55 protein-coding genes (2 of these 55 cut by a window edge) are annotated in these 57,671 nt (G+C 44.0%); 22 read left to right on the forward strand and 33 right to left on the reverse strand.

Translation table 11 applies throughout. The features are described from left to right. The 11 genes from AY605_RS11760 to AY605_RS11810 all read right to left on the reverse strand — a co-directional run. Positions 1-6: the beginning of a DNA polymerase III subunit delta' C-terminal domain-containing protein gene (locus AY605_RS11760; RefSeq protein WP_064096573.1), read on the reverse strand. It extends 975 nt beyond the left edge of the window; 6 of the gene's 981 nt are visible here — the first part of the coding sequence; its start codon is at positions 4-6; the stop codon falls past the left edge of the window. Between the two features lie 14 nt (positions 7-20). Continuing rightward, positions 21-782 (reverse strand): 3-deoxy-manno-octulosonate cytidylyltransferase, encoded by a 762-nt coding sequence (gene kdsB, locus AY605_RS11765; RefSeq protein WP_064096574.1) that lies wholly within the window; start codon positions 780-782, stop codon positions 21-23. Between the two features lie 12 nt (positions 783-794). Next, a complete protein-coding gene (lpxK, locus tag AY605_RS11770; protein ID WP_064096575.1) occupies positions 795-1,799 on the reverse strand; it encodes a tetraacyldisaccharide 4'-kinase in 1,005 nt (334 codons plus the stop codon). Positions 1,800-1,802: 3 nt separating this feature from the next. After that, positions 1,803-3,530, reverse strand: a complete 1,728-nt coding sequence (gene msbA, locus AY605_RS11775; RefSeq protein ID WP_064096576.1) for a lipid A export permease/ATP-binding protein MsbA — start codon at positions 3,528-3,530, stop codon at positions 1,803-1,805. Beyond that, the gene (locus AY605_RS11780; protein ID WP_064096577.1) at positions 3,530-3,952 is read right to left on the reverse strand and encodes an ExbD/TolR family protein; all 423 of its coding nucleotides are present in this window, start codon (positions 3,950-3,952) and stop codon (positions 3,530-3,532) included. Before AY605_RS11780 ends, msbA begins: the two co-directional genes overlap by 1 nt. Positions 3,953-3,962: 10 nt before the next feature. Beyond that, on the reverse strand, positions 3,963-4,601 hold the full coding sequence (locus AY605_RS11785) for a MotA/TolQ/ExbB proton channel family protein (protein ID WP_064096578.1): 639 nt from the start codon (positions 4,599-4,601) through the stop codon (positions 3,963-3,965). 32 nt (positions 4,602-4,633) lie between these two features. Beyond that, a complete protein-coding gene (locus AY605_RS11790; RefSeq protein ID WP_004645475.1) occupies positions 4,634-5,521 on the reverse strand; it encodes a ParB/RepB/Spo0J family partition protein in 888 nt (295 codons plus the stop codon). Further along, complete coding sequence (locus AY605_RS11795) at positions 5,518-6,300, reverse strand: ParA family protein (protein WP_064096579.1); 783 nt, start codon at positions 6,298-6,300, stop codon at positions 5,518-5,520. Before AY605_RS11795 ends, AY605_RS11790 begins: the two co-directional genes overlap by 4 nt. Before the next feature lie 24 nt (positions 6,301-6,324). Further along, a complete protein-coding gene (gene rsmG / locus AY605_RS11800; protein WP_064096580.1) occupies positions 6,325-6,957 on the reverse strand; it encodes a 16S rRNA (guanine(527)-N(7))-methyltransferase RsmG in 633 nt (210 codons plus the stop codon). An 85-nt stretch (positions 6,958-7,042) separates the two neighbouring features. Next, positions 7,043-7,732, reverse strand: a complete 690-nt coding sequence (murU, locus tag AY605_RS11805; protein ID WP_064096581.1) for an N-acetylmuramate alpha-1-phosphate uridylyltransferase MurU — start codon at positions 7,730-7,732, stop codon at positions 7,043-7,045. Further along, positions 7,733-8,746 carry an aminoglycoside phosphotransferase family protein gene (locus tag AY605_RS11810; RefSeq protein ID WP_064096582.1) on the reverse strand — a complete coding sequence of 338 codons (1,014 nt, stop codon included), beginning with the start codon at positions 8,744-8,746 and terminating at the stop codon, positions 7,733-7,735. It abuts the gene before it with no gap. 121 nt (positions 8,747-8,867) lie between these two features. On the opposite strand from AY605_RS11810, the gene AY605_RS11815 reads away from it, so the two are divergent. Beyond that, positions 8,868-11,321: an LPS-assembly protein LptD gene (locus tag AY605_RS11815; protein ID WP_064096583.1), complete on the forward strand. Its 2,454-nt coding sequence runs from the start codon at positions 8,868-8,870 to the stop codon at positions 11,319-11,321. Further along, positions 11,321-12,628: a peptidylprolyl isomerase gene (locus tag AY605_RS11820; protein ID WP_064096584.1), complete on the forward strand. Its 1,308-nt coding sequence runs from the start codon at positions 11,321-11,323 to the stop codon at positions 12,626-12,628. Before AY605_RS11815 ends, AY605_RS11820 begins: the two co-directional genes overlap by 1 nt. Before the next feature lie 120 nt (positions 12,629-12,748). Here AY605_RS11820 and hfq read toward each other — a convergent pair whose 3' ends face one another. From hfq to tsaE, 4 genes are all read right to left on the reverse strand, one after another. Next, positions 12,749-13,276 carry an RNA chaperone Hfq gene (gene hfq, locus AY605_RS11825; RefSeq protein ID WP_064096585.1) on the reverse strand — a complete coding sequence of 176 codons (528 nt, stop codon included), beginning with the start codon at positions 13,274-13,276 and terminating at the stop codon, positions 12,749-12,751. Positions 13,277-13,366: 90 nt separating this feature from the next. Continuing rightward, entirely contained in the window at positions 13,367-14,311 is a 945-nt protein-coding gene (gene miaA / locus AY605_RS11830; RefSeq protein WP_064096586.1) for a tRNA (adenosine(37)-N6)-dimethylallyltransferase MiaA, read from the reverse strand. A gap of 6 nt (positions 14,312-14,317) precedes the next feature. Then, positions 14,318-16,285: a DNA mismatch repair endonuclease MutL gene (gene mutL / locus AY605_RS11835; protein ID WP_064096587.1), complete on the reverse strand. Its 1,968-nt coding sequence runs from the start codon at positions 16,283-16,285 to the stop codon at positions 14,318-14,320. Beyond that, positions 16,275-16,754 carry a tRNA (adenosine(37)-N6)-threonylcarbamoyltransferase complex ATPase subunit type 1 TsaE gene (tsaE, locus tag AY605_RS11840; RefSeq protein ID WP_064096588.1) on the reverse strand — a complete coding sequence of 160 codons (480 nt, stop codon included), beginning with the start codon at positions 16,752-16,754 and terminating at the stop codon, positions 16,275-16,277. The genes mutL and tsaE overlap by 11 nt, the downstream gene beginning before the upstream one ends. Before the next feature lie 126 nt (positions 16,755-16,880). Between tsaE and AY605_RS11845 the strand changes: the two genes are divergently transcribed. The 3 genes from AY605_RS11845 (at position 16,881) to AY605_RS11855 (ending at position 18,791) form a co-directional block, all read left to right on the forward strand. Then, positions 16,881-17,789: a pseudouridine synthase gene (locus AY605_RS11845; RefSeq protein WP_064096589.1), complete on the forward strand. Its 909-nt coding sequence runs from the start codon at positions 16,881-16,883 to the stop codon at positions 17,787-17,789. A gap of 114 nt (positions 17,790-17,903) precedes the next feature. Continuing rightward, positions 17,904-18,251: a type II toxin-antitoxin system RelB/DinJ family antitoxin gene (locus tag AY605_RS11850; RefSeq protein WP_064096590.1), complete on the forward strand. Its 348-nt coding sequence runs from the start codon at positions 17,904-17,906 to the stop codon at positions 18,249-18,251. Positions 18,252-18,347: 96 nt separating this feature from the next. Further along, entirely contained in the window at positions 18,348-18,791 is a 444-nt protein-coding gene (locus tag AY605_RS11855; protein ID WP_064096591.1) for a GNAT family N-acetyltransferase, read from the forward strand. Between the two features lie 41 nt (positions 18,792-18,832). Here the strand turns inward: AY605_RS11855 and AY605_RS11860 are convergent, their stop codons facing one another. Continuing rightward, complete coding sequence (locus tag AY605_RS11860; protein WP_064096592.1) at positions 18,833-19,540, reverse strand: pseudouridine synthase; 708 nt, start codon at positions 19,538-19,540, stop codon at positions 18,833-18,835. Positions 19,541-19,680: 140 nt separating this feature from the next. On the opposite strand from AY605_RS11860, the gene AY605_RS11865 reads away from it, so the two are divergent. After that, the gene (locus tag AY605_RS11865; RefSeq protein ID WP_064096593.1) at positions 19,681-20,133 is read left to right on the forward strand and encodes a DUF441 domain-containing protein; all 453 of its coding nucleotides are present in this window, start codon (positions 19,681-19,683) and stop codon (positions 20,131-20,133) included. 252 nt (positions 20,134-20,385) lie between these two features. Here AY605_RS11865 and AY605_RS11870 read toward each other — a convergent pair whose 3' ends face one another. The 5 genes from AY605_RS11870 to hrpA all read right to left on the reverse strand — a co-directional run bounded on the left by AY605_RS11870 (position 20,386) and on the right by hrpA (position 30,217). Continuing rightward, positions 20,386-22,101, reverse strand: coding sequence for an AAA family ATPase (locus tag AY605_RS11870; RefSeq protein ID WP_064096594.1), 1,716 nt, complete (start codon positions 22,099-22,101; stop codon positions 20,386-20,388). 87 nt (positions 22,102-22,188) lie between these two features. Continuing rightward, positions 22,189-24,195 carry a hypothetical protein gene (locus tag AY605_RS11875; RefSeq protein WP_064096595.1) on the reverse strand — a complete coding sequence of 669 codons (2,007 nt, stop codon included), beginning with the start codon at positions 24,193-24,195 and terminating at the stop codon, positions 22,189-22,191. Positions 24,196-24,383: 188 nt separating this feature from the next. Next, positions 24,384-25,139 carry a 1-acyl-sn-glycerol-3-phosphate acyltransferase gene (locus tag AY605_RS11880; protein ID WP_064096596.1) on the reverse strand — a complete coding sequence of 252 codons (756 nt, stop codon included), beginning with the start codon at positions 25,137-25,139 and terminating at the stop codon, positions 24,384-24,386. Positions 25,140-25,153: 14 nt separating this feature from the next. Continuing rightward, positions 25,154-26,263, reverse strand: coding sequence for a beta-ketoacyl-ACP synthase III (locus AY605_RS11885; protein WP_064096597.1), 1,110 nt, complete (start codon positions 26,261-26,263; stop codon positions 25,154-25,156). A 30-nt stretch (positions 26,264-26,293) separates the two neighbouring features. Next, positions 26,294-30,217 carry an ATP-dependent RNA helicase HrpA gene (gene hrpA / locus AY605_RS11890; RefSeq protein WP_171254968.1) on the reverse strand — a complete coding sequence of 1,308 codons (3,924 nt, stop codon included), beginning with the start codon at positions 30,215-30,217 and terminating at the stop codon, positions 26,294-26,296. A gap of 489 nt (positions 30,218-30,706) precedes the next feature. On the opposite strand from hrpA, the gene ahpC reads away from it, so the two are divergent. Next, entirely contained in the window at positions 30,707-31,270 is a 564-nt protein-coding gene (gene ahpC / locus AY605_RS11895) for an alkyl hydroperoxide reductase subunit C (protein WP_004278916.1), read from the forward strand. A 275-nt stretch (positions 31,271-31,545) separates the two neighbouring features. Beyond that, positions 31,546-31,752 carry a KTSC domain-containing protein gene (locus AY605_RS11900; RefSeq protein ID WP_004278917.1) on the forward strand — a complete coding sequence of 69 codons (207 nt, stop codon included), beginning with the start codon at positions 31,546-31,548 and terminating at the stop codon, positions 31,750-31,752. A 12-nt stretch (positions 31,753-31,764) separates the two neighbouring features. On the opposite strand, the gene AY605_RS11905 is transcribed toward AY605_RS11900, so the two are convergent. Together AY605_RS11905 and AY605_RS11910 are read right to left on the reverse strand one after the other, a co-directional pair. After that, a complete protein-coding gene (locus AY605_RS11905; RefSeq protein ID WP_155857669.1) occupies positions 31,765-32,355 on the reverse strand; it encodes an O-methyltransferase in 591 nt (196 codons plus the stop codon). A 24-nt stretch (positions 32,356-32,379) separates the two neighbouring features. Further along, positions 32,380-32,598, reverse strand: coding sequence for a DUF1653 domain-containing protein (locus AY605_RS11910; RefSeq protein WP_064096600.1), 219 nt, complete (start codon positions 32,596-32,598; stop codon positions 32,380-32,382). Between the two features lie 233 nt (positions 32,599-32,831). Between AY605_RS11910 and ahpF the strand changes: the two genes are divergently transcribed. Continuing rightward, complete coding sequence (gene ahpF, locus AY605_RS11915; protein WP_064096601.1) at positions 32,832-34,397, forward strand: alkyl hydroperoxide reductase subunit F; 1,566 nt, start codon at positions 32,832-32,834, stop codon at positions 34,395-34,397. A 253-nt stretch (positions 34,398-34,650) separates the two neighbouring features. Here the strand turns inward: ahpF and AY605_RS11920 are convergent, their stop codons facing one another. The 3 genes from AY605_RS11920 to AY605_RS11930 form a co-directional block, all read right to left on the reverse strand. Beyond that, on the reverse strand, positions 34,651-34,905 hold the full coding sequence (locus tag AY605_RS11920; RefSeq protein WP_064096602.1) for a YfhL family 4Fe-4S dicluster ferredoxin: 255 nt from the start codon (positions 34,903-34,905) through the stop codon (positions 34,651-34,653). A gap of 2 nt (positions 34,906-34,907) precedes the next feature. Beyond that, on the reverse strand, positions 34,908-36,317 hold the full coding sequence (yegQ, locus tag AY605_RS11925; RefSeq protein WP_064096603.1) for a tRNA 5-hydroxyuridine modification protein YegQ: 1,410 nt from the start codon (positions 36,315-36,317) through the stop codon (positions 34,908-34,910). A 132-nt stretch (positions 36,318-36,449) separates the two neighbouring features. Next, positions 36,450-36,860 carry a Cd(II)/Pb(II)-responsive transcriptional regulator gene (locus AY605_RS11930; RefSeq protein ID WP_064096604.1) on the reverse strand — a complete coding sequence of 137 codons (411 nt, stop codon included), beginning with the start codon at positions 36,858-36,860 and terminating at the stop codon, positions 36,450-36,452. Between the two features lie 85 nt (positions 36,861-36,945). Here AY605_RS11930 and AY605_RS11935 point away from each other — a divergent pair, with 85 nt between their 5' ends. Then, on the forward strand, positions 36,946-37,572 hold the full coding sequence (locus tag AY605_RS11935; protein WP_064096605.1) for a cation transporter: 627 nt from the start codon (positions 36,946-36,948) through the stop codon (positions 37,570-37,572). Positions 37,573-37,622: 50 nt separating this feature from the next. Here the strand turns inward: AY605_RS11935 and AY605_RS11940 are convergent, their stop codons facing one another. Next, positions 37,623-38,402 carry a ferredoxin--NADP reductase gene (locus AY605_RS11940; RefSeq protein ID WP_064096606.1) on the reverse strand — a complete coding sequence of 260 codons (780 nt, stop codon included), beginning with the start codon at positions 38,400-38,402 and terminating at the stop codon, positions 37,623-37,625. A 105-nt stretch (positions 38,403-38,507) separates the two neighbouring features. Between AY605_RS11940 and tsaA the strand changes: the two genes are divergently transcribed. Continuing rightward, entirely contained in the window at positions 38,508-39,230 is a 723-nt protein-coding gene (tsaA, locus tag AY605_RS11945; protein ID WP_064096674.1) for a tRNA (N6-threonylcarbamoyladenosine(37)-N6)-methyltransferase TrmO, read from the forward strand. Position 39,231: 1 nt separating this feature from the next. On the opposite strand, the gene AY605_RS11950 is transcribed toward tsaA, so the two are convergent. Next, complete coding sequence (locus tag AY605_RS11950; RefSeq protein ID WP_064096607.1) at positions 39,232-40,485, reverse strand: MgtC/SapB family protein; 1,254 nt, start codon at positions 40,483-40,485, stop codon at positions 39,232-39,234. 211 nt (positions 40,486-40,696) lie between these two features. On the opposite strand from AY605_RS11950, the gene AY605_RS11955 reads away from it, so the two are divergent. From AY605_RS11955 to AY605_RS11970, 4 genes are all read left to right on the forward strand, one after another. Next, the gene (locus AY605_RS11955) at positions 40,697-42,454 is read left to right on the forward strand and encodes a GspE/PulE family protein (protein WP_064096608.1); all 1,758 of its coding nucleotides are present in this window, start codon (positions 40,697-40,699) and stop codon (positions 42,452-42,454) included. A gap of 95 nt (positions 42,455-42,549) precedes the next feature. After that, positions 42,550-42,915 (forward strand): NirD/YgiW/YdeI family stress tolerance protein, encoded by a 366-nt coding sequence (locus AY605_RS11960; protein WP_064096609.1) that lies wholly within the window; start codon positions 42,550-42,552, stop codon positions 42,913-42,915. 135 nt (positions 42,916-43,050) lie between these two features. Beyond that, on the forward strand, positions 43,051-43,716 hold the full coding sequence (locus tag AY605_RS11965) for a response regulator transcription factor (protein WP_064096610.1): 666 nt from the start codon (positions 43,051-43,053) through the stop codon (positions 43,714-43,716). Between the two features lie 4 nt (positions 43,717-43,720). Further along, positions 43,721-45,052 carry an ATP-binding protein gene (locus tag AY605_RS11970; RefSeq protein WP_064096611.1) on the forward strand — a complete coding sequence of 444 codons (1,332 nt, stop codon included), beginning with the start codon at positions 43,721-43,723 and terminating at the stop codon, positions 45,050-45,052. Positions 45,053-45,128: 76 nt separating this feature from the next. On the opposite strand, the gene hemP is transcribed toward AY605_RS11970, so the two are convergent. Next, entirely contained in the window at positions 45,129-45,299 is a 171-nt protein-coding gene (hemP, locus tag AY605_RS11975; protein WP_004645578.1) for a hemin uptake protein HemP, read from the reverse strand. A gap of 138 nt (positions 45,300-45,437) precedes the next feature. Here hemP and AY605_RS11980 point away from each other — a divergent pair, with 138 nt between their 5' ends. After that, positions 45,438-46,337, forward strand: a complete 900-nt coding sequence (locus AY605_RS11980; RefSeq protein ID WP_064096612.1) for an NUDIX domain-containing protein — start codon at positions 45,438-45,440, stop codon at positions 46,335-46,337. A 57-nt stretch (positions 46,338-46,394) separates the two neighbouring features. On the opposite strand, the gene AY605_RS11985 is transcribed toward AY605_RS11980, so the two are convergent. Both AY605_RS11985 and mrcB read right to left on the reverse strand, forming a co-directional pair. After that, a complete protein-coding gene (locus AY605_RS11985) occupies positions 46,395-46,940 on the reverse strand; it encodes a tetratricopeptide repeat protein (RefSeq protein ID WP_064096613.1) in 546 nt (181 codons plus the stop codon). Between the two features lie 14 nt (positions 46,941-46,954). Further along, positions 46,955-49,345 (reverse strand): penicillin-binding protein 1B, encoded by a 2,391-nt coding sequence (gene mrcB, locus AY605_RS11990; protein WP_064096614.1) that lies wholly within the window; start codon positions 49,343-49,345, stop codon positions 46,955-46,957. A gap of 192 nt (positions 49,346-49,537) precedes the next feature. On the opposite strand from mrcB, the gene AY605_RS11995 reads away from it, so the two are divergent. Both AY605_RS11995 and AY605_RS12000 read left to right on the forward strand, forming a co-directional pair. After that, a complete protein-coding gene (locus tag AY605_RS11995) occupies positions 49,538-50,476 on the forward strand; it encodes an NAD(+) kinase (RefSeq protein WP_064096675.1) in 939 nt (312 codons plus the stop codon). 2 nt (positions 50,477-50,478) lie between these two features. Further along, entirely contained in the window at positions 50,479-50,751 is a 273-nt protein-coding gene (locus AY605_RS12000) for a YeaC family protein (RefSeq protein WP_064096615.1), read from the forward strand. A gap of 65 nt (positions 50,752-50,816) precedes the next feature. On the opposite strand, the gene AY605_RS12005 is transcribed toward AY605_RS12000, so the two are convergent. Further along, positions 50,817-51,818, reverse strand: coding sequence for a glycosyl transferase family protein (locus AY605_RS12005; RefSeq protein WP_064096616.1), 1,002 nt, complete (start codon positions 51,816-51,818; stop codon positions 50,817-50,819). A gap of 414 nt (positions 51,819-52,232) precedes the next feature. Here AY605_RS12005 and AY605_RS12010 point away from each other — a divergent pair, with 414 nt between their 5' ends. Both AY605_RS12010 and AY605_RS12015 read left to right on the forward strand, forming a co-directional pair. Beyond that, positions 52,233-53,576 carry a dicarboxylate/amino acid:cation symporter gene (locus tag AY605_RS12010; protein WP_064096617.1) on the forward strand — a complete coding sequence of 448 codons (1,344 nt, stop codon included), beginning with the start codon at positions 52,233-52,235 and terminating at the stop codon, positions 53,574-53,576. 168 nt (positions 53,577-53,744) lie between these two features. Next, on the forward strand, positions 53,745-54,887 hold the full coding sequence (locus AY605_RS12015; RefSeq protein WP_064096618.1) for an acyl-CoA dehydrogenase family protein: 1,143 nt from the start codon (positions 53,745-53,747) through the stop codon (positions 54,885-54,887). 81 nt (positions 54,888-54,968) lie between these two features. Here AY605_RS12015 and AY605_RS12020 read toward each other — a convergent pair whose 3' ends face one another. Continuing rightward, positions 54,969-55,487, reverse strand: coding sequence for a DJ-1/PfpI family protein (locus AY605_RS12020; protein ID WP_064096619.1), 519 nt, complete (start codon positions 55,485-55,487; stop codon positions 54,969-54,971). A 486-nt stretch (positions 55,488-55,973) separates the two neighbouring features. Between AY605_RS12020 and pheA the strand changes: the two genes are divergently transcribed. Further along, entirely contained in the window at positions 55,974-57,083 is a 1,110-nt protein-coding gene (gene pheA, locus AY605_RS12025) for a prephenate dehydratase (protein ID WP_064096620.1), read from the forward strand. A gap of 66 nt (positions 57,084-57,149) precedes the next feature. Next, positions 57,150-57,671, forward strand: partial view of a histidinol-phosphate transaminase gene (hisC, locus tag AY605_RS12030; RefSeq protein ID WP_064096621.1) — the 5' end (the start) only. It continues 570 nt past the right edge of the window; the window shows 522 of its 1,092 coding nt (coding positions 1-522); its start codon is at positions 57,150-57,152; its stop codon lies off the right edge, out of view.

The raw sequence follows: 57,671 nt of genomic DNA on the forward strand, positions 1-57,671 counted from the left end.
AGGCATGTATTTGACTCTTCTTAGGCAAAATGGGAAAGATCCATCTGATTCAGGCGATCCAGATCTTCCTGGGTATCCACCCCTGGCGGCAAGTTGGCTTCAGCCACCGCAATGGCAATACGGTGTCCATTTTCCAGTACCCGTAACTGCTCTAGAGATTCCAGTTTCTCCAGCACACCCATTTCCCAAGTCACATATTCTTGCAACAGTTTGACCCGATAGGCATATAGACCTAAATGACGATAGGCCTGATCATGCAGCTTCGGTTCAGCCAGTTTCGCGCCATCACGGTCATAAGGAATGGTAGCACGGCTAAAATACAGTGCCTGCTGGTGTTTTGACATGACGACTTTTACAATGCTGTCACGTTTGAATTCATCTAATTGATAGATCGGCTCACATAGCGTCGACATGGAAGATTCAGGCTGATCTTCTAGAAGTTGAGCAACCTGTTTTACCAGTTGCGCCGGCAGTAAGGGTTCATCCCCCTGTACATTAACAATGATGTCATCACTGGCCCAACCTTTGATTCGAGCCACTTCACTCAAGCGGTCTGTGCCGGAAGGATGATCTGCCGAGGTAATCACCACATCAATGCCTTCAGCACGGCAAACGACAGCAATACGCTCATCATCAGTTGCCACACACAGATCGTCAAAACCTTGCACTTTTTTGGCTTGATCCACTACTCGCAGAATCATGGGACGACCATGAATTTCCAGCAACGGTTTACCCGGCAGACGTGAACTGGCGAAACGTGCAGGAATAACAATGTGTTTCATAATGAATGAGCCTTAAGAAAATTGAATACCGTATTGTTGTAACTGTTGCTGCAAGACTGTATAGCAGGCTGGCGATAGGACTGCATCGACTGGCACTACCCAGATATCCTGTTTAAAATCTGGATATTGTTTAAGTAGCGCCATAATTTTTACTGCGTCTTTTTCAGTCGTAATGATCGGATTATTATCATCGAACTGTAAATCCTCAATATCATAGTCATGATGGTCTGGAAACTCATGACACTGAAATTGTTCTATGCCTAAATTTTGCAAGGTCTGATAAAACCGCTGTGGAAAGCCAATGCCGACTACCGCATAAAAAGCCGTTTGAGGGTTAAAGATTTTAGTGCTGTCCTGACTGAGCAAATAAGGCTGTGATGCAGCCAGATGCATATTCAGTTCAGAACCTGGATGGGCTGCATGCTCAATTACGGTTCCCGTTTTCAAACGGGTCACTGGTTCACGTAGATAACCTTCTGGAAGCAGTTTCTGATTGCCCAGACCGCGATTATTATCCAGCACAATCCACTCAATCTGGCGGTTCAAGGCCCAGTGCTGCAGGCCATCATCACAGATAATCAGATCCAGTTCATGTTTGTGCAGCAGCAACTCGATACTTTTCTGCCGGTTGGGACCAACTGCCATCGGCACGCCTGTTGCCTGTACAATCAAGGCAGGCTCATCTCCGACAATCTCCGGCAAGGTATTAAAGTCGACATAGGCAGGAAATGGACCTTGGCCGCCATAGCCTCGACTGATCACGCCTACCCGAACATTTTTCTCGGTTAAATAATCCACCAGATGAATCAGCAAAGGTGTTTTCCCGCTACCACCGACTGTGATGTTACCAATCACCATAACGGGAATCGGCGCGCTATAACTTTTTTTAATGCCTTTTTGATAAAGCCAGTGATTGCTGACAAAACCCAGGCGATACAACCATGACAAAGGACGCAGCACCACCAGCCACTTTGCCTGTGCATTCCAAGCATCCTGAATGATTTGTGCCAGTGCCATAAGTTACTGTTCCTCAAAGTTACGCTGATGCAACTGATAATAAGCACCATGTAGCGCAATCAGTTCGGCATGACTGCCCTGCTCAACAATACGGCCCTGATCCATAACCACAATACGGTCAGCATTTTCAATCGTCGATAAACGATGTGCAATCACAATCGTCGTACGGTCCTGCATGGCTTTATCAAAGGCACGCTGAATAAAGTATTCCGACTCATTATCCAGCGCACTGGTCGCTTCATCCAGAATCAGGATAGAGGCATTTTTCAAAATTGCTCGTGCGATGGCGATGCGCTGACGCTGGCCACCAGACAGGTTTAAACCCTGGGCACCCAGCTGAGTATCATAACCTTGCGGCAATGCCATAATAAAATCATGCGCATAGGCTGCCTTTGCTGCCGCGATAATATCTTCATCGGAAGCACCTTCGAGCTGACCATAAGCAATATTTTCCCGCACGGTTCGGTTAAACAGTACTACTTGCTGGTTCACCATGGCAATCTGGGTTCGCAAGGCGGTAATTTCAAAATCTTCAATCGGTTTCTGATCCAGCAGGATCTGCCCCGAAGTCGCATCCTGATAACGCACCAGCAGATTCACCAGCGAGCTTTTACCGGCCCCAGAACGACCGACCAGCGCCACTGTTTCACCGGCCTTCACCTTTAAATTAAAATCATGAATGGCATGATGACCATCATCATAAATCAGGTTGACATCTTTAAATTCAATGTCGCCTTTTAAGCTATCAGTCAACGTCCCGGTATTTTTTTCCTCAGGCATATCCAGCAATTCAAATACTGAATGTGCTGCGGCCATACCACGTTGAATTTTTTCATTGATATCCGTCAAGGCTTTGATTGGTCTTGCCAGCATACCCGCCGCAGTAATATAAGCGACAAATTCACCCGCAGAGGTATCACCCAGAATTTGCGGACGCAAGGCAATAAACATCACAATACTCAGTGAAATCGACATGATCAGCTGAACCACAGGACTATTCAACTGTTGTACAGCAACCATTTTCAAGCCACGACGCAAGTTTTCCAGCGAGTTCTGTTTAAAGCGTTCCTGCTCGTAGTTTTGTCCACCAAAGCCCTTGACGATCAGGTTGGCATTCACCGTTTCCTGCACCACATGGTTCACATCACCCATGGTGTCTTGTACTTGCTGCGATAATTTACGCATCCGTCTTGCAGCTTTACTGATAATAAAACCGATGACGGGTGCAAAAATCAGGATACACATGGTCAGACGCCAGTTGGTATACAACAGGTAGCCTAATAATGCCAGAGTGATCAAACCTTGTTGCAACAAGGTTCTTAGGGCTTCAGTTGAAGCGGCGGTTAGCTGCTCCACGTTATACATGATTTTGGCAGTAATATGCCCGCTGGTATTGTCCAGATAATACTGGGACGGTAAACGCAGCAATTTTGCAAAAACTTCCTGACGGATATTGAACACCAGATTCCGGGAAATCACCGCAGTAAAATACCCCCCCATGAACAGACCCAAGCCCCGGAAGAACATGAGTATGACCACCAAAAATGGGAAAAGTGAAGTGAAACTCTGGTCTTTATTTTGAATCGCCTCAATAATATATTCCAGCAATTTGGCGACAGAAACTTCTGTGGCCGCATTAATAGAAAAACCTACCAGGACAAGTAATGCGATGCCCCAAAATGGTTTTAAATAACTTAAAAGGCGAAGATAGACCTTAAAATCGTGCTTCACTAATAACCTCGGGTAGGTACTTTGGTACTGATATTGATATTCACAAAGCCGAGCTGCCCGGCCACATCCATGACACGAATCACGTCCTGATGACTGGCTTTTGCGTCAGCTGCGATGACAAACATTAAATCACGGCGTTCATTTGAAATCTGTTTAATTGCAGTACTTAAATCCGCAACTTCCTTGCTGACCAAGGATTGACCGTTGACTGCATAATGACCATTAGCATCCACAATCACTTCAACTTTCTGATCATAGCTTTTAGGCGGTACCCCTTGCGCATCAGGCAAGGTCAGGTTCATTCGGCTCATTTGGCTAAAAGTCGTCGACAAAAGCAAAAAGACCAGAATAAACAGCAGACAATCAATCATTGGTGTCAGATTAATATGCACATCTTCCACCTGGTTGCGTTTGAATTTCATCATCCGCCTCCTAGCTGGCTTTTTGCATGTCTTGGTCTATATCTGCATGATTGCGATAAAAAAGATCCGCATGAAACAAAGTCGCTTGCTGCTCAAGTTCAGCCACATATTCCTGAACAAGACGCTGAAAATAACGGTGCGCAAACAGTGCAGGAATTGCAATCAGCATACCGGCTGCTGTGGTAATTAAAGCCTTGGAAATACCGGGCATCATCAAGACCGGATCACTTCCAGTTCCCACATCGATCATCAGGAAAGATTCAATAATCCCAAGTACAGTCCCCAACAAACCGAGTAAGGGTGCAACTGCACTCAGCGTACCCAGAAAATTAATATTTTTTTCCAGATACCCGATTTCCTGTGAAGCCACTACTTCCATCTGCGCGCGAGCATACTGCTCACCCTGCTGTTTAGTCGCATAACCTGCGGTAAATACCCGACCCAAAGTACTACGCTTTAAGGCCGCACTTTGATTCATTTTTTGCATGACTTGTGCAGCATTTTGCGACGAACCCATTAACAGAGTCAACGGAAGTACTGCGTTCTTTTTCAGGCGAATCAGACGCTCGATCGAAATCGCCAGCATAAAGATAGAACACAAGACCAGGGGCAGCATAAGCCAGCCACCTGCTTTAACCAATTCCCACATCTAATTTATTCCCCAATAAAAAATAGATAAATTTATTCATCTTCTAAAATAGACAGAATGCCATCAAGTTCTTCTAAAGAGTGATAGCTAATAACCAGTTTTCCTTTGCCTTGCTTGTTATAGTCAATTTTAACATCTGCACTGAAACGCTCCGAAAGGCGCTGAGTCAATTGTTGAATATCTGGTGCTACTGCTTCTTTTACTTTTTCTTGTTTAGGTGTATTGAAATCGCGGACTAACTGCTCGGTTTGGCGCACAGACAGACTTTTTTCAATCACAATATCCGCTACTTTAAGCTGATCTTTAGCTTTTAAGGTTAAGATCGCACGTGCATGTCCCATATCCAGCAAACCCTGCTGCATAAAGTCTTTTACTTCTTCAGCCAGGCTAAGCAAACGAAGCAGGTTACTTACTGTTGTGCGGGCTTTACCCACTGTATCGGCAATTTCCTGATGGCTTAGGCCAAATTCTTCATGGAAACGCTGTAAGGCCAGCGCCTGATCAATCGGATTCAGATCTTGACGCTGGATGTTTTCAATCAGCGCCAGTGCAATGGCAACCTGATCATTCAGATCCCGTACAATCGCAGGAATTTCAGTTAAACCCGCTAACTGTGCCGCACGCCAGCGACGCTCACCTGCAATAATTTCATACGGATAGCGCTCATCATCAACCGGTCGGATCACAATTGGCTGCATGATTCCATGCTTCTCAATCGATGCCGCCAGTTCCTGCAAATCCTGCTCGTTAATATAACGGCGTGGCTGGTATTCACCGCGCTTGAGCAAGTTTACATCGATCTGTTTCAGCTGACCATGATCAATGCCTTGGGCTTCCATCTGTAATTTTTCTTTTTGAATTGATCCCAGCAAGGCATCCAAGCCACGACCTTTGGCGAGTCCACGTTTCTTGACGGTCATGCTTTACTTCCTTTTTTCACTTTGCTTTTCTTTAATACTTCAGCTGCCAGATTTAAGTAAGCAACTGCACCCTTTGAGCTTTTTTCAAAATAAATCACTGGCAAACCGTGCGCCGGCGCTTCAGCCAGACGTATATTTCGTGGAATCACGGTTTCATACAGTTTTTTACCAAAATATTGTTCCAGTTCTTCAGATACATCACGGGTCAAGGCATTGCGTGCATCGTACATGGTGCGTAATACCCCAACAATCTGCAGCTCCGGATTAAGTGCTTGCTGAATCCGGTCGATGGTCTGGGTCAGATCTGCCAGACCTTCCAGGGCATAGTATTCACATTGCATTGGAATGATCACACCATCCACGGCTGCCAAAGCATTCACCGTAATCAGGCTTAAACTTGGCGCACAGTCAACAATAATATAATCATATGCAGATTCAATTTCCTGCAATGCATCACGCAAAATGAACTCGCGCCCTTCCTGTTCTGCAATTGCCAGCTCCACCCCAGCCAGATCCCGGTTGGCCCCCAGAACCTTGTAGCCAACTTCTGCTTTAGAGATCGCCGTTTCAATCGGTACTTCACCCAGCAAGACATCCGTGACCGAATACAGCAGGTCATTTTTCTGAATTCCCGACCCCATGGTTGCGTTGCCCTGAGAATCCATATCCACCAGCAGAACGCGTTTTTTTAACACAGCTAAAGATGCCGCCAAATTTACTGCGGTTGTGGTTTTACCGACACCACCCTTCTGGTTAGCAATCGCAATAATTTGTGCCATGTTGACCCCGATTTTCCAAAAAATTTAAATACGTTTTAATAGAAGTAAATGACGTTGTTCGTCCAGGCGCGGAACTTTCAGTTCAATAATCTGACAGCTAAATTCATCTTTTAATGCAGCCACTTCATCTGCAGGGATTAAACCTTTCATGGAAGCAATAATAGTTTGCTCATGCATATAAGGTTTAGCTGCATTGACAAAATCGGTCAATGAAGCAAATGCTCGACTGGTAATCACATCAAACTGGCCCAGCTCGTTAATACTGTCTTCATTTTCTACGCGGGTTTGTACCGCAATGACATTTTTTAATTTCAGGTCAGCAATAAACTGCTTCAGGAAACGGATTTTTTTACCATTCGAATCCAGCAATACACATTCGCGCTCAGGCTGACATAAAGCAATGATCATGCCCGGCATACCACCACCCGTACCGATATCGAGCAAACGGCCTGCTGGTAAATCTTTCAGAATGCTCAGACTGTCGAGCAGATGCTTGACCAGCATTTCCTTAGGATCACGGATCGCAGTCAGATTATATGCTTTGTTCCACAGCACCAAAGCATCCTGATACTTGAGTAATAAATTTAAAGCCTCATCAGATAGCTCTAAACCCAAAGCCTGGCTACCCTGCTTTAGTTCTTGAAAAAACATATGCATAAACAATCTACGCTCGAAAAAGTTAGGTGGAAGTATACCGTTTTCTCTATATTGGCACAGTAGGCAGTGCTTAGTGAATATTCACTTAAGCAGACTTCCCTTCACGGATTGCCAAATCCAGTGCTGTCAAACGCTCGGGAGTTCCTACATCAACCCAAATACCTGTCAACTTTGAGGCAGCAACTTCATTATTCAACATCGCAGCCTTTAATAAAGGCGCCAGAGGACGCTTTCCAGCTTCCAGGCCTGCAAACATTTTCGGATCAAGTACGGATATACCGCTAAACGTCAGTTTTTCACCTTCGACTTTCTGATCAAAAGTATAGGCTTTCCCACCTGCAAGCGTAAAATCACCTTCAGGATGTTGTTCTGGATTCTCGACCAAAACCAGATGTGCCAGATTTTCACCCAGCTCAACATCCAGTAAAGGTGCAAAGTCCATACTGGTCCAGACATCACCATTTAATAAAATAAAAGGTTCATCACCGAGTAACGGCAAGGCATTGATAATGCCACCAGCAGTTTCCAGACCTTCAACTTCATGTGACCAAAGGATGTGCACGCCGAATTGCGAACCATCACCCAAAGCTTCTGCAAGTTTCCCACCCAGCCAGGCCGTATTGATCACAATTTCAGTAACACCGATTGCCGCCAGTTTTTCTAGATGCCAGACGATAAGTGGTTTGCCACCGACTTCAAGCAAGGGTTTCGGGGTATGCAAAGTTAAGGGGCGCATACGATTGCCAAGGCCTGCGGCCAAAATCATCGCTTTCATTTAGGCAGCCACCTCATATGAGCCATATTTGGCTTCAAAAGCCGGCATCACTCGGTCACGGATAAACTGCATGAATGGCTGAAGTTCAGTATAAGCTTTTGATTCTTCGAGCAGATACCACATTACACGTGGTAAATCCTTGAGATAACCTGACTTGCCATCACGTTCAAACAGACGCACAAAAATACCTAAAATCTTGATATGACGCTGAATCGCCATCATGTCGGCATCTTTTTTAAACTGTTCAAAGTCACGCTCTTCTTTAGCAGATGCTGGCAACAAGTCATAAAAGTTTTTGAACCAGCGATACACACGGTCGGCATTCCACTGCACATAGGCATCACGGGTAATCGAAATCAGGTCATAAGTATCCGCACCAATCACGGCATCCTGAAAATCAATCACACCGAGTTCGGTTTCATTTTCGATTTTCATCAAATTCCGGCTATGAAAATCACGATGCACAATGACCTGAGGTTGTGCCAAAGCAGCATTGGCCAGAATTGCAAAGGTACGCTTGATCAAGGCTGATTCTGCCTCTGTGGGCTGTACCTTTAAAGCCGGCAGCATCCAGTCGGTCAGCAACTCCATTTCCGAGATCAGCTTTTCATAAGAATAGGCGGGGAATTGCCCTTCTCCCGGAATGGATTGCAGCTGAATCAGCTGTTTAAAGCTTTGCTCATAATAGGCATCTACAGTCTCATCATTCAGCAGATTAGACAGCAGGACATCACCAAAGTCTTCCAGAAGTAAAAAACCATTCTTCAAATCTTTTGCGACGATATGCGGAACACGCACGCCATGAGCATCAAAAAATTCATCAATCGTCACAAAAGGCACACAATCTTCTTTTTCTGGTGGTGCATCCATCAACATAAATGTTTTATTATTCAGCTTGATTCGTGCATAACGACGAAAGCTGGCATCACCTGCTAAAAAATGAGTTTCAAATTGATCTGAACCGAGTACAGAGGCAATCCAAGATTGTATCAATTGTTCGCGTTGTGTATTCATTTGCAATTAATTCTAATACAGGCTGAGTTTTTAAAGTGCTAAGTGTAGCTACTTATCAACTTTTTCTCTATGATGCGACAATAATTAATTGCGATAAAAGCATGATTGGTTAATGAGACAAATGAAGCATCACTTTAAAATAAATCCTCTAGCGACTGCGATCTTAACCCTTTTATGTGGCAGCTCAGCCTCCAGCTTTGCTGCATCAAATGTCTCGTCCGATGTAAATGCAGAACAGCTTAAACAGCGCATTAATGAGACCTATCCAGGCGAAGCATTCTTCTCGCAATATTATGTCGACAAATCCTCTGCTGAAGCACAGCAACGTCAGGGAAAATATTTAAGCTCTGCCTACTGTAAAGGTGCCTGGGTCACTCCGATTGCCCCCGATGCAGAAACCGTTGCGCCAGATCAGGCTACCTCAACCATTAGCGCCGATTATGGATATTATGATCCGACGGGTGATTCTTTCCTGCAAGGAAATGTGGTAATTGACCAGCAAGGCCGTCAAATCCGTGCAGAGCGAGTCACCATCGATCAGAGCCAGACCTATGCCAAGGCAGAAGGTAATGTGCAACTTGCGCAAGGTGGATTAATCTCGCAAAGTGACGATATAAATTATAATTTAAAAACCCAGCAGGGTGATTTATATAACAGTTTCTACATTGCAGAACAGCAGCATGCTCACGGTCGTGCTGAAAAAATTGCCAAGACCTCAGACAATACTCTTGAGTTGGAAAATGCCACTTACTCCACCTGCCCGCCTGATCAGAAACCTACCTGGAAAATTCAGGCAGAAAAGATCAAGCTTAATCAGGAAACCGGACGTGGTGAAACCAAAAACACCAAGCTTTATGTTAAAGATGTTCCAGTATTAGCAGTTCCTTATTTTAATTTCCCGATTGATGATCGCCGAACCACCGGTATTTTGACACCGATTTTTGGCTTTACCAATGATGGTGGATTTGAACTTGGTGTTCCTGTTTATCTGAATTTAGCACCACAATATGATGCGACAATCACGCCGCGCTATATTGGAGACCGTGGTTTAATGCTGGAGGGCGAGTTCCGCTATCTGACTGAAGATTATGGATTAGGACGGATCTGGGGTGGCTATTTACCTTCAGATAGAAGCTATGACAATAGAGACCGCAAAGACTTACACTTTTTGCATGCCTGGCAAATCAACGAGCAGTTTTCCACCAATCTGGAATATAATTACGCATCAGATAAAGATTTCTTTGCCGATCTGGATAACAACCCGAACTCAAAAAGTGATTTAAACCTGCGCCGTGCCTGGGAAGTCAATTATAGAAATGGTATTCCCGGCCTAAAAGCACAATTTAAAGTTGAAGATTTCCAGACCCTTGATCCCTCTGTTCCAGATGAAGATCGTCCTTATGCACGTTTACCTCAGCTTTTAGTGCATTATAAAACTGGTAATCCATTGGGATTACAGTATGAATTTAAAAATGACACGGCTTATTTCCAAAAAGACCTGAAAAATTTTGTTGATACGGGTTCAAATGACGAAAAGGTATATCAACCAAGTGGTACGCGGATTTATAACGACTTTTCTGTAAGTTACAACCATTTTACCCCTTGGTCTTTTTTCATCCCTAAAGCATCATTACGTAACATCAATACCTTCTATGATGAAAAAACCCAAAACCGTAGCGCATCTAGTGAAAACAGCTCAATTGTAGTTCCACAGTTCACTCTGGATACCGGCTTGATCTTTGAGAAAGAAGGAACTTATCTACAAACCCTGACGCCTCGCCTTTTCTATGCCTATTCGCCATATGAAAACCAGCAGAATCAACCTAACTTTGATTCCGTAGTAGCTTCGATCAATTACGACCAGTTATTTAGTGCACGCCGTTTTTATGGTAATGACCGTTTGGAAGACAATAATTTTGCCTCCCTCGGTCTCAGCTATAGCTTATTCAATGAAGAGGGGCTGGAGCGTTTACGTGCCAGTATCGGACAGAGTTTCTTTTTTGAAGACCGCCGGGTAACACTGGAAAGCGATGCAGATGAATTTGATCGTGAAAGTCATACCGGACCAGTGATCCAGCTCACCAGCCAGCTCTCCAATAATGTGTATATAAATCTAAACTCAAGCTGGATGTCAAATGGTGATAATGCTGAACGCGATTTGCAGGTCTATTACACGGGTGATCAAGGCAACCTGTACAACTTAGGCTATTTCTACCGCAAAAATATTCCAGACCGTCAGGAACGCTATGATCAGATCGTTGGCTCATTTATCCAGCCGATTGCCAACAACTGGCGTCTGGTTGGACATGCCCAGTTTGATCTCAACAATAGTGTCGCACGTGAATATTTACTTGGCGTAAACTATGAGTCATGCTGCTGGGGAGTATCTGTTTATGGCCGCTCATATTACAATGACTTAGATGATGTTAATGATTCAAACGTCAAGCCTAAACGAGCTATTTTGGCCGAAGTCAGCCTGAAAGGCTTAGGTGGGTTAAGCAGTAAACTCGCCTCATTACTAGAAAATCGTATTCTAGGTTTTAACAATATCAATCAAATTTGGACAGAACGTTAATGAAGACAAAACAGTTAAAACAAATTTTTAAAGCAACCGCTCTTGCGCTATGCCTTTCTTCAGCGATGACGACATTTGCTGTTGCCCAACCTAAAGATGAAGTTGTAGCTGTAGTCGACAATAGTGTTATTCTGCGTAGTGACCTAGCTCAAGGTGTAGCCGAAATTTCACATCAGCTGCAAAAACAGAAAAAGACAGTTCCACCACAACAATATCTTGAACAGCAAGCCCTAGAACAACTCATTATTCGCCAAGCACAGCTTGAGCAAGTAAAACGCTATAACATTCGTCCAGATGAAAAAGCCTTAAATGAAGCAGTTCTGAAAGTTGCCCGTAATGCTGGTTCACCAACTCTGGAAGCCTTCCAGCAAAAACTGGATGCTATGGGACCAAATACCTATGCTTCTTTACGTAATCGTATTGCTGAAGATCTGGCGCTAAACCGTTTACGTCAACAAATTGTGACTTCACGGATTCAAATTACAGATCAAGATGTTAAAAACTTCCTGAATACACCACAAGGTCAGGCTTTGCTCGGCAGCCAGGTGCATGTGCTGCATATGCGTATAAGCGGTGCAAATGCTGAACAGATTGCGAATCAGGTAAAGCAAGAATTAAATAACAGCAATGATATTCAGGCAATCAGCAAAAAATACAGCAAGAGTGGCATTAAAGTCGAAGCTGCTGACATGGGGGTAAGAAACCTGTCAGAAATTCCGGCTGAACTGGCTGCTCGTGTGACCACCCTGCAACCGGGTCAGACTTCTGAACTGATTCCTGTTGCCGATGGAGTACATGTCCTAAAACTTCTGGAACGTAAAGGTGGTGAACAGAAAGCTCTTGTTACTCAGTATTTGACGCGGCATATTTTGATTCAACCTTCTGAAGTGGTAAGTCCAGAAAATGCCAAACAGATGATTGATAGTCTGTATAACCGCCTGAAACAAGGTGAGGATTTTACTGTTCTAGCTTCAACATTCTCTACTGATCCTGGCTCGGCACGTGATGGTGGAAGCTTGGGTTGGGTCAGCCCAGGAGTAATGGTGCCTGAATTTGAACAGCAAATGAAAAGCACCCCAGTAGGTCAGTTTAGCAAACCGTTTCAATCCCAGTTTGGATGGCATATTCTTCAAGTGAGTGAAACACGTCAACAAGATATGACACAGGAATATCAGGAACGTATGGCCCGCCAATTATTAGGTGAACGTCAATTTGATGCGGAGCTGGACAGCTGGTTACGTGAAATACGTAATAACGCTTATGTTGAAATTAAAGACCCACAACTCGATCCTAAACGTAACCGTTAAGCTCCTTGAGCTACTAATAAAAAGCCAGCAATATATTGCTGGCTTTTTAATTCAACTTTTCGAAACATGCACATATAAAAAAACCTCTCCAGGAGAGGTTTTTTTATTTTTCAGACTTGATTAACGATTGTTTTCATCTTCTGACGAGTCGTCAAATTTAGTATCGTTATCAAAACCAGCGCCTTGACCGGCACCGAAGCCACCTTGACCACCGAAGCCACCTTGACCACCGAAGCCACCTTGACCACCGAAGCCAGCGCCTTGACCGGCACCGAAGCCACCTTGACCACCGAAGCCACCTTGACCACCGAAGCCAGCGCCTTGACCGCCACCGAAGCCACCTTGACCACCGAAGCCAGCACCCTGACCGCCACCAAAGCCACCTGCAGCACCTTGACCGCCAAAACCAGCACCTTGTGGACCAGCAGGCGCACCAGCAGGACGTGGATTACGTGCAGGTACTACAGTTGAAATTGCATGCTTATAAACCATTTGGCTTACTGTGTTTTTTAATAAAACCACGTATTGGTCAAAAGATTCGATATGACCTTGTAATTTAATACCGTTTACCAAGAAGATAGATACTGGGATACGTTCCTTACGGAGAGAATTCAAGAATGGATCTTGCAAAGTTTGACCTTTAGACATGTTATAACTCCAAAAAATTAAAAATCAGCGCAAAAACTATCTCTATTTTTCAATTAAAAATTATAAAAAAGATAGTCTCTAAATTTTGCTTTATCCGTGACAGTTTCGCAAGTCTTCTTGAGCCTGCTGTAGCGTAAAATATGTTGTAAATTTATGCTTTTCTTGCAAAGACCTTAACCACGTATATTGACGTTTTGCAAGTTGTCGTGTGGCAAATAAAGCCTTATCCTCCATTTCCTGTTGCTTTTGCTTGGTTTTATCGCCATTTTTTAAAAATTCTATGGCTTGTCGATAACCCACTGAACGCATGGAAGGTAAATTTTCATTAAAATCGTATTTTTCAATTAAGTTTGCAACTTCATTTAAAAAACCGCTTTCCCACATAATTTCCAGACGTTGTTGAATACGCCCGTGTAATTCTAACCGATCAGGCATAAGGGCATAATTATGGAAACTGTAACGATATGGTAAGTTTTTAGGTTGTTCTGCCTGTAGTTTTGTAATCGGCTCTCCCGTCAATTTAAAAACTTCCAGAGCACGAATAATGCGCTGTTTGTCACTGACCTTAAATTTTTCACCGGCAATCGGATCGACTGCACATAATTCTGCATAAACCGCTTCCCAACCTTCCTGCTCACCTTTCGCCTCAATCTCTGCCCGTATAGCATAATCTGCACTGGGTAGATTATCTGACAGACCTTCGAGCAAAGCTTTAAAATACAGCATGGTTCCGCCGACCAGAATCGGAGTCTTACCACGGGCATGAATATCATCAATTAAACGACTAGCATCTTCAACAAAGTTGGCCGCAGAATACACTTCAAGTGGACTGATAATATCAATCAGGTGATGCGGATAACGCGCCAATTCCTCTTTAGAAGGCTTGGCAGTACCAATGTCCATTTCCCGATAAACCAGCGCAGAATCGACCGAAATCAGCTCAAAACTCCCTTGCTCATATAGCTCACATGCCAAAGCAGTTTTGCCACTTGCAGTTGGCCCCATTAAATTGATGACCGGCAATTGATTGGACATGTAAAACTACTCTCCTCGAGCAAAAAGTTTATCTAGTTGAGCCAATGGAAAGGCGCGCCAGGTTGGACGGCCATGATTACATTGACTGGCAAATTCGGTTTGTTCCATCTGCCGTAATAAAGCATTCATTTCCGACAAACTCAGGATACGATGTGCTCGCACTGCACCATGACAGGCCATGCCTGCCAGAATCTGGTCACGTTTCTGCAATAGACTTTGTGCCTGATCACCCGGATCTAAATCATTCAATAATTCAGGAATCAGAGCATCAAAATCGGCCTTGTGTAGAATAGCTGGCACACCACGTACAATGACTTGCTCATCACCATACTGGTCAATTTCCAGACCCAAACGTGCTAGTTGCTCCTTAAGTTCTTCTACCCGCATCGCCTGCATCCGGCTAATGTTTACGACCTTTGGAATCAGCAGTTGCTGTGACGTCCAGAATTCAGGTTTATCCCAGGCTGATTTCATCTGCTGCAAAACGATACGCTCATGCGCCGCATGCATATCGACAATAATCAGACCTTCGGTATTTTGCGCCAGAATGTAGATACCATGTAACTGGGCAATGGCAATACCCAATGGATGCTCATCCACTTTGGCCTTTACATGTGTCTGAAAAGACTGCTCAGGACTGAATACTTCAGTTTCCGACCTTTCTCTCAGCGGAGCTAAATAATTTTGCAAGGCATTATTCAGCTGCTGTGAACCCGAATAAGATTTACGGTAATCTGGGGAATAATGCACCGTTTGTGGACCTGAAGATGCAAAATCGGTCAGTACATCTGAAGTTTCATTTTCACTTAAGGCAGATGTCGTTCTCACCACCTGCGGCTGAGAACGCGCAGTCTGATGCAGACTGAACTGTTCCTGATAACGTGGTTGCGGGGCCGTCAAGCCAGGCTGCTGATCCTGTTTCATTGCTTCGGCCAGATCCGCAGTTGCGGTCTGGAATTGTGCCAGCGTTTCTTTGGCATAATGCCGCACAAACTCATGTACTTCACGCTGATTCAGGAAGCGAATTTCATGCTTGGTCGGATGGACGTTCACATCCACATTTTCTGGATCAACTTCTAAAAACAGTAAATAAGCCGCATGCTGATGCCCATGCAAGATGCCGTCATAGGCCATCCGCAAGGCATGAGAAATGGTTTTGTCTTTGACAATCCGGCCATTCACATAGACATACTGCAAATCAGCCTGTGCACGTGCATCTGAAGGATGGCCAAGCCAGCCAGACAAACGCATGTTGATACTGTCTGCATCGATCCAATAGGCATTTTCAGTAAACTGGCGGCCAAGCAATTGCTGTACCCGTTGAAAACGCAAAGCGCCGCTATCCGCCACGGGTAAATTCAGCTTGATGCTTTCATTATGTTCCAGCACAAACCGGATATCAAAATGCGTTAACGCCATACGGCGCACAATTTCTTCGATATGACCAAATTCAGTGCCCGGTTTTTTCAGGAATTTACGCCGTGCAGGCACATTGAAAAACAAATCCTGAACCCGGATATGTGTCCCTTTCGAAGCTGCGACCGCTTGAATTTCCTGATGATCAAAAGCCGTGCCATTGACTTCGACCTGATAACCGATGCCCTCGTCATTTTGACTGCTGATCATGGTCAGGCGAGAAACTGCAGCAATCGACGCCAGTGCTTCGCCACGAAAGCCCAGACTGCTAATCGCATACAGCTCGTCAGCGCTCTGGATCTTGCTGGTAGCATGGCGCATCACGGCCAAAGCTAGATCTTCGGAATGAATTCCGCGTCCATTGTCGATGATTTCAATTAAAGTACTACCACCCTGTTCGACCCGAATGATCAGTTCCGTCGCACCCGCATCAATCGAGTTTTCCAGTAATTCCTTGACCACAGAAGCCGGACGTTCAATGACCTCACCTGCGGCAATCTGGTTGGCAAGTGCAGGATCAAGGGCACGAATACGGCGCAGACTTAAATCATTCGACATGTGAGAATTGGCGCTCCAGAGCTTCTCGTAAGGCAAGATTCGATGAAATCAGACTTGCAGTACGGGTGAGCTCATCTTCAGATTTTAAAATTTCAATAATCAGGTCAGCTTGCGGAATTTCATCGCCACCTTTGGACGGCCATTCAAATAAAAATAGCGCATTCGGTGTTTCCAGATAATCCCGGATGCCCATCAATTCCAGCTCATACGGGTCATTCAGACGATACAAGTCAAAATGAAAAATATCCTGACCATTGATTTGATAGGGTTCGACCAATGTATAAGTTGGACTTTTCACTGAACCTTTATGACCCAGCTGTTGCAAATAATAACGCGTTAACGTCGTTTTTCCTGCCCCCAGGTCACCAATCAGATACACGACTCCCGCAGGGAAATTTTCCGCCAGAACCTTGGCCAGTTTTTGGGTATCGTCTTCATGATTTAAAGTGACACTAAATGAATAAGGCATATTACTCACGACATGATGCAAAAGAATAAATATGATAGCATCGCCACGCTTTAAAAGCCTATTCACCCGTGTGAGAAACTGTATTTTTTCACAGCATCTGTTCCTTAAGAGGTTAATCTGCCTGCCATGCAACCGACTGTTGAATTTAACCCGCCCATGCTGAATGGAGTCAGTGCCAGTAAAGTGTTTTTGCCAGCCAGTCCGGATGCGCCCCTGACAGTTTTTGCTTATTTATGCACGCAATTTGCGCATATTACAGCAGATGAATGGCGGTCCCGTTTCAACGAGGGACTGGTCTATAATGCCCAAGGCAATCAATTAACAACAGAAAGTCCATTTCAAGCCAATAGCCACTGTTTCTATTACCGCTTTTTGGCACATGAAGTGCATGTTCCTTTTCAACATCAGATTTTATTTGAAAATGAGCATTTCATGGTGGTCGATAAACCGCATTTTTTGACCATGAGCCCGACCGGACAATATGTGCAGGAAACGCTACTGGTTCGTCTTAAAAAGCAAACCGGCAATGAGCATTTAACGCCCATTCACCGGCTGGACCGTGAAACGGCAGGTGTGGTCCTGATTTCCAAATGTGTGGAATCACGTGGCCTGTACCAGCAGTTATTTGCTACACGGCAGGTGCAAAAAACCTATCATGCAATTGCGGCGTATAACCATAGTTTAAAATTCCCATTGGTCACACGTTTGAGAATGCAAAAAGGTCAGCCTTTTTATACCATGCACGTGCTAGACGGAACGCCAAATAGCGAGACAGCGATTGATCTGCTGGAACACAACACAGAATGGGCCAAATATGAGTTGAAACCGCATACTGGCAAGCAGCATCAATTACGGGTGCACTTGAATCATCTGGGTATTCCGATCCGTCATGATCCCTTTTATCCACAGGTAGTGCACAAGGCGGAAGATGATTTTTCTGCACCTTTAAGTTTATTGGCTAAACATATTCAATTTATCGATCCGATCACGCAAAAAAGCCTAAATTTCAGCTCGCAACTTGAATTGACACTGTAAATCGCCTGTCATTACATATTATTTTCTAAAATCGGTCGCTTTAAGATTGAATTTCAAACATAATTGATTAGAATAAAGGCGAAAAGTTAAGTAATTTAAAGCTTTAAAAATATTATGAGAAAAACTGAAGTTTATCAAATTCGCTTGGACTCGCAAGAGAAGAAACAAGCCTTTGCAGTATTTAAGCAATTGGGGATTACGCCAGCTCAGGCTGTGCGTCTTTTTTTCAAGCAGGTGGTGATTACCAAATCGATCCCCTTCTCGATTGAAAACCAGAATATCAATCTGGAACAGCTGATCCGACTACGTAAGCTGAAACAAAACGAAGCTAAAACCGAGCAAAATGCGCTTTCCAGTTCTGCCATGAATCTACTGGATGATCAGGAGATTGCATTGGATGATGATCATCTTGATTTATTTGAAGAACTGAATGCTATTTTGGGTGAAAGCGACAAAATTTAACATTGTTGCATTTCCAAACAATTTCTAAAGCCTGCCACTCACAAACTTCGCTATGCTTGATGCTGATAATCAATAAAAAATTAGCTGGAGTATGCAATGCTCGTACGACGCGCCCAGTCAGCAGACCTGAATCAACTGGCGATATTATTTGATGAATATCGACAGTTTTATGGTACGTCTTCCAATCCTGAACTCTCTTACCAATTTTTAAAACAGCGTTTTGAAGATGGACAGACTGTTATTTTTATCAATACCAAAGATGATACCTTTACCGGCTTTATTATCCTGTATCTGGGTTTTTCTTCGGTGGCCTGCTCGACTTATTATATTCTGGATGATGTGTATATCACGCCGGTTTTTCGGCGTCAGGGCGCAGCCAGACAACTGATTGATACCGCAATTTTATTTGCCAAACATGAACAGGCCTTAAGAATCACCCTAGAAACCCAAAAAAACAATTATCAATCGCACAAATTATATGAATCCATGGGATTTATTAGAGACGATGAGTTTCAAACCCATCACTGTTTCCTAAAATAAGCCTTATTTTTTAATCCAATTTCAAGAGAATAAAAAAATTATTATTCAGAGCGGAATTTGGCCTGCGCCACCTGTTCCACATCTAAATACAGCCACTCTCCTTCAGCCAGTTCTGGTAAAGCTAAAGCACCAATCTGTGCACGGTGCAACTGTTCAACTTTATTGCCTACAGCAACCAGCATACGCTTCACCTGATGATAGACGCCTTGATGGATAGTCATTTGCAGACGATTTTCAGCCAATCGTGTCACTTCAGTAGCTGCAAAAATGCCTTTTTCATTTCTTAACTCGACCCCTTGCTCTAATTGCTGAATCTGTTCATCCGTGACTGGATCCGCAGTTTGCATCTGATAGACCTTGGCAACATGCTTTTTGGGATGAGTTAAGGCTTGCAGGAATTGGCCATCATCGGTCAGCAATAACAGCCCGGTGGTATCCTGATCCAGACGGCCTACACACTGAATTCCCCGATTCAGCAGAATGTCATCAAACAGGTCAAACACACTAAAATGATGGGTCGCCTGATGCGAACATTCATAGCCTTGTGGCTTGTTTAAGGCGATATAGACTTTTTCCCGATAGGTATAGCTTTTACCATAAACCTCGAAATTCAAGTTATTTAAATCCAGTTTATGTTTGGGATTGTCAATCACTTCATTTTGAATTGAAACAGCACCATTTTTAATCAGTTGCTGACAATGCTTACGAGAGCCGAAACCTTGTGACTGCAACATTTTTTCCAATAGCATCTGTTTATACCTGTATCGAGTGAAGACCTGTGCATTCTATCCTGAATCAGTCATGAATTTGGTTTCTTCCTCTGTTTTCTAGGTATCACGTGTTGAAAAGCTCTACAATAGCTTTATTTTTCACTCTATCTCTCCTACTTATGTCGCAACTTGATCTAAATCTGATTGTTCTTCTGGTATTACTGGCTTGCGGTATTTTCAGCCATAATAGTGCAGTCACCATTGCTGCAGCGGTGTTAATCGTTTTAAAAATCACGCCTCTCAGCAGTTTGTTGCCCTATGTACAGGCACATGGTTTAAATATCGGCATTATTATTCTGACCATTGGTGTTCTGACACCAATTGCCAGTGGCAAAATTTCTGGAGAAAGTATTTTAAAATCTTTCCTGAGCTGGAAGTCTTTACTGGCCATCGCAATTGGGGTCTTTGTCGCCTGGTTGGGCGGACGTGGGGTGAAACTGATGTCAAGTCAGCCAGATGTGGTGGCCGGACTCTTGTTAGGCACAGTAGCAGGTGTAGCAGTATTACGCGGTGTTCCGGTTGGCCCTTTAATTGCGGCTGGAATTTTATCGGTATTTATTGGGACGCGATAATACATCGGGTTTGAAAAATGAGATTAAAAAATCAAATAATTTTAAAAGGCTGCCTATGCGTTTTATCTGCTAACGCCAAAGATCCACGACGACCTCCATGTCGCCCGGCATCAAACTGTATCTCAAATTTTAATTGACAGAAAAATAGATATCTCACTGCAAGGTTATCCAATTCAGCTCAACCTTATTCTAGAAGATAGGACCAACTTTCTATCATTTTTTAATTTAGCAAGTAGACTGAAATATTCAGGCTTATTCCACAAACAGCAAGGCTAAACGCACTTGGTCATAAGCCATTTTAGGTGTAGTGAGTTCCACAATCGGACGCAGCTTAATAGAACCATCATCATTAAAATGTTCCGAGTTTTGACGCTTGGTCAGGCGTTTATAAATCTTGCGAACCTGTTCCACCACTTCTTCACCCGGATGGGCAACTGAAATATCCAGCCCCTGCTCTTTATGCAAACGGCCTAAATGGTTAATGATGGTTGCCGGAGTCAAACCACGTTCAGTTGCAATATCAGCAATCTCATAACCTTCTTCAAACAGTTCCCGCGTTTCATCCAATGTTGCAGTAGCATAGCTTTGTTTACCACCATTTTTGGCAATTTTCTTCTCATTGCGCTGGATTTCAACTTCATTTAAAGTCCCGCCACAATGCCGGATAAAGGCATTATGCTGTACAGTCAGATCCACATTATCAAAATTCGCTTCGGCTTCATCAGAGAGTTCCTGAAAACGGCGATCCGCCTTAATAGCCAGAGTATCGAGCTCTAAAGCCTGCTCATTAAAACCTTTTAAACGTAAGCCATTCAAGCTTTTTAACCGCGATAGCGCTACGTACCCCTGACCCTTTTCAAAAGTATGGCTCAGGTCAATCTCGGCAGCTTCCAGAGTCATTCCTTGGGATTTATGAATGGTAATCGCCCAGGCCAGACGTAATGGAATCTGCTGGAAACTGGCAATGGTTTTACCTGCTTCATTGTCGACTGACCAGGTTTCAGGCTCCACGATTAATGTAGTTCCATCCGTCAGTTTGACTTTCGGTAGCACACCATATTCATCATCTTCTTCAAAGCCAATGACTTCACCCAGACTGCCGTTGATATAGCCCATATCGAAGTTGTTTTTCACAAACATGACTTTGGCATGTTTTTTCAGGGTTAAAGACTCTGGTGCACGCACTGAAGATTTTAAAGTCTCGATCAGCTTGTCATTGCCATCACACTGCGCATCAAACTGGCGCGGATCATTGTCAATTTCATTCAGATGTTTGAAGTTAATACTGTCCACATCCATATTATGGGTATAAAGCCGTGTATAGGTTTCGCCAATATCCTGCTGGCGTGTGGCCTGAAGCGCTGTACGATGTTCATGATTAATTGCCTGTGCACGAATGGCATTTAGAATATCATTCAGATAATCATTGCCCTGACGATGCTGCTCAGTCAGATAACAGACACGAAACTTGGCTTCCACCCAGGCATCCGACATAAAGCAGAATTTGTCACGGTTGCGTTCATCATTTTTACCAACGGGCGGCAACTGGAAAAAGTCGCCTGCAACAATCACCTGAATCCCACCAAAAGCCTCATCACTTTCCTTGAAATATTTCAGTACCTGATTGACCAGATTAAGCTGCTTGGCATGCAGCATGGAAATTTCATCAATGATCAAAACTTGTGCGTTTTCTAGATGTTCTTTCAGGTATTTACGTTCCTTCATGCGCTTTAAGTCTTCTTCAGACAAAAAGTCCTTAATTCCAATTCCCGCCCAGGTATGAATGGTCATACCATTCATGTGCGTTGCTGCAATCCCGGTCGATGCGGTAATCGCGACCGACACCTTACGGGCCTTCAGATAATTGATATATTGATTAAGTGTATAAGTTTTTCCTGCACCCGCAGAACCGGTTAAAAATACATTTTCGCCTGCTTTTAAGAGCTTAAGTGCAGTTTCCTGTTTCATAAAAGACATACCGTAAAAGAACGGCTATAGCCTAACGAGTTTTAGCGGAAAAGTTAAGCTTCATGGACATAAAAGGACTGAATCTGGTCAAGCCTGCAGGTTTAGCCAGTTAATAAAATGCTGGGCAATATTGCAGTATTCAGCTTCTGCTTTTTGATTGTTCGGATATTCCAGCTGATCAAAAATCACCTGCCCATTGACCAGACGGCAGCCCAGCATCAGCGGTAAGCGTACAGCAGGATGAGACATACGAAAGGCTAGATACTGGCCTTCCACTATTTGTTGGGCGTAACTTGCTGCCAGGCAGTTGCGGAAAATTTTGGTTTCTTCAATAATCCGGTCCAATGTTTTCAGCTCTTCAAAACGCCAGTTGAAATATAACAAGAAAGGGACCTGTGTCCGTGTTTTCCAATGAGCCAAAGCAAATTCTTTTTTCAGCTTGGCAATAATTTCCTGCTTCTGAATCTGATCATGCCAGGCAACCGCCTGACTAAACAAACTGCTCCAGCTCAGGTTTTTTGGTATGTGTTTATGATTGGAAAAATAGTCAACCAAATAGTCGCGCACATAACTGTCAAATACCGACTCTCGCATATGCCCGCCGTGCATATAAAACAGCTGCCTGAATTCAGTAAAGGTAATCTGGTAGCGCCGCAAAACAGTATAAAAGTCACGATTCTGCTGGCTTTGAGGCTGAATATACGCCAAAACTTCATCCGGAAGATGCGCGGTGATCCTATATAGATGCTGCATATACGCCTGCATCACCCGGCTCAAATTCAAGTAAACTTTCTTAGTCAGCTGATCATCCATTTTCGCCATATTGCGCAGCAACTCCATCCATTCATCCAGATACAGAATCGAGGGGCTAATCGCAATTCGTTGATCATCAAATGATTGGCGTGTGCCTTTCAATACAAATGACTGATTATGCTCACTCTGAAACCATTCATGCTGGATCGCATATTCATGTATGCTATGAATAAACAGACGTGCCGAAACATATTGAAAATATTGCAAGGTCGCCAGAATAATCTGTGGATGAATATGGTGACTATCTACAAAACTTAAGGCTGTCACCGCCACCCGCACACTGCTATGCTGGATATTGTTACTGATCCAGTCCAGCACTTCAGCAGATTGCTTGAATAGCCAATTTACCGCTCGCTGACAGTCAAACAGTGGCAATCGAGCCACCTTTTTTTGCCATAAATAAGAATGATTTTCAAAGAAATTCCGTTTAGATAACAAATCATCCCGATGCCAGACCTCGCGGTTCATCAAACGGACAAAACCGAGCAGGTTGCTCTGCTCCTGTGCATGCCGATACAGCATGCAGATATCATCAGTGTGATCAATCAGTTCCTGCAGGTTAAAACGCTCTTCAAAAGACAATGACATAATCCGGAATGTTACCGAAGGCAAAAATTGCGTAGCACTAAAACAGAATTCATCCAGACTATCCATCAATGACTGGATGGACAGAAATTCATCTTGCTGCAGATATTGCAAAGAAAAAGCCTGTTGCAAGCTTTCAAGGATTTGCTGTGGAATTTCATTCCCATGCTGCACAAAGTTTTGCATGACAGGTATTGTGTATAGTCCCGCCTTGATCAGCTGCTGGTCGATAATCTCAGCCTGAACAGCCGACATCTGCTGCAGAAATGCGAATACCCGTTCTGGGCCATTGAGCCCTGCATACACCTGAGCAAAAATGAGCTGGCGTAACTGCTTGGCTTTGTCGCGCAAATATAGTGAATGCTGGGGTTTTAAATCTCCAGTCAGGAAATAGATATCCTGTAGAAAGAATTCCTCCAGTGCTTCCGCCTTGCTTTTATGGAAATAAAACTGACGTTCCACCAAAGTAGACACGGCTCCTGAGTCTAATGCGGGCGGAGTATGAAACTGGATATAAAACCATCCATCCAGCAATTCAATCCGATGCTGATCCTGCTGAATTTTTAATAAATTTTGTGCATTCAGCTGACCAATCATCGCCATCTGGTCAAGATAAAGCTGTTTTAGCTCTGGAGAAATCCGCAAACATTGTTGTGCTAGTAAACTTAAAGGCGCTATCAAGCCATTCTGTTCCATACGCGCCTCGTCATCTTAGGATCATCTTATTTTTATATTGGATCATGCTGACTCCTTGATTGCCAATCAGGGCCCACTTAAAGATACATTATGGCATCACTTGCACTATAAAACAGTCATGGATTTTCATTGCTGAAAAATAATACGCAATGGTAGACCAACAGTCCAGATTTAATAGAAAACGCCTTTTATTGGCCTTGTTGCCGCAGCACGCTAAGTTCGGCCAGACCGGTATAAATGTGGTGTTGAAGACTCTGTCGAAATGCGATCAGCTCTTCCTGAGTATGCACCTGAGCCATCGATTGTCTTGGCATAAACTGAAAATAAAATGGCAGACGTTTGGGAAACAGTCGCTTGGGCAAAGAAGGAATTACATCGCCTTGACGTAGTAATTTTTTGAGTTGTGGTACCTTTAGGAGTGTCTGGAAATATTTGTGCTGGACAATCTTATTGGCATCAAAGCCAATCTCATAGACTTCGTCCCCACCGAGCGCTGCAAACGGGACAATATCATAATTAAACTCTTGAGCCAGTTTTAAAAATCCGTAACGTTGCTTCCAGATCAACTGATACTGCTCGCCTTTTCGTTTTAAAACTTCACGACCCCCACCCGGAAAGACCAGAATGGAATAGCCCTGCTGCATCGCAGTACGCACATAATGTTGTGTCCCATCAATAGCACCAAATTTTTTCACAGCTTCACGCCACAAGGGCACATAAAAATGGCTATGATCAGCAATGCTGACCACAGCCACTTTATGTTCGTTATAGAGATAATCAATCAGCATCGGAGAATCGAAGATTCCGTACATGGAATGATTACCGACATACATTGCAGGTCGACTGGCATCAATATATTCGGCCCCTAAAAAAGTAGGGGTAAAATAAAGTTTGGATAAGGCACTTAAGCGTCTAATCCACTGCCCGTCATGTTTGACCTGCAAAATATGCTCCTGGCTTATGCAACGTGTTTTTGTACCAGAATTGAGCCGACTGAATAGCCTGCACCAAATGAACAAAGTACGCCATATTCGCCATCTTCGACTTCATTTGCAGTACGGTGCAAGGCAATGATTACACCTGCTGAAGAGGTATTCGCGAACTCGTTCAGAATAATCGGTACCAGACCAGGTTTGGCATTCTCCTTACCCACCACCAGCTTCAGAATCAGTTCATTCATGCTGGCATTGGCCTGGTGCAACCAGAAACGTTTCACCTCTGTTGGCGCAATATGATTTTTCTCAAGCTGAGTAGTAATCATTTTTGCAACCAGTGGGCAGACTTCTTTAAATACCTTGCGACCATCCTGACGGAAACGCTTGTCATCAATATCGGCATTTTCAGACGTATTCAGGAAACCGAAGTTATTGCGGATATTATTGGAGAACTGGGTAAATAATGAAATATCCAGAATTTCAAAACCGGTCTTGGTTTCGGTGTCTTCAATAATGGAGGCAGTGGCAACATCCCCAAAAATGAAGTGACAGTCACGTGAACGGAAATCGGTATGTGCAGAAGTAATTTCCACATTCACAAGCAACACACGGCGTGCACCTGCTTTGATCGCATCATAAGCCTGTTTCAGACCAAATGTAGCTGCAGAACAGGCCACATTCATGTCATAGGCATAGCCTTTGATTCCTAAAGCAGTTTGAATCTCAATCGCCACAGCCGGATAAGCACGTTGCAAATTCGAGCATGACAGAATCACGATATCAATATCTTCAGCGGTCACACCGGCATTTTCCATCGCCTGCTTGGCGGCAATTACACCCCACTCTGCTTGCAGTGAAATTTCGTCATCTGCACGTTCACGTAAGTTTGGACGTAAGCGTTTTGGATCAAGAATACCTGATTTTTCTACAACATAACGGCGCTGAACACCAGACGCTTTTTCAATAAACTCTGCACTAGAACCACGACGCGCTTCAATTTCGCCTGCAGCGATTTTGTCAGCATTTTCGTGATTAAACAGTTCCACATAAGCATTTAAACTTTCAACTAATTCTTCATTGGTGATGACGTGTTCCGGATGGAATAAGCCCGTACCCGTAATGCGGATGCCCATGTAAAACTCCTTCTCTGAATTACCTATATCTTAACTGATTCCAAGACGATCCCATACTTTTTGCAAGCGAGTTGGAGACACGGGTGCTTTTGTTTTCATCGGTTGTGAAAACAATGAGATTCTTAACTCCTCGACCATGAAATACAATTCTTTCAGACGAGGGTCATCTTTAAACTGAAATAATTTTTCCATCCATTGATCAATTTGGTCAATGGCGGAATTGTCCCTTTGTAGATTATTGGGCAAGCGCTCCAAACGCAAGATCAAAGCTTTTAAATAACGTGGAAATTCAATCCAGACATCAGAAGGTTTACGATAAACAAAATCAGAAAGGCTCATTAAATCAAGCTGATCTTCAATATCATTGATATTTTTTTTAAACACAGAATGGTCTAAAACCAGCAATTTCCGGCGGATTTCCTGCCACTGGATATAAATATCCGAGATCTCTTTCAGGGCGACCTGCCCATGACTTAAGAAAGATTTTTTTACATCTTCTACCAGCTTTTGGAACTCTTGCGCATTGACAGGAAGCTCATTTATGGACATTTGCAGTGTAGCATAAACTAACATTTGTTCCAGTTGTGCCTTGTCACCGAGTGGTGAATAAGCCAGCGCCAGAGGTTTGGAAATCTGTTTTTTCAACTGGCGGGTCAAGTCTCCGAGTTGCATATGTACCAGTCGGATCACTCCTTCACGATGTTTTTTGACCGCTTCAGCCTGATCATTAAAAGTCTGAATCACTACACCCGATTCATCTTTCTGCTCCAAGTCAGCAAAAGCTTTGGCCGGAACCAACGCCTGATACTGCTTGACCACAACACCGGTGACTTTTTGCGAGGCTTCAAATACAAAGCTTTCCGGGAAAGTTGTAAATTCACCTTTAAGCTGTTTGACCGGACTATGCGTTTCAGTCCGGCAGCGCGCTTTCAGCTCAGCAAGATCACGGCCCTGCTCAATGACACGACCTTTTTCATCAGTCACTTTAATAAAAGGCAACAGATATTGGTCTACCCGGTCAAAGCTGAAATCTTTCTCCGTGATTTGTTCGCCTCGCAGCTGGAAGGCCAAGAAACTAAAAATATGTTTCTGTAAATCCTGCGCATCTACTTTTGCCATGAGTTTTCGTGCAGTATCCGGAATTGGCACCAGATTACGGCGCTTGTCTTTTGGCAAAGACTTTAGTAATGCTTCAATCAGCTCCAGACGCCAGCCGGGAATCCCCCATGACCAGATCCCTTCATCGACCTGTGCCAAGGCTTGCAGTGGAATTTTAACTGTCGCACCATCCTCATCATGACTCGGGTCAAAACGATAGGTTGCAGCCAGACGCAGGCTACCATTCTGCAAATAGTCCGGGAATTGCTGTGTCGTCGGCCGGTCATTTAGCCACAGCGAATCGTCATCAACAAATAAATAACGCGGATTCTGAGGCTCAACCGTGGCACGCCAGTCTTCAAAAGTACGACGGCTGGCCACTTCAGGCGGCACTTTAGACGCATAGAATTGGTAAATGGTTTCTTCATCTACGACCAGGTCACGACGGCGTAGCTTGTCTTCAACCCGTTCAACTTCTTCCAGTTTCAGCAAGTTATGTTTTAAAAATGGTGGAGTAATGCCTAAATGCCCAGTGGTTAAAGCATCCCGCAAGAAGATTTCATGCGCTGCTGCCTGATCGACTTTTTCATAATTGATCGGGCGCTTTGGCTCAATGATCAGACCGAACAGGGAAATCTGGTCATAGGCATTCACTACACCAGCTTTTTTCGACCAGTGCGGTTCAAAATAATGATGCTTGAGCAGGTCACGTGCGGCCAGCAGAATCCATTCCGGTTCAATCTTGGCAAGGGTACGTAAATACACCTGGGAAGTCTCGACCATTTCAAAGGCCATCACCCACGGCGTATTGGTCTTGTGTAAGGTAGAAGCCGGGAAAATCCGTGCTTTTTGCTGACGTACTGCCATAAAGACATTACGCTCATCGGTCTTGTTGGCGATAAATGATAATAGGCCGGTCAACAAGGCACGGTGCAGATTTTCATAACTGGCTTTCTTTTCATTAAATGACAGTTTTAAGCCCTTAGCCAAATCCACCAACTGCTCATGAGTTTTCTTCCATTCACGCAGACGCAACCAGCTCAGGAAATGATTTCGTGCAAAAGTACGGCGCTTATTTTCACTCATGCTGTCGCGGTTATTATGCAGCGTCTCCCAGAGTTTGATATAGAACAGGAAATCAGAATCGGCTTCACGGAATAATGCATGCTTCTGATCCGCCTGCATCTGCTTGTCTGCCGGACGCTCACGCGGGTCCTGAACTGCAAGTGCTGCCACAATGACCAGCACTTCATTCAACGCCCCAAAATGTGCACCACCAAGAATCATACGGGCCAGACGTGGATCGATCGGCATTTTCGCCATTTGTTGACCGATCTTGGTTAAGCCACTGCTTTGAAGTCTCCCTTTCTCAAAGGGAGATTTAGAGGGATTTGCTTGATCATCTTCAGTTTTAGGAGAATTTTTCTCAGCCATTGCACCCAGTTCAATCAGGAGCTTGCGGCCATCATTTACCAGACGATGATCTGGTGGCTCAATGAAGTCGAAGTCTTCGAGTGAACCCAACCCCAGACTTTGCATCTGCAAAATTACAGATGCCAGGTTAGTTCGCTTGATTTCCGGTTCGGTAAACTCTGGACGGCTCAGGAAGTCTTCCTCAGAATACAGACGAATACAGACACCCGGTGCAATACGGCCACAGCGGCCTTTACGCTGATTGGCTGCTGCCTGAGAAATGGCTTCAATCGGCAGGCGCTGCACCCGTGAACGATAGTTATAACGCGAAATACGGGCAAAACCGCTATCAATCACATACCGGATATTCGGAACGGTTAAAGCCGTTTCTGCCACGTTGGTGGCAATAATAATACGTCGCCCGCCCCCAGAAGGATTAAAGATTTTCTGCTGTTCGGCCAGCGCCAGACGCGCATATAAAGTTAATACTTCAGTATGGCGTGGCCCGTGTTTGATCAGGGTTTCCTGTAACTCACGAATTTCCTGCTCCGTACTGGCAAAAATCAGGATATCGGCGTGTTCAGGATGGCCTTTTTCCTGTGCATCCTGAAAGCATTCTTCGACTGCTTTGACCACAGCGCGAGGCAGATTTTCTTCAAAGTCATCAAACTCGTCATCATCACTACCGCCAATGCTCATTTCCGAGATCGGGCGATAACGCAGCTCAACCGGGAAGCTGCGGCCTTCCACTTCAAAAATTGGCGCACCATTAAAGTAACTGCTAAAACGGTTTACATCCAGGGTTGCTGAAGTAATGATGACTTTCAGATCAGGGCGACGCGGTAACAGCTGCTTCAGATAGCCCATAATGAAGTCGATATTCAACGAACGTTCATGCGCTTCATCAATAATAATCGTGTCATATTTGGTCAGGTAGCGGTCATGCGTCAGTTCGGCCAGTAAAATACCGTCTGTCATCAAACGCACAATTGAATCTTGCGAACCCTGTTCTGTAAAACGAACTTTAAAAGAGATTGATTCACCAAGTTTTTCACCGACTTCTTCAGCAATACGCTGTGATACGCTGCGTGCTGCCAGTCGGCGCGGTTGGGTATGCCCAATCATTCCAGTCAGGCCACGTCCAGCCAGCATGGCAATTTGCGGTAACTGGGTGGTTTTACCAGAACCGGTTTCACCAGCTACAATAATGACCTGATGCTTTTGAATCGCGGTAATCAGCTTGTCAGCATACTGGGTTACCGGCAAATCCTGATTCAGCTTGATGTTTGGAATATGCTCAAGCCGTTGCCGTACTTTCAGATTGGATTTTTCAAATAATTCCTGATACTGCTTGGCATTTGCGTCTTTCCCCTTTTTCAGTCGATTTAAACGGTGACGGTCACGCGCCATTACCCATTGATCTACATTTAAATGACTCTGCACAGAGAAAACACCCACATCAAAAAACTGGAAAGGTTTATTTTACTTGGTTCATCAGATTTCAGATAGTCGTAGTTCTGTTAAGTACCGGGCAATTTAACGTTACTCGTTTAATTTCACTCATTTCAGCGCAATAAATCTGGCAGCATGATCATCTCCCTGAGATCTGTCTACATGATTAGGTTTAAGTATGAATCCGATTTTACGATTGATATTTAAATTAATTTCCGGAAAACATGCTTTTTTTCTGATTGACCCTTGAATTTTTTGGTTTCAACATCATGTTTGCTAGAGTGAGGAAAAAGAGATAATTTTGTCATCAGGCCATCATTTTGATGCTGCTAAGTGAACAAAGTTATTTTGCTAAGGCGGAGCATTTTTACTTAATTCGGTTTTTCCGATATTTATAATGTAAAAATACCATTTTAGCATTCACCAGAATTTCGATACTCTTATTCAAAATCAAAGACTACCTCAATCATGGAGACAATGATGAGCTTAATTAATACTGAAGTTAAACCATTTAAAGCAACTGCATTCCAAAACGGCAAATTCATTGAAGTTACAGAAGCTGACCTGAAAGGCAAATGGTCTGTTGTATTCTTCTATCCAGCTGACTTCACTTTCGTTTGCCCGACTGAACTTGGTGACCTTGCTGACAACTACGCTGAATTCCAAAAACTAGGCGTTGAAATCTACTCAGTTTCTACTGACACACATTTCACTCACAAAGCTTGGCACGATTCTTCAGAAGAAATCAAAAAAATCCAGTACGTAATGGTTGGTGATGCTAACTGGACGCTTGCTAAAAACTTTGACGTATTAATCGAAGCTGATGGCCTTGCTGATCGCGGTACTTTTGTCATCGATCCAGAAGGTAAAATCCAAATCGTTGAAATCAACGCTGGTGGTATCGGCCGTGATGCTCAAGAACTTCTTCGTAAAGTTAAAGCAGCTCAATACGTACACGCTCACCCAGGCGAAGTTTGCCCAGCTAAATGGAAAGAAGGCGATGCAACTCTTGCTCCTTCAATCGACCTAGTAGGTAAAATCTAATTTTAATTAGATTGAAGTGATTCAAAAAAACCACGCTCTTTAGCGTGGTTTTTTATGGTTTAAACTTTTATGTCAGCGCAATACAGGATTTTATTAGGACTTTAAAAAATTTCCGTCCAATTTTTTTCTTTCTTACTCATCTAAAAATTCAGGCATATCTTTTGCTTCTCTTTCTCATAATCCTTACCCATTCTTACAATTCAGCTATACATCTCTAGCACCACATAGCATAAGTTCGAATGACAAGATAAGAAATATTCAGTGGAGGAACGCATATGCAAAAACTGCTTACCGTGATTTCTTGGAAATACAATCCTTCAAGTCGCCACCTGAAAATTGTATATAGTAATGGCCATACCGAGCTATATCACCCCGTACCTGAATTTATTTATGACAACCTGTTAAGACGCCAAGACAAAGCCGCATTCGTAGAAAAATATCTCGAATACAATTTGCATTTTAATAAAATTTGCATGGATTAAAACAAATCCGTTTTAACGGAATTCCATCATCAGCAAACCTGCGCCTATGGGTACTGTCATCATAATAAAACGTGGGTCTTGCTGAATTAAGGTGATAAATTCTTTCACTTCTGCTGCATGCGAAACAACATTATCGACTACCAGCAAACCGCCTTTGACCTTGAGCAACCGGCTTAAATGTGGCCAGTAACTGACATAAGCATCTCGTTCGGCATCCAGTAAAATAAAATCAAATACTTCTTGCGTTGCTTCTAGATAAACTTGAGCATCTCCCACTTTAAAATCGATCAAATCTGCCAGATCAATTTCTGTCGCATATTGCTTGGCCTGATCAACCCGTTCTGCATCAAGTTCAAGAGTTGTAATCTTGGCTTGAGTCTGGCGTGCAGCTTTAGCCAGCCATAAGGTTGAATAACCGGTAGACGTACCAATTTCCAGTATCTTTTTGGATTGTTGTGCACGAACCAGCATAGATAAAAATTGGCCAGATTCGGGCTCTATATTGCGATATCGGTGTAGTCGATCATTCTGCTTCAGGTCATGCATATGAAATTTTTCATATAATTCCTGCATGAATTTTTCAAATTTATCTGGATTCATTATCTCTCTTCCCTGAGTCTTGCTAGCTTAAAGTGCCTGAATCAATTTAAAACGTTCCACCTCCCGGTCATCGTTCGTGGTAATGGTTTCAGTGAACATGGTTAAAGGGCGTACCCAAATCGAATAATCCCCATAGAGACATTGATATACCACCAGTTTTTCTTTAGTTTCACTATGGGTCGCCACATGAAACACCTGATAAAGCTGGCCCTTGTAATGCTGATAAATACCACGTTGTAATTCCATCACTAAACCCTCCTCAATACATTCTAAATATTAACCTAAAATAGCAAACATGACGGCAAACTACTTGAAAATTCCCATTTAATCCATATATAGGAAATTGAAATTGATAGTGAATTTCTTAAGCTATCCAAAAAATCGATTGATTATATAAAAACAACCTGTTTTACCTATTCAATCGATTGTCCTATCATGGCTGTATCAAATAAACATTTACTCCTCTGGAGGCGTTAGCAATGTTAGACCAAAATACTTCTGCCCAACTTAAAACCTTACTTGAGCGCCTTGAAGGCCCGATTGAACTGGTGGCTACTCTGGATGGCTCTGACAAGTCAGACAAGATCAAGGAACTGGTCGAAGAGATTGCAGCACTTTCTGATCAGGTGACTGCCCGCTTTGACGGCAGCAACAAACGTGTGCCAAGTTTCGGTATTGCCAAAGCCGGTGAACAGCCACGCGTGTTCTTTGCAGGCTTGCCGATGGGCCATGAGTTTACTTCCCTGATTCTGGCATTGCTGCAAACTTCCGGTTACGCACCCAAAGTCTCTGATGAAGTGCTGGAGTCTATTAAAGGCCTGGGCATTCAATCCGACTTTGAAGTGTTCGTATCCTTAAGCTGCCATAACTGTCCGGATGTGGTTCAGGCACTGAACCTGATTGCGATCTACAACCCGGGTACCACAGCCACCATGATTGATGGTGCCTTCTTCCAGGATGAAGTCGAAGAACGCAAGATCATGGCTGTTCCGATGGTGTTCCAGGATAACCAGCACATCGGTCAGGGTCGTATGACACTGGAAGAAATCATTGTCAAACTGGATAGCAATGCGGCTGCCAGAGATGCTGAAAAGCTGAATGCCAAAGACGCCTTTGATGTACTGATCGTCGGTGGCGGACCTGCAGGCAATACCGCTGCGATCTATGCGGCACGTAAAGGTATTAAAACCGGGATCGTGGCTGAACGAATGGGTGGTCAGGTCATGGACACCATGGATATTGAAAACTACACCTCTATCCAGAAGACCCAAGGTCCGAAGTTTGCAGCGGAAATGGAAGCACACGTACGTGAATACGGGGTCGACATCATGAACCTGCAACGGGTATCCAATATCAAAGGTGCAGATGAAACTGCCAATGGCCTGGTAGAAGTCACCCTTGAAAACGGTGCCAAACTTGAATCGAAAACCGTGATTCTGTCGACCGGTGCACGCTGGAGAGAGATGAACGTTCCGGGTGAGCAGGAATATAAAACCCGTGGTGTAGCCTACTGTCCGCACTGTGATGGTCCTCTGTTCAAGGGTAAACGTGTTGCGGTCATCGGTGGCGGTAACTCGGGTGTCGAAGCTGCGATCGACCTGGCCGGTATTGTAGAACATGTAACGCTGGTGGAATTTGATACCAAGCTGCGTGCCGATCAGGTACTGCAGGACAAGCTGAACAGCTTGCCGAATACCACAGTTATCAAGAATGCCCTGTCGACTGAAGTGCTGGGTGACGGTTCACAGGTGACTGGTCTGAAATACAAAGACCGTGCGACTGATGAAGAGCATACGGTAGAGCTTGCAGGAATCTTCGTGCAGATCGGCCTGTTGCCTAACACCGACTTCCTGAAAGAGACTCCGGTTGAGCTGACTAGTCGTGGCGAGATTGTGATTAACGAGCGCAACGAAACCAATGTGAAAGGTGTATTTGCTGCAGGTGACTGTACCACCGTGCCATACAAGCAGATCATCATTGCGACTGGTGAAGGTGCGAAAGCCTCGCTGTCTGCATTTGATTACATCATCCGTTCAGGACAGTAAAAAAAGAGCACCTGGAATCCCCAAATTCCAGGTGCTTTATCTCAAAGAGTTATTATTATTTTCGCTTTATAGGAACTCAGGATGCTAACACCAGAGTTCCTTTTTTTACTTCTTGTTAGATCAGCCAAAAGCGTCCCCAATCGCTTTTAGCCGTTCCTTTTCTCCACACTTTTTTTGTTTTCAACCCTTATTTTTCTGCTTTCCCCAAGGTTGTTTTTAGAATCACGAATAAATCAATTGTTTTACTTTTTGTTTAAGCTTCAAACAGCTTCAAGCTCTTAAACTTCTCCAGTAATTGTTCCTGTGTTTCACGATGCTCCGGATGAGGAATAATGCATTCAATCGGGCAGACATCTACACAGGTCTGATGTTCATAAAAACCGACGCATTCCGTACAACGTTTTACGTCAATTTCATAGAACTTTTCACCCTCGTAAATCGCTTCATTCGGGCATTCCGGTAAACACATATCGCAATTGATGCATTTGTCGGTAATCAGCAGTGCCATATTTAACCCGCCTGATAAGCCAGTGAAGATGCCGAAATATCCGCACTCGAACTTGGCAGATTACGGATGAGCAGGGCATATTGCATATCTACATCTGCTGGGGCCGGAATCTCGACGATATGACCTGAGCCTTTGGCATCTTCAATCAGATTACCTTTTTTGTCTTTCATTTCCGTTAAAGTAAAGGTGATATTGCCTCTAGTCGTCATCAGTTCCAGTGAATCACCGAGGACAAAACGGTTTTTCACATCAATCTTGATGTAGTCTCCATTACGTTCTAACACTTCACCACAGAACTGCTGATGATCGAAACTGGATGAACCATTCTCATAGTTTTGATATTCGCTATGCACATGACGGCGCAGGAAACCTTCGGTATAACCACGATTCGCCAGACCTTCAAGCTGGGTCATCAAGGATGGATCAAACGGCTTACCAGCAAGGGCATCATCAATTGCTTTACGATAAATCTGGGCAGTACGCGCACAGTAGAAATAGGACTTGGTCCGGCCTTCAATTTTTAAGGAATGTACACCAATTTTGGTAAGACGTTCGACATGCTGAACCGCGCGCAGATCTTTGGAATTCATGAAATAAGTGCCGTGTTCATCTTCTTCTGCGGCAAACATGTCTTCTTCATTGCGCTGTAACAGCACTGGCTCGTTGAATTGGTGTTGTGCCTGCATATGTGCTTCGTCGGCATCTTTGGAGCAGCAGCCTGAATCCAGATTTTTCACTGGAATCACATCACCGGTTTCATCTTCCTTGGCATCCAGCACTTTATATTCCCAACGGCAGGCATTGGTGCAGGCACCCTGATTGGCATCACGTTTGTTCATATAGCCAGACAGCATGCAACGGCCAGAATAGGCCATGCACAGTGCGCCATGAACAAAGACTTCAATCTCCATATCCGGCACTTGCTGTTTGATTTCTGCAATTTCTTCAATCGACAGTTCACGTGACAGAATGACACGGGTCAATCCCATGTTCTTCCAGAATTTGACGGTTGCCCAGTTCACGGCATTGGCCTGTACCGACAGGTGAATATCCATATGCGGGAAATGTTCACGGACCAGCATAATCAGACCGGGATCGGACATGATCAGTGCATCCGGCTGCATGTCAACCACAGGAGCTAAGTCACGAATGAAATTTTTCAGCTTGGAGTTATGTGGCTGAATATTGACGACCACGTAGAATTTTTTGCCTAATTCATGGGCTTCTTTAATACCAATCGCGAGATTTTCATGGTCAAATTCATTATTACGAACCCGCAGGCTATAACGCGGCTGGCCTGCATAGACTGCGTCTGCACCATAAGCAAAGGCATAGCGCATATTTTTTAATGAGCCTGCAGGTGAGAGAAGTTCGGTAACGTGAGAAATGCTCATGATCAAATTGAAAGACATAAAAAAAGTACGGCTTTATTCTAACCATCTAAAATCAGGATTCAACCTAGTAAATAACTCGGAATTGGAGTAATTCAACTAAATTTCAAGTTAAAAATGAAGCACTCATAAAGTTAAGAATTCCAGAAAGTTTTATGTATTTTCAAGCGATTCTAAAGTTTTTAAAATCTGGCAATGATCGATTGTGGTGGGCGTATTGCAGCTGTCACGAAGCAGCATCAGCTGTTGCTCAAATATTTGTAATTCTTTAATTTTATTTGAAATTTCCAGAAGATGCCGATCAATCATCTGATTGACTTCACAGCAGTCCTGTTCAGGGTTCTGCTCCAGTTTAATCAGATGTTCGATTTCTTTTAAAGACATGCCTAGGGTACGGCAACGTTTGATAAAAATTAAACGTTTCAAGGCTTCTTCAGCATAATAACGATACTGATTACTTGCTCGAAAATTCGGCTGTATCAAACCTTTTTTCTCGTAAAAGCGAATGCTGTCGGTACTTAAACCGGTCTTAGTCGCGATTTCTGAAATGAGATAATGTGACATAAACACCTCAGGCTTGACCTTGGAGTTACTCCATAGTTTCTAATGACTATAGCGTATTTTATATAGAAAATCCTCGGAGAATCATATGGCTTGTAGTTGTAGTCATGAACCTGCACCATCCACGCCCAATAGCAAATTCAGAACCGCCTTATGGATTGCATTATTCATTAATTTGACCTTGTTCATTGTAGAACTAGTGGGTGGTGCTTATGCGCATTCATCCGCATTATGGGCAGATGCGCTAGATTTTTTTGGAGATGCAGTAAATTATGGGATTTCACTGGCTGTATTAGGGGCAAGCCTGTATTGGCGCGCAACAGTTGCCCTGATTAAAGGATTGACCATGGCTGTATTTGGCTTGGTGGTGATCGGAAAAGTCATCTACGCTTTTATACAAGGTATACCGCCTGAAGCGCTGACTATGGGAGTTATTGGTGTGCTGGCCTTAATTGCTAACGTGATTACAGCAGTAATTTTATATGCTTTTCGAGATGGGGATGCCAATATGAAATCGGTCTGGCTCTGTAGCCGAAATGATGCGATCGGAAATGCTGCCGTGATTTTGGCGGCTGTCGGGGTGTTTGGGACGGGTAGTATGTTGCCAGATATTATTGTGGCGATAATTATGGCAGGCTTGGGGTTGACGGCCGGATACCAAGTGGTTAAGCAGGCATTCATAGAGCGAACATCTTCGAAGCAGGTTCAAATTTAAGACAATAAAAAACCGGACTTTAATGCCCGGTTTTTTAATGACATTGAATCTTATTTTTCAACGAACGCACGTTCAATCACGTAGTCGCCTAGAACGCCCATACGTGGAGATTCTTTCAGGCCATGTTGATCAAGAAGTGCAGCAACATCGTCAAGGAAGGCTGGGCTACCACATAACATGGCACGGTCAGTTTCCGGATTGAAACGTGGCAGACCGATTTTTTCAAACAGTTCACCGGTTTCAATCGCAGTCGTGACCCGACCTTGATTTGGATATTCTTCACGAGTTACGGTTGGGTAATAGATCAGTTTTTCTTTTGCGCCAAGTTCCGAGAAGAACTCATGATTTGGCACTTCATTCAGGATTAAATCTTGATAAGCCAGTTCTGAAATAAAACGCGTACCGTGAACCACGATAATTTTTTCAAAACGTTCGTAAGTTTCAGGATCGCGAATAGTGGACAAAAATGGCGCAAGTCCTGTACCTGAAGAAAGAAGATACAGGTTTTTGCCTGGATTCAGGTCATCCAGTACCAATGTGCCTGTCGGTTTTTTGGAAATCAAAATCTCATCGCCGACTTTAACTTTCTGTAAAATCGAAGTCAGTGGACCATCAGGCACTTTAATTGAGAAAAACTCTAACTCTTCTTCGTAGTTGGCGCTTGCAATTGAGTATGCGCGCATTAACGGCTTGCCATTGACTTCAAGGCCGATCATTACAAACTGACCGTTTTTAAAACGCAAAGCAGGATCACGAGTCGTTTTAAAAGAGAATAAAGTATCATTCCAGTGGTGGACGTGAGTAATCTTTTCGACGTTAAAAGCAGCCATTAAAGGTCTCAATAAGTTATCAAATTAGAACAGCTTGCTATTCTAATCTAAATTCATTCTCGATAAACTGAATATATTTAATTGAGCTTATCAAAAAAAGTGATGATGACTGAACTGACGCTACCGATTATTGGCTATATGCGTTCTCCCTACAAAGAAAAATTTGGTATCCCGCGCCAGCCCAATCTGGTTCAGGTCGAAAGTTATATTGAAATGGCCGGACCCTATAATGATCTGCTCGCCTTTGAGGGAATTGAAGAATTCAGCCATCTCTGGTTAGTCTGGCAATTTCATGACAATAAAAACCAACACGAGAGCAGCCAGTTTCGTCCACAGGTTCGTCCGCCACGTTTGGGCGGCAACAAGAAAATAGGCGTATTTGCTACGCGCAGTATGTATCGTCCCTCACCAATTGGCCTTTCAGTCGTTAAACTCAAAGAAGTTAGTAAGGTGGGCAAGCATGTCCGGGTATATGTCACAGGGAGTGACTTACTCGATGGCACACCCATTGTAGATATCAAACCTTATATTCAATATTCGGATGCGATTGTTGAAGCGCAAAGTGGTTATGCGCAGGATGAGCCTGAGCGTAAAGCCGTCATCTGGAGTGAAGAGGCGGAGCAGCAAAAACTGCATTTACTGAAATGCGGGAAAATCTCACCACAGGGTATTCAGGAGCTGGAAGCGGTTTTATCTCTAGATCCAAGGCCAGCCTATCAGGATGATAAGGAACGGATTTATGGGATGAAGTTTGCTACGGTAGATACCCATTTCAAAGTTCATACTCAGCAAGTGATAATTACTGCTATTCATCACGCTCCCTCCTGATTTATAGACTCCACCACACTAGTCCAATCAATACTGCCATTTGAATAAGCTGGACTGGGGCAAAATACAGGGCAAATTTAAATCCACCAGTCAGGGCAGCATTTACTGATTTGGCCACTGCATGGGCACCCAGACCTAATAATAGGGCATAAATAAGATGGGTGTTGGAAGGATCTCCCTGAATCACCACACCTGCCATTGCGGCATGAACCTCAAATAATGAAGCAAGCAAGGTGCCGGCCAATAAGCCGGCATTGCCAAGCCACAATTCCAGCGCATAAATTCCGGCCTGAATCAGGGTTAAAGTCACTGCAATAATGACAGCTTCTTTTAGGCTGAACATCGGGCTGTCCGCAGATTCGAGCTCTTGGACCGGTTTGGCCTTGCGCAATAATAGAAATGCGCAGGCGACCAGAATAACCATGCCCACAACGGAAGGAAGGAGCAAGAGTTTAAGCCAGGCCCAAGACACACCTCCAACGACAATAAGCAGCAAGACCAGGGTAGAGACACATGACATCAGTGCAGCCCCGGCATTTGGCTGCGCATCCATTTCACCTTTGCGTACCTGCAGGCCTAATTGGGCAATGGTCGCAGTACTGGAAACAAAGCCTGAGGCCAGTGAAGAGAGCATCAGGGCATTTTTAGTGGATAAAAAACGTTTCGCAATATGGGCTAAAGCTTGCACGACTAAAATCAGGGTCAGTAATTTCAAGATAACATAGGGGTTAAGAACTTCTCCCCATAATGGACGGTCAGGGGTAAGCGGCAAACCGATCAGTATAAGTGCAAGTAGTAACAGTCCATCCCTGAATTCAGCCTCTTTAATCCATTTTCCCGCGAAATCATGCATGGAGTGCTTGGCCATCAAAATAATGGTTAACAAGACGGCCAGTCCCGCAGACAGCGGAATATTCCAAAGACACATTGCCCCTATAAAATAAGTCATGAGGAAGGCGAGTTCTGTAGTAATGCCCGGGTCTTCAGGCTGATTACGAAGGGAAAAAATGACTATCCCTCCAATAATAAGCGCACCAGCCAGCCCGATGACCATGCCGAATAAAAAACAGAGTGCGCCCAGCAGAGCACTGAGCGCAAAGGAGCGTAATCCTGCAAAACTGGGGTGGCTTTCGCGCTGTTTATGACGTTCTCGTTCCAGGCCTATAAGCAGGCCACAGCCAAGTGCGGCAGCCAGGATGGTTATAAGGTCCTGGAAAGAGCTGATGCTATTAAGGGGCACTGCGCTAAAATCCATATTCGGCCTCAGCGATTTAAGACGGACTGGTTAAAATATAGAAGATAAACTCCAGCTTAAACAAGCAGGAAATGGTTATGTTCCGAAACAATGTGATGGTTTTGGCATTGCATGAAGAAATAGGAACATAGTGGATCGGCCAGTGTAGATAGAGCCTGCGAAAAACTGCAAAAAGTTGTTATAGTGGAGTCAAGTTTGGGGACTGATAATAATGAAATTTGACTTTGAAATTGATACAGCCTGGTGTTTAGAGCAACTTTTTAAAGACGGTAAAATCAGTGAACGCGACCGAATGCTGGTACAGACGACGCATCGGCAACGTGAACAATTAAAATGGCATCCTTTGCAGTGGATCGCCAATTTTCATCTGGTCGATCAATCCCATCCTCAAACGACACTCACCCTGAACCGTTTATGTCAATGGCTGGCAGAAAAAACCGGCTTGATGTTCTATATCATTGATCCACTCAAAGCTGATGTGCAGGCATTGACCAATGTCATGTCACAGGAATATGCATTACGTAACCGTATTCTGGCAGTAGAAATTCAGGCAGACAAAGTTCTGATCGCTACAGATCAGCCTTATAAAACTGAATGGATGTCGAATCTTCAGCAGAATATTGCACCGAAGAAAATTGAACGGGTACTGCTTAATCCGGAACAGCTCCAGCGTTATATGGTTGAGTATTATCAGGTCAGCCGTGCGGTCAGTGGATCGCAGAAATCCTCTGCCTATGACCGGGAAAATAAGGGCGTCGAAGCCTTGCTGCAACTGGGCGATTCCCAGAATCCGGACGCCAATGACCAGCATATTGTCAAACTGGTGGACTGGGTGCTGCAATTTGCCTTTGAGCAGGGCGCCAGTGATATTCACATGGAACCGCGTAAAGATACGGGCAAGATCCGTTTCCGGATTGATGGCGTACTGCATACGATTTACAACATGCCGGCCAATACCCTGACCGCGGTCATTTCCCGGATCAAGATTCTGGGCCGGATGAATGTGGCAGAAAAACGTAAACCGCAGGATGGCCGACTAAAAACACGCACGCCGAAAGGACAGGAAACTGAACTACGTTTATCGACCTTGCCGACGGCCTTTGGTGAAAAACTGGTAATGCGTATTTTCGATCCGGAAGTACTGGTCAGAAGCTTTCAGCAACTCGGTTTTGAAGGTCATCTGCTCAACGACTGGAACAATCTGACCAGCCACAGTCATGGCATTATTCTGGTAACGGGCCCGACCGGTTCCGGTAAAACTACTACGCTTTATTCAACCCTGAAGCAGCTGGCGACGGAACAGGTTAACGTTTGTACCATTGAAGATCCGATCGAGATGCTGGAACCCAGCTTTAACCAGATGCAGGTCAATAATGGTATTGATCTCGGTTTTGCTGATGGCGTGCGTGCGCTGATGCGTCAAGATCCGGACATTATCATGGTCGGGGAGATCCGTGATCAGGATACTGCCAATATGGCGATTCAGGCGGCATTGACCGGTCACCTGGTTCTATCGACTTTACATACCAATGATGCACCGTCGAGTCTGACCCGTCTGCATGATCTGGGGGTGCAACCTTTTCTGACGGCCGCGACTATACTCGGGGTTTTGGCCCAGCGTCTGGTACGTCAGCTGTGTCCACACTGCAAACAGGAAAGTTTCCTGAACGAGCAGGAGTGGCAACATCTAGCCACGGATTATCCTTTACCTCGGCCAGAATTTGTCTTTAAGGCGGTAGGCTGTGAAGAATGCCGGCATACCGGCTATAAAGGCCGTATCGGGATTTATGAGTTTATGCCGCTGAGTCTGACCACCAAACAGTTGATTGGTGCCAATGCTAACCTGAACGAGCTGCGTCAGCAGGCCAAAAAAGAAGGGGTAGAGCCGCTCAGAATTGCCGGCGCGCGCAAGATTCTGGAAGGTGTCACTACGCTTGAAGAAGTCCTGAGAGTGGTACCCTTAAATTAATTTTAAAAATGAGGCAATCTTAAGATTCAATTCATCTTTGGCTGTTTTAATAGCATCATCGAAACAAGGGCAGAACTTTAAAAGAGGTGATTGCGATGAAAATGATGATAAATACAGTTTTGGCAGCTGCATTGATGGGTTCTATTGCAACTGCTGCAGTAGCAAGTAGCGAAACAGTTGTGAATCAGGCCGCTTTTGCCAAATCGACTACGGTCAAACAGGCACTTGCGATGAAAGATGACAGCAAAGTCCAGCTCAAAGGTTATATCGTAAAAGCAGTCGGGGATGAAAAATACCAGTTCCGTGACAGCACAGGTACTATAACTGTTGAAATTGATGATGAACTTTGGCAAGGTAAACCGATTTCAGCCAAAACCCCGGTAGTGATTACAGGTGAAATTGATATTGACTATAAACCGGCAAAACGTGTTGAAATTGATGTTGAACAGGTTCGCTTTTAATCTCGACTAAGTTACCAAAATTAATCTGAATACAGCAACAAAAAGCCACATGCAAGTTACCAAAAAGCATGTGGCTTTTTTGAGTCTGGTGCTTTTTCAGGGCAAGATAGAATAAATAAGCAGAGGGAGCACAGCATGCGTATTCTTTTGGCAGAGGATGATCAGTCTCAGGCAGAAAGTATCCAGACCTGGCTGGAAATGGATGGTTATGTAGTTGATCGGGTTGAGCGTGGTGATCATGCTATTCTGGCGATTGAGCAGCATCAGTACGATTGTATTTTGCTGGACCGTGGTCTGCCGAATGCAACAGGTGACGATATTCTAAAAAGTTTGCGTAGCCAACAGCGAGATACCCCGGTAATTTTTATCACTGCCAAAGACAGTATCAATGACCGGGTTCAAGGCCTTGATTTGGGGGCCAATGATTATCTGGTCAAGCCTTTTAGCCTGGAAGAGCTTTCCGCACGGGTACGAGCCCAGCTCAGACTGAAACAGCAAACACCGAATCATATTCTGCACTGGCAGGATCTCAGTCTGGACACTCAGGCCAAAACCCTGACCAAAGCGGGACAAGCGATCAATCTGACTGCGAAGGAATTTCAGATTCTATACAAGTTGATGCAGCAGCCTGAACATATTGTCACCCGTGAGCAGCTGGAAGAATCGCTGTATGCCTGGGGAGATGAAATTGAAAGTAATGCCATTGAAGTGTTTATCTATCAGCTACGTAAAAAAATTGGCAGTCAGATGATAAAAACCATTCGCGGTCTGGGCTATCGCATGCATAAAGCTGAGGCCTAAGCTCATGTCGGCTCCAATTTCCTTGCAAACTAGGTTAATTAAACATGCGCTGTTCAGTTCCATATTGGCTGGAGTATTGGCCTGGCTGTTGTTATTGGGGATTGCCAGTTATCAGGCCAATCAGTTGCATGATGAATTAATGGAACAGATTTCTGAGCTGTTACTCGGTGATGTCACCCAAGCCAAAGACACCCAGGTTGATGAGCTCAGCGAAGAGTTTGATATCCAATATATTCTGTTACTTGATCAGCAGGTACTGACTACTTCTGTTAATCATGAGCTAGTTAATGCCATTCCCGTGACACATAAGAATGGCTTTCAGTTTGCTTATGAAAATGGCCGTTTTATCCGTATCCTGAATGAAGAAGAGGACGGTTTACAGGTAAAAATCGTACAGCCGCTTGCAGTACGCTTCAATGAGCTTTGGCAAACCACACTCGGTTTTGCCGGGATTTTATTTATTTTATGGCTCATGCAATGGCTGATTCTAAGGGTCTCGGTCAAACGCCAGTTGCGGCCATTAAACAAGATTTCGCGTGCCATTGGTTCTAAAACTGCCCAGGATCTCAGTCCGATCAAAATGCCTGATCCTGAAATCACTGAGCTGCAACCGATTGTACGCCAGCTAAATGCTATGCTCGGCCGGCTGGAGAAATCATTGGCTGCCGAACAGCGTTTTACTGCAGATGCTTCACATGAGCTGCGTTCGCCACTGTCTGCCATTCAAATGCGTCTACAGGTTTTAAAACGCAAATATCAAGATGATGCTCAGCTGCCTCAAGCATTGCAGTTGATCCAGAATGATGTCAACCGTGGTACGCAGGTGCTGGAAAACTTACTTTTACTGGCGCGACTTGATCCGGAGCGAACCGGGCAATTACCTATGCAGGCGGTCAATCTTAAAAATCTGGTTCAGGAGGCTTTACAGGCCTTACAGCCTTTTGCACAGGAAAAGGACATTCACTGGAATCTCAACCTTGAAGATGTCGTTATTGAAGCGAATCCAGAGCTGATGTTTAGCTGTATTCGCAATCTGGTCGACAATGCCATTCGTTATACGCCGTCACAGGGACGGGTTAAGATTAGAATGGTTAAAACATCGCATCCACAGTTACTGATCGAAAACTCAGGAGAGGGAATTGCTGCCGATGTACTGGAACGTTTGGGCGAACGTTTTTATCGGGCATTAGGAACACGCACTCAGGGTTCAGGTTTAGGCCTATCGATTTGCCAGAAAATTATGGCACTGCATGCAGCCAAAATTGATTATGTGCCATCGGACTTGGGCGGACTTAAAGTGTCATTGAATTTTAAGCCTGAAAGTGAAATTTCATGATGGGCAAAATAAAAAAGCAGTATGCGCTGATTCATACTGCTGCTTCCCACGTTTGTTATTATTAGAACTGATTTAATTATTTGGTCAGAATGAGACGGTTGTTGCGGGTCAGACGCAAACGATATTCTTCGCCAGCATGCATGATCCGGATTTCACGACCCAGTGCAAACAGATTGTTGGAGTGCAGCATTGGCAAGGCATGATGAGTATCATTGTTACGGGTAAATAGGCTAAATGGGGCGTTCATTCCGTCGACTCCGTGGTGTGTTTTGGATTGATTTAAATGATAATCATTATCGAATAGGTCTGTCAACGAAATATTGAGCAATTTATAAAAAACTCTAATTTGCTTACAATCTGTAAAACTTTACCGGTTCTGTACATCATGACTAAAGCTACGATTCATGTCGCAATTGCTCTTTTATTTTATCAAAATCAAGTTCTAGTCGGCTGGCGTGAAGCCAGGCAGCATCAGGGCAATAAATATGAATTTCCAGGCGGAAAAGTTGAAAAGGGTGAATTACCAGTAGAAGCCTGCCGACGCGAAGTGATGGAAGAGGTCGGTATTGATATTGAACGCTGGCATGCCTCTGATTTTATCTCCCATGAGTATGAAGATATCATCGTCAATTTGCATATTTTCCACGCTTCATTACAGCCTGCGCAACTGGCTGAAATTAAACAGCCTTGGCGCTGGTATTGTCGGGAAGAACTTGGACAGCTGAATTTTCCGAAAGCCAATCAGTCTATGATTCAAAAGCTGCAATGGCCGCAGCGGATCAAGATTTCTGAAGATCTGAATATCTTATCAAGTCTGGATACAGACCAAATGCTGTATTGGCGCGTAGACCCAACGTCTGAACGGATCATGCAATTAGCACAATGTCCGGTAGATCAACTCTCCAAGTTAATTGTTAATCAGCAGCTTTGGTCATACTTGAATGAATTGCAGCAGCAGACGATTCGCACGATTCATCTAAAACAAACCCAACTGATGGACTTCAACCTAAGTGATCTTAAAACTGGTTATCGTTACTTGGCAGCTTGCCACGACCAGAGCGCTTTGATACATGCAGAACAGATCGGGTGTGAAGCTGCGCTCCTCAGTCCGGTACTGGCGACCGAGACGCATCCGGACACTCCTGCGCTAGGCTGGGAGCGATTCAAACAAATGGCAGAGCAGGTACAGATTCCGGTTTTTGCTTTAGGTGGATTAAGAACGGAAGACCTGCATGATGCAAAATGCCAGCATGCCTATGGCATTGCCGGCATTCGTTATGTGTAAATGCTGTATTTGAACATAAGCTTTCTTTTGGTAGGTCAGATTCTATAAAAAATGACTTTAAAGCTTTTTTAATGCCTGCTGGGCTTGCTGAATCGCTTTGGCATTTTTTTGCTGCTGTGCAGATTTGAGACGAACTTGCCAGAGCTGCTTTTTCATGGCACTGGACTGGGCATAACTCAGGCCGCGTAAGGCAAAGGCATCCGCTCGTGCTGGCTGATTTTTACGATTGGCAATCATCCCCAAATACAAATACGTTTCGGATGCCTGAGGAGCCAGTCGCTGTGCCTGAGTTGCAGACGCTTCCGCTTGATCGTACTGCTGCTTGCTGTATGCCTGTTGGGTTTGCAGCATCAGACTCTTGAATGCCGGCAAATTACGGCCATCATCAAACTTTTGGCTTTTCTGCTTTTGCTCAGGAATTACAATCTTCTGACGTTTGATCTCAGGACGCTCATAAGGCGTAATCACTACACCGTCTGGTGTAGGTGTTTTAGGCTTTTCCGTTGCAGGCTTGGCAGGGCTTACTGGCTTTTCAGGCTCTACTATGGTTTGGCAGCCCACCAGACTGAGGATGAGCAAACCAGGGAGGATTTTTTTAAACATATACATGGACTCAATTATTGGCTATAACTTCCACTGGCGATAATACGTGTTTCGCTTTCAAGATCACGTTCTATTTCTGTTTCACTTTCTTGTATATAGCGATTCATGTCATCCTGTTCTGCATCAGATGCTGGAGGTTCTGAGTTAATATCATAAGGCTCAGTCGCATAATGCGAGATTCCGCAGGGAGTTGCCTGACTTGGCAGGGCATGCCGCGAAATTGGGATGTACATGGCACCTTCACAACCTTGCGCAGACAATAAACCCGTATAACGATCCAGCCAGTGCCATTGTATTTCATTCGGCTGTGGCAGGTTCACCGGTTTCTGACGTAACTGTTTCATGACATTGGTCCAAACCGGCAAAGCACCTGAAGAACCGGTTAATCCAGTGACTTTATTGTTATCCAGCCCCAGCCAGACCACAGTCATATAATTTCCCGAATATCCAGCAAACCATGAGTCTCGACTATCATTGGTCGTACCGGATTTTCCGGCAAGATTCAGACTCCGTGGCAAGCTGCTATACGCCGCACGACCTGTACCACTCGCCATAACCTGCTGCAAGCCATAATTCAGGGCATAAGCGGCAGCCGGATCAATGGTTGGTTGTACACTCAGACTATAACGATCGAGAGATCGGCCATTGGCATCGACCACAGAACGGATGGCTTTTACTGGATATCTAAAGCCGCCTGTAGCAAAATTCCCATAGATATTCATAACTTCCATAGGCGACATATCCACTGCACCCAGATAGATAGATGGATAGGAAGGTATGTTTGAAGTCACGCCAAATTGTTTGAGATGATTAATAAAAGTCGACAGGCCAAATTCCTGACCTAAACGAACGGTCGACAGGTTATAGGATTGGGAGAGCGCCTGAATCATCGGCACCATGCCATGTCCGCGCCCGCTATAATTTTTGGGTGTCCAGGTTTTTCCGTCACTCTTGATACTGATTTCACTGTCTTCGATCGGACTGGCCCAGTTGTAGCGATTAGACTCCAGTGCAGTCAGAAAAATGACCGGTTTCAATAGCGAGCCGACCTGACGCTTGGCATCTACTGTACGGTTAAAGCCAGTAAAATCTTGGGTAGAACCCACAGCGGCTACCAGTTCTCCATTTTCCGGATGTGCTACCAATACCGCACCCTGTAAATCTTTCAGGCGTCCTGGATTGGATTTACTTAAGCGTGCCACGGTATCTTTAAAACTTTCTTGAATTCGGGTTTGGGCTAAAGGATCTAAAGTGGTAAATATTCGCAGACCCTGATTGGTTAAATCGGTTTCCTGATAGTCGGTACGTAACTGACGGCGAACGATATCCAGGAAATCCGGAAAACGCGCTGGACCTAAAGTCGGTTTTGAAATGACATTAAGAGGGCGGGCTTTTTCTGTTTCATACTGATCCTCTGTCAGATACCCCATGACCAGCATGTTATGTAGGACCACATCACGACGTTTTTTGGCAATTTCCGGATTACGCCACGGGTTATACAGGCTTGGACCCTGAACCAGACCTACTAGAAAGGCCTGTTGGGAAATATTCAGTTCACGTAGCGGCAGGCCAAAATAGAACTGTGAGGCCAGACCATAACCATTAATGGAATAGTTACCATTTTGGCCCAGATTCACTTCGTTTAAATAGGCTTCCAGAATTTCATCTTTGTCATAATGCAATTCAATCAGCATTGCCATAAAGGCTTCATTAACCTTACGCTTTAAAGTACGTTCAGGGGTTAAATAGAAATTTTTGACTAGCTGCTGGGTCAGAGTTGAACCGCCCTGACGTTTACCGCCGGTAATGTTGCTGACCACTGCGCGCGCAATCCCGCGAGGAGATACGCCATAATGATGGTAAAAATTACGGTCTTCAGTGGCAATTAAGGCGTCAATTAAAGGCTTAGGAACCCGGTTAAGTTTAATTAGCACGCGGTCTTCATTATGCTGCGGGTAAATACCGCCAATCAATAGAGGTTCCAGACGGGCAATGCCGCTAGAAGAAGGCTTGGTCGCACTTACTTCAGCAATCTGATCGCCACTAAAACTGACTTTTAATACCTGTTCAGGTTCAACCCGATCACCAAAATCAAAGCCACGGGTATGTACATACAGGGTATTGCCAGTGCTGACAAAGCTGCCAGATTTGGTATAACTATCTGAATTTTTATAACCTAATAATTTGAGTTCTTGCTGGAAATCCTGCTGACTGACGGGGGCATTGACATACACTTCCATCGGGCGTGCGAAAACCTTGGCTGGAATGTCCCAGCGTTGACCTTCAAATTTTTCACGCACGATATTATCTAATCTAATCAAATAGATGCTAAATGCTACAAATGCAGAAATGACTAGAATGGAGAAGATTAAGGCAATTAACCCCATACCTCGTTCAGATTTCATAAATGATAATAAGACCCTGTGAAATTGTGCTAATCATGCGAAGCTTTTCGTTATTTTGCAATATTTAATCAAATATTGAGATTAAAATTAAAATTAAACTTCACATTTTCTCCTTAATTTCAGTCTATTTCAAATTAAATCCTAGACGGCTTTATCATGTTATAAATTGTCATCCTATTCATGCTTAATGATATGATAAGCAGGATTCGAAGCGGAGCGACGACACTGGTGCAAATTTCCCACAAGACATTTCGAAATATCGGGTTAATCGGACGCCCGGATAAATCTTCAGTGGTTGAAACCTTATGCCTGATTCATGATCATCTGCTCAATTTAGGTCTACATCCTGTTTTTGATGCCGATACAGCTGAACTGGTACCTTATCAAAATACCCAGACTGTCAGCCGGGCCTTGCTGGGCGAAGTAGTTGATCTGGTAATTGTGGTGGGTGGGGATGGCTCACTCTTACACGCTGCTCGGGCACTGGTGAAATACAATACACCTGTAATTGGAGTCAACCGTGGTCGTCTGGGTTTTCTGACAGATATCAAGCCGACCGAAGTGATCTTTAAGCTGGATCAGGTGCTCAAAGGCGACTTTCAGGCAGAGCGCCGTTTCCTGCTGGAAGTGGAAATTCGCTCTAAAGGTGAAATCATTTATGATGCCATTGCCTTGAATGATGTGGTTTTACATTCAGGAAAATCAGTACATATGATTGATTTTGAGCTGAATATTGATGGACAATATGTCTATCGTCAGCATAGTGATGGCCTGATTATCTCTACACCGACTGGTTCTACCGCCTATGCGCTGTCGGGAGGCGGGCCGATTGTTCATCCGAGTATGGATGCGATTGCGCTGGTGCCGATGCATCCGCATACCTTGTCTTCACGGCCGATTGTGGTTGGAGGGCATAGTGAAATTAAATTACTGATTCGTGAAAATCGCGTACTGCCGATGGTGAGTGCGGATGGACAACACAGTGTGTCTTTGAATGTTGGAGATAGCGTCCATATTCGTAAGCATCCCTTTAAACTGCATCTTCTGCATCCGCCAGGTTATGACTTCTATAATGCATGCCGAACCAAACTGGGCTGGAATCAGGACTTCGATTATTTTAAGCAGGATTAACCATGAATATTGAACAAATGCTTGCCGTACTCAATCCTGAGATTGTAGAACGCTTAAGAACAGCCATTGAAATTGGCAAATGGCCAAACGGTGTGGCTTTGACTCAGGAACAGCGTCAGACCTGCATGCAGGCGGTATATGCCTGGGAAATGAAAAACCTGCCAGAAACTGAACGTAGTGGTTATATCGACCGTGGTACGAAAGAAGAAGGCGAACAATGTGATGATGATCATCACCAGCATGAGCCGGAATTCAAGCCGATCCGTTTTGTCTAATCCAGACATTAAAAAAGACCACCAATGTGGTCTTTTTTAATGTCTGTCATAAAGCATGAATGGCATCAAACTGAAAGACGGCTATCCCAGAATTCTTTGGCTTTTTGCATCGCTGCTTCATAGCTGTCACATTCGCCCATAGTATACAGGGCAATGCCCATAGTTTCAATCACTGCAACTTCACCATATTCATGTGAATGTTTGCCTTCCCAGACTTCTTTAAACACAGATAAATCCAGTTCTTCTTCAATCGGGCTGCGATTGTCGGTTAGTTTCGGCAATTCATGCTCATAGAGCTCACCATCTTTAATCCCGCAGATTAAGGTTTTGGCATCAGGGTTACGTTCAAATTCACCGCCTTCACCTTTAATCACCGCACTGTTTTTATAACCTAAGCGGTAAGCCGATTGCTGATGTGAACTCCGATAAGCCGGATGGAAAATGGCCTGTAAAGTCGCTTTGGCATTAAATGGATTGATCAGGCGTGCCAGCGTGTGAATTGGAGAGCGCAGTCCCATGACATTTCGCAGTCCAATCAGCTCAGACAGAATCGGAGAAATTACCTCTAAAGGTAGATAGGCGAAGTGTCTTTCTTCAAGCTGCTGCTCAACTTCCACATCATTCTGGCAGATTGGATAGCCTAAGTAAGTCAGCACCTGTTCGGTGTAAACACGGTTCATGGTATGGCCTGAAGCACCGTGCATGACAATTTTATAGCCCTGCTTGGCCAGAGTAAGGGCAGACAGAATAAACCATGGGTAATGTTTACGTTTTCCAGCATAAGAGGACCAGTCCAGATCGACCTCCAGTGCTTTGAAGTTAAGCTGATCACGGGTTGCCTGAACAAAACCTGCTAATTCATCGACGGATTCTTCCTTGACCCGTAATAACATCAGAAAAGCACCAAGCTGTACATCCAATACTTGATTGTTCAGGATCATGCTAAAAGCCTGATAAGCTTCTTCATAGCTTAAGGAGCGTGCACCATTTTTTCCCTTGCCAATAATACGAATAAACTGGGCAAAAGGATGTTCGGTATCTTTATAAATATTTCGCTTTGTGTTCATACAGATAGATCAGTCATATTCATCAAGTATTGGCATATTTTACGCTGATATTGGTATTTCACCTTCTTATTTTGCAGAATTATTATAGTTTTATAAGACTATAGTATAAGGGATATTGCCTATTATTTAGTCGAAATTAACATTTCGGGTTAAACAAAAGTCTAAAAAGCAGTTAAAATTTCCCGTGATTATTTGTGTTTGCTTCATCTCCTGATCAATGCACTGACTTCTTTTTGAAGAGCAGGGTTGCTGTGATTGTTAAACGTACATACACATTCTATTTTTAGTATCAGATTAATTCTTGATACATAGGCACTTTTTTGTTTCAGACAATCAAGTATTGGACGCTTATTTTCTTAAATAAGTAAAAACTGAATATTGCTTCTTTTTAGAAGTATATCGCGAAGTAAGGTTATGGCTAAAAAACCAATTTATAAGTCGCTTTATTTTCAAGTGATTGTAGCCATTATTGCGGGTATCCTGGTCGGACATTTCTCGCCAAGTGGTACACAAATTATTAATGGTGCAGAACAATATGTTCCGGGTCTAGGTGAGCAGCTAAAGCCACTTGGTGATGCATTTATCCGTTTAATCAAAATGATCATCGCCCCTGTAATTTTCTGTACTGTGGTCAGTGGTATCGCAGGCATGGAGAGCATGAAATCAGTCGGTAAAACTGGTGGTGTGGCTCTACTTTACTTTGAAATCGTTTCAACGATTGCTTTAGTGATTGGTCTGCTGGTTATTAACATCGTAAAGCCAGGTGTTGGCATGAACGTTGATCCAGCCAGTCTGGATACTGCGGGAATCTCGAAGTATGTAACTTCAGGCGAGTCGCAGTCTACCCTTGATTTCCTGATGAATATTATTCCGAATACGGTAGTGGGAGCTTTCGCTGAAGGTGAAATCCTGCAAGTGCTTTTATTCGCGATCCTGTTCGGTTTTGCGCTGCATAAATTGGGTGCACAAGGGAAGCCGGTACTTAAACTGATTGACCAGATTTCACATGTGTTCTTTAACATCGTGAATATGATCATGAAACTTGCTCCAATTGGTGCATTTGGTGCCATGGCATTCACGATTGGTAAATATGGGATTGGATCACTGGCGCAGTTGGCTCAACTGATCATCTGTTTCTATATCACATGTTTGCTGTTTATTTTCATTGTTTTGGGTTCAATTGCACGTTTCACAGGTTTTAGCATCATGAAAATGATTCGCCTGATTCGTGAAGAGTTACTGATTGTACTCGGTACGTCCTCCTCTGAGTCGGTACTGCCTCGTATGTTGAAGAAACTGGAGCTTGCGGGTGCTGAAAAATCAGTGGTTGGCCTGGTGATCCCAACAGGTTATTCATTTAACCTGGATGGTACGTCAATTTACCTGACCATGGCAGCGATCTTTATTGCACAAGCCACCAATACACAGCTTGATTTATCTCACCAGATTACCTTGCTTCTAGTATTGTTAATTTCTTCTAAAGGTGCAGCAGGTGTCACCGGTTCGGGCTTTATTGTTATGGCGGCAACTCTGGCAGCTGTAGGTAATATTCCTGTTGCGGGCTTGGCCTTGATTCTAGGTATTGACCGTTTCATGTCTGAAGCGCGTGCTTTGACTAATCTGGTCGGTAACTCTTTGGCTACTTTAGTTGTGGCGAAATGGGTTGGTCAGTTAGATATGGATAAGCTCAACTATGCATTAGCAAATCCAGCTGAAATTGATGAAAAAATGGCGCAAGAAGGCAATAACGCTCACTAAGTTAGAGTGAGTCTTTAAGGTCTTAAAAAAGGAAGCTTCGGCTTCCTTTTTGTTTTTTTATCTGACTGTGAAGTTAGCAAAAAAACCCATCAGGCACATGACAGTAGCTATAAAAATAGTTAGCCTGTGGACAGGAAATAAAATGATAAACACCATAAGGATACAAGAATGCTGGCTTACGATGCTGACCTGGAACTTTTCCGCGACAATTTCAAACGCTTTATGAACGAACATGTAGCGCCTTACTATGAACAGTGGGAGCGTGAGGGCATGATGCCGCGTTCAGTCTGGAATGTGCTGGGTGAAAATGGATTCTTGTGTGTCGATGTGCCAGAAGAATATGGTGGCTATGGTGTGCCGACGCATTACTCCCTGATGTTGATTGAAGAGTCGGCACGAGCAGGCTATAGCGCAATTTCAACCGGTTTGTCTTGCCATTCAGATATTGCTGCACCGTATATTCTGCATATCGGGACTGAAGAACAGAAAAAATACTGGTTGCCAAAAATGGTTTCAGGCGAAGTAGTGGGTGCGATTGGCATGACCGAGCCGGGCGCAGGCTCAGATTTGCAGGCCATGCGTACTAATGCCATTTTGCAGGATGATCATTATTTGCTGAATGGTTCCAAAACCTTTATTTCTAATGGCCAGCATGCAGATCTGGTGGTGTTGGCAGTGAAGACTGATCCGCAAGCCCGTGCCAAAGGTGTGTCTTTAATGCTGGTCAATACGCATCTGGAAGGCTTTAAAAAGGGTAAAAATCTGGACAAAATTGGACTGCATTCTCAGGACACTTCTGAGCTGTTCTTTGATAATGTCAAAGTGCTTAAAGAGCAGTTGCTGGGGCAGCCAGGTCAGGGCTTTGTCTATTTGATGCAGGAATTGCCACGCGAACGTACTGCGATTGCGGCGACGGCTTTGGGTGCGATTCGTGGTTCTATCGATGTAACGACGCAATATGTGAAAGAGCGCCAGGCTTTTGGTCAGGCGATTGGACAGTTCCAGAATACCCGTTTTGTTCTGGCACAGGCCAAAATTGATGAACTGGCAACAGCAGCTTTTTATAATCAGAATGTCGAGCTGTATATGCAGGGTAAACTTGACGTAGAAACTGCAGCCGCTTTGAAGAGCTTTTCGACCGATATGCAAATGAAAATTGCTGACAATTTGCTCCAGCTCTTTGGCGGTTATGGCTATATGACCGAATATCCGATTTCACGTTTCTTTGTAGACGCACGAATCCAGCGGATTTATGGCGGCACCAATGAAATCATGAAGGAAATCGTGGCACGTGGATTGCTGGGGCGTTAATTGCTCAAGTACTAAAAAGAGTCCTGAAGGGCTCTTTTTTGACGCGAGAAATAGTCCAAATGGTAAATGTTCTTTTAATTTTTATGATTTTAAGACATTCAAACATTCATTAATAAAAATAGGTAAATCATTGGGCAGGCGTGATGAAATCAACTGATTATTATCATTTACCAGCTCGACATCATAGTAGGTTCCACCGGCATGCTGTACACGGCTGGCATGCGCGCGAATACTGGTAATAATTCGATTTTTCAGTATATCTGCTTCGCACAGGAGTAAAGAGGCATCACATAAACTAAAGATGGTTTTTTTGGCCTGATTAAAGGCTTGGATAAATTGCAGCACCCGGAGATCGGTAGATAAAGAAACTGCAGATTCACCGCCAGGAATCAGTAAGGCATCAAAATCATCAATACTGATTTGTTCGATGCCGCGGTCAATTGTCACACTTGACTGGCCATGCAGACCGTAGACTATTTTTCCTGCATTAAGCTCAATGTTGCAGATGCTATGCTGTGCTGCCAGCAAGGCTGCAACAGGTTCAAGATATTCTTGGTCTTCAAAATTATTCGTTACAAGTACAGCTATTCTTTTTGGCATGACTGACACCCAAACGTATGTTTTAAATTAGACTATCTACGATTGGTTAAAAAATCGTCTCCGCTTTGTAATCAAGTGGTGGCGGAATGTAAAAATACAAGCTAAATCAAAGATAAACCTAGAAAAATCAGGTTGGATAGAGTGCATTTTATTGTGAAATCTATATCAGATATCATTCTCTTAAAAGCTTAGGTCATATCGCAATTATTTTAATTTTCTTATGCTTAAAACCGTTATCTAGATTAAGAAATAGTGATATTTCATCTTGATAAAAATCAGTTAAGATGAGTATGCAAAGTTTACAATTTGATAATGTAAATTCGGTGGAAATACTGAAAGAAATGTTACCAGATATGACTAAGGCGATGAACGGTTAAAATCAACTCCTTATTTTTAAGAATTAATCTACTAAAGTTATATTGTGTAACATTTACAGCACACTATTGTTATACTGCACAGATAAGGTTTATACAGGGCGACATCACGATGATCAACGACGATCAAAACACAACGGCTTCTTTAGATTTGGCTAAAATTCGTGAAGATATCGATTCAGTTGATCAGCAGATCCAGCAGTTGATTAACCGTCGCGCGCGTTTGGCCGAGGCAGTCGCAAAAGCGAAATTTGCTTCTGAAGAAAATCCGCTGTTTTACCGTCCGGAACGTGAAGCACAAGTCCTGCGCAATGTTATGGAGCGCAATGAGGGGCCATTGTCGGATACCACCATGGCACGTCTGTTTCGCGAAATCATGTCAGCATGTTTAGCGCTTGAAGCACCACAAAGTATTGCTTTTCTTGGACCTATTGGTACCTACACACACTCGGCAGTACTCAAACATTTTGGTCATGATGCCGTGGTTCGTCCATTACCCACCATTGATGAAGTGTTTCGTGAAGTAGAGGCGGGCAGTGCACATTATGGTCTGGTACCGGTTGAAAACTCGTCTGAAGGGGTGGTGAACCATACTTTGGACTGTTTCAAAACCTCGCATCTGAATGTCATTGGTGAAGTTGAATTACCGATTCATCACCAGTTCCTGATCTCGGAAAATACCCGTAAAGACAGTATCAAGCAGATTTATGCACATCAGCAAACTCTGGCACAATGCCGTAAATGGCTAGATGCCCATTATCCGGGAGTAGAGCGTGTTGCACTCAGCTCAAATGCCGAAGCTGCACGCCGTATTCAGAATGAGTGGCACTCTGCCGCGATTGCCTCTGAAATTGCTGCGAATATCTACAATCTTGAGATCATGCACAGCAATATCGAGGACAATCCGGAAAACACCACACGTTTTCTGGTGATTGGTCGTGAAAAAGTACCACAAAGCGGTAATGACAAAACGTCACTGCTGGTATCAGCACATGACCGTGCCGGGGCATTGCTAGAAATTCTGGCGCCATTTGCCAAACACAATATTAGTCTTACCAGTATTGAAACCCGTCCTGCACTTCCTGAAAAATGGGCTTATGTGTTCTTCATTGATCTTGAAGGTCATATTGAACAGGAGCATGTGAGAGCAGCGATTGAAGAAATTCGCCCGCTCGTGAAAGAAGTTCGCGTGCTTGGTTCATATCCTGCAGCTGTTTTATAAAAGCAGCCTTTCGTGATCAGTGCGAGGGTGCTGATCGCTGTTTCATCTGTAAATCGGAAGTATAAAATGTCGTTTGTCCCAGCCAATCCAGGCATCTCTAAATTAAGACCATATCAACCAGGTAAACCGATCAGTGAACTTGAGCGTGAGTTGGGCATCACTGATATCGTAAAACTGGCTTCAAATGAAAACCCGTTGGGCTGTTCAGATAAAGTCAAAGAAGCAGTCGCTGCCGAACTGGCGGAAATTGGCCGTTATCCAGATGGTGGCGGTTTTATTCTGAAAGACCAGATCAAGGCTCAGTTTGGTTTTAATCATGACCAGATTACTTTGGGCAATGGTTCAAACGACTTGCTGGAAATGTTTGCCCGCGCATTCGTTTCTGAAAAAAATTCCGTGATTTACAGCCAGCATGCATTCGCAGTATATGCATTGGTAACTCAAGCAATCCATGCCGAAGCGATTGAAGTACCAGCAAAAGGCTTCTCGCATGACCTGGAAGCCATGGCTGCAGCAGTAAAAGACAATACCAAGCTGATCTTTATTGCCAATCCGAATAATCCGACAGGGACCTGGTTCGAAGAAGCT

This window comes from Acinetobacter sp. SFD, assembly GCF_001647575.1.
GTDB classification, from domain to species: domain Bacteria; phylum Pseudomonadota; class Gammaproteobacteria; order Pseudomonadales; family Moraxellaceae; genus Acinetobacter; species Acinetobacter pecorum.

Bases quoted from the DNA above. Each gene is read 5' to 3' on its own strand.
- kdsB (WP_064096574.1), bottom strand. From the start codon at position 782: ATGAAACACATTGTTATTCCTGCACGTTTCGCCAGTTCACGTCTGCCG.
- lpxK (WP_064096575.1), bottom strand. From the start codon at position 1,799: ATGGCACTGGCACAAATCATTCAGGATGCTTGGAATGCACAGGCAAAG.
- AY605_RS11780 (WP_064096577.1), bottom strand. From the start codon at position 3,952: ATGAAATTCAAACGCAACCAGGTGGAAGATGTGCATATTAATCTGACA.
- AY605_RS11785 (WP_064096578.1), bottom strand. From the start codon at position 4,601: ATGTGGGAATTGGTTAAAGCAGGTGGCTGGCTTATGCTGCCCCTGGTC.
- AY605_RS11790 (WP_004645475.1), bottom strand. From the start codon at position 5,521: ATGACCGTCAAGAAACGTGGACTCGCCAAAGGTCGTGGCTTGGATGCC.
- AY605_RS11795 (WP_064096579.1), bottom strand. From the start codon at position 6,300: ATGGCACAAATTATTGCGATTGCTAACCAGAAGGGTGGTGTCGGTAAA.
- rsmG (WP_064096580.1), bottom strand. From the start codon at position 6,957: ATGCATATGTTTTTTCAAGAACTAAAGCAGGGTAGCCAGGCTTTGGGT.
- murU (WP_064096581.1), bottom strand. From the start codon at position 7,732: ATGAAAGCGATGATTTTGGCCGCAGGCCTTGGCAATCGTATGCGCCCC.
- AY605_RS11810 (WP_064096582.1), bottom strand. From the start codon at position 8,746: ATGAATACACAACGCGAACAATTGATACAATCTTGGATTGCCTCTGTA.
- AY605_RS11815 (WP_064096583.1), top strand. From the start codon at position 8,868: ATGAAGCATCACTTTAAAATAAATCCTCTAGCGACTGCGATCTTAACC.
- AY605_RS11820 (WP_064096584.1), top strand. From the start codon at position 11,321: ATGAAGACAAAACAGTTAAAACAAATTTTTAAAGCAACCGCTCTTGCG.
- hfq (WP_064096585.1), bottom strand. From the start codon at position 13,276: ATGTCTAAAGGTCAAACTTTGCAAGATCCATTCTTGAATTCTCTCCGT.
- miaA (WP_064096586.1), bottom strand. From the start codon at position 14,311: ATGTCCAATCAATTGCCGGTCATCAATTTAATGGGGCCAACTGCAAGT.
- mutL (WP_064096587.1), bottom strand. From the start codon at position 16,285: ATGTCGAATGATTTAAGTCTGCGCCGTATTCGTGCCCTTGATCCTGCA.
- tsaE (WP_064096588.1), bottom strand. From the start codon at position 16,754: ATGCCTTATTCATTTAGTGTCACTTTAAATCATGAAGACGATACCCAA.
- AY605_RS11845 (WP_064096589.1), top strand. From the start codon at position 16,881: ATGCAACCGACTGTTGAATTTAACCCGCCCATGCTGAATGGAGTCAGT.
- AY605_RS11850 (WP_064096590.1), top strand. From the start codon at position 17,904: ATGAGAAAAACTGAAGTTTATCAAATTCGCTTGGACTCGCAAGAGAAG.
- AY605_RS11855 (WP_064096591.1), top strand. From the start codon at position 18,348: ATGCTCGTACGACGCGCCCAGTCAGCAGACCTGAATCAACTGGCGATA.
- AY605_RS11860 (WP_064096592.1), bottom strand. From the start codon at position 19,540: ATGCTATTGGAAAAAATGTTGCAGTCACAAGGTTTCGGCTCTCGTAAG.
- AY605_RS11865 (WP_064096593.1), top strand. From the start codon at position 19,681: ATGTCGCAACTTGATCTAAATCTGATTGTTCTTCTGGTATTACTGGCT.
- AY605_RS11870 (WP_064096594.1), bottom strand. From the start codon at position 22,101: ATGAAACAGGAAACTGCACTTAAGCTCTTAAAAGCAGGCGAAAATGTA.
- AY605_RS11875 (WP_064096595.1), bottom strand. From the start codon at position 24,195: ATGGAACAGAATGGCTTGATAGCGCCTTTAAGTTTACTAGCACAACAA.
- AY605_RS11885 (WP_064096597.1), bottom strand. From the start codon at position 26,263: ATGGGCATCCGCATTACGGGTACGGGCTTATTCCATCCGGAACACGTC.
- ahpC (WP_004278916.1), top strand. From the start codon at position 30,707: ATGAGCTTAATTAATACTGAAGTTAAACCATTTAAAGCAACTGCATTC.
- AY605_RS11900 (WP_004278917.1), top strand. From the start codon at position 31,546: ATGCAAAAACTGCTTACCGTGATTTCTTGGAAATACAATCCTTCAAGT.
- AY605_RS11910 (WP_064096600.1), bottom strand. From the start codon at position 32,598: ATGGAATTACAACGTGGTATTTATCAGCATTACAAGGGCCAGCTTTAT.
- ahpF (WP_064096601.1), top strand. From the start codon at position 32,832: ATGTTAGACCAAAATACTTCTGCCCAACTTAAAACCTTACTTGAGCGC.
- AY605_RS11920 (WP_064096602.1), bottom strand. From the start codon at position 34,905: ATGGCACTGCTGATTACCGACAAATGCATCAATTGCGATATGTGTTTA.
- yegQ (WP_064096603.1), bottom strand. From the start codon at position 36,317: ATGTCTTTCAATTTGATCATGAGCATTTCTCACGTTACCGAACTTCTC.
- AY605_RS11930 (WP_064096604.1), bottom strand. From the start codon at position 36,860: ATGTCACATTATCTCATTTCAGAAATCGCGACTAAGACCGGTTTAAGT.
- AY605_RS11935 (WP_064096605.1), top strand. From the start codon at position 36,946: ATGGCTTGTAGTTGTAGTCATGAACCTGCACCATCCACGCCCAATAGC.
- AY605_RS11940 (WP_064096606.1), bottom strand. From the start codon at position 38,402: ATGGCTGCTTTTAACGTCGAAAAGATTACTCACGTCCACCACTGGAAT.
- tsaA (WP_064096674.1), top strand. From the start codon at position 38,508: ATGACTGAACTGACGCTACCGATTATTGGCTATATGCGTTCTCCCTAC.
- AY605_RS11950 (WP_064096607.1), bottom strand. From the start codon at position 40,485: ATGGATTTTAGCGCAGTGCCCCTTAATAGCATCAGCTCTTTCCAGGAC.
- AY605_RS11955 (WP_064096608.1), top strand. From the start codon at position 40,697: ATGAAATTTGACTTTGAAATTGATACAGCCTGGTGTTTAGAGCAACTT.
- AY605_RS11960 (WP_064096609.1), top strand. From the start codon at position 42,550: ATGAAAATGATGATAAATACAGTTTTGGCAGCTGCATTGATGGGTTCT.
- AY605_RS11965 (WP_064096610.1), top strand. From the start codon at position 43,051: ATGCGTATTCTTTTGGCAGAGGATGATCAGTCTCAGGCAGAAAGTATC.
- AY605_RS11970 (WP_064096611.1), top strand. From the start codon at position 43,721: ATGTCGGCTCCAATTTCCTTGCAAACTAGGTTAATTAAACATGCGCTG.
- hemP (WP_004645578.1), bottom strand. From the start codon at position 45,299: ATGAACGCCCCATTTAGCCTATTTACCCGTAACAATGATACTCATCAT.
- AY605_RS11980 (WP_064096612.1), top strand. From the start codon at position 45,438: ATGACTAAAGCTACGATTCATGTCGCAATTGCTCTTTTATTTTATCAA.
- AY605_RS11985 (WP_064096613.1), bottom strand. From the start codon at position 46,940: ATGTTTAAAAAAATCCTCCCTGGTTTGCTCATCCTCAGTCTGGTGGGC.
- mrcB (WP_064096614.1), bottom strand. From the start codon at position 49,345: ATGAAATCTGAACGAGGTATGGGGTTAATTGCCTTAATCTTCTCCATT.
- AY605_RS11995 (WP_064096675.1), top strand. From the start codon at position 49,538: ATGATAAGCAGGATTCGAAGCGGAGCGACGACACTGGTGCAAATTTCC.
- AY605_RS12000 (WP_064096615.1), top strand. From the start codon at position 50,479: ATGAATATTGAACAAATGCTTGCCGTACTCAATCCTGAGATTGTAGAA.
- AY605_RS12005 (WP_064096616.1), bottom strand. From the start codon at position 51,818: ATGAACACAAAGCGAAATATTTATAAAGATACCGAACATCCTTTTGCC.
- AY605_RS12010 (WP_064096617.1), top strand. From the start codon at position 52,233: ATGGCTAAAAAACCAATTTATAAGTCGCTTTATTTTCAAGTGATTGTA.
- AY605_RS12015 (WP_064096618.1), top strand. From the start codon at position 53,745: ATGCTGGCTTACGATGCTGACCTGGAACTTTTCCGCGACAATTTCAAA.
- AY605_RS12020 (WP_064096619.1), bottom strand. From the start codon at position 55,487: ATGCCAAAAAGAATAGCTGTACTTGTAACGAATAATTTTGAAGACCAA.
- pheA (WP_064096620.1), top strand. From the start codon at position 55,974: ATGATCAACGACGATCAAAACACAACGGCTTCTTTAGATTTGGCTAAA.